At 75.1% G+C, this 57,671-nt stretch carries 37 protein-coding genes and 1 pseudogene (2 of these 38 cut by a window edge); 12 read left to right on the forward strand and 26 right to left on the reverse strand.

Annotated elements, in window-relative coordinates:
- The 7 genes from AC5WAM_RS07600 to AC5WAM_RS07630 all read right to left on the reverse strand — a co-directional run.
- On the reverse strand, positions 1-9,759 hold the 5' portion of the coding sequence (locus tag AC5WAM_RS07600; protein WP_495523528.1) for a type I polyketide synthase. It extends 1,125 nt beyond the left edge of the window; only the first 9,759 of its 10,884 coding nucleotides appear in the window; the start codon lies at positions 9,757-9,759; its stop codon lies beyond the left edge, outside the window.
- 147 nt (positions 9,760-9,906) lie between these two features.
- Positions 9,907-11,136, reverse strand: coding sequence for a cytochrome P450 (locus AC5WAM_RS07605; protein ID WP_366790615.1), 1,230 nt, complete (start codon positions 11,134-11,136; stop codon positions 9,907-9,909).
- Positions 11,137-11,303: 167 nt separating this feature from the next.
- Positions 11,304-12,170: an aminotransferase class IV gene (locus AC5WAM_RS07610; protein ID WP_495522066.1), complete on the reverse strand. Its 867-nt coding sequence runs from the start codon at positions 12,168-12,170 to the stop codon at positions 11,304-11,306.
- A complete protein-coding gene (pabB, locus tag AC5WAM_RS07615) occupies positions 12,167-14,260 on the reverse strand; it encodes an aminodeoxychorismate synthase component I (RefSeq protein WP_495522067.1) in 2,094 nt (697 codons plus the stop codon). The genes AC5WAM_RS07610 and pabB overlap by 4 nt, the downstream gene beginning before the upstream one ends.
- A gap of 56 nt (positions 14,261-14,316) precedes the next feature.
- Positions 14,317-20,097 (reverse strand): type I polyketide synthase, encoded by a 5,781-nt coding sequence (locus tag AC5WAM_RS07620; protein WP_495523529.1) that lies wholly within the window; start codon positions 20,095-20,097, stop codon positions 14,317-14,319.
- A gap of 14 nt (positions 20,098-20,111) precedes the next feature.
- Positions 20,112-21,176: a 3-deoxy-7-phosphoheptulonate synthase gene (gene aroF, locus AC5WAM_RS07625; protein WP_366790619.1), complete on the reverse strand. Its 1,065-nt coding sequence runs from the start codon at positions 21,174-21,176 to the stop codon at positions 20,112-20,114.
- Positions 21,177-21,341: 165 nt separating this feature from the next.
- A complete protein-coding gene (locus tag AC5WAM_RS07630) occupies positions 21,342-22,367 on the reverse strand; it encodes a 4-aminobenzoate N-oxygenase (protein WP_495522068.1) in 1,026 nt (341 codons plus the stop codon).
- 376 nt (positions 22,368-22,743) lie between these two features.
- On the opposite strand from AC5WAM_RS07630, the gene AC5WAM_RS07635 reads away from it, so the two are divergent.
- Positions 22,744-24,261 (forward strand): AMP-binding protein, encoded by a 1,518-nt coding sequence (locus AC5WAM_RS07635; protein WP_495522069.1) that lies wholly within the window; start codon positions 22,744-22,746, stop codon positions 24,259-24,261.
- A gap of 66 nt (positions 24,262-24,327) precedes the next feature.
- On the opposite strand, the gene AC5WAM_RS07640 is transcribed toward AC5WAM_RS07635, so the two are convergent.
- From AC5WAM_RS07640 to AC5WAM_RS07655, 4 genes and pseudogenes are all read right to left on the reverse strand, one after another.
- On the reverse strand, positions 24,328-25,125 hold the full coding sequence (locus AC5WAM_RS07640; protein WP_495522070.1) for an AfsR/SARP family transcriptional regulator: 798 nt from the start codon (positions 25,123-25,125) through the stop codon (positions 24,328-24,330).
- 703 nt (positions 25,126-25,828) lie between these two features.
- Positions 25,829-26,806, reverse strand: a pseudogene (locus AC5WAM_RS07645) (NAD(P)/FAD-dependent oxidoreductase); the annotation flags it as partial.
- 59 nt (positions 26,807-26,865) lie between these two features.
- Entirely contained in the window at positions 26,866-28,320 is a 1,455-nt protein-coding gene (locus AC5WAM_RS07650; RefSeq protein ID WP_495522071.1) for an FAD-dependent oxidoreductase, read from the reverse strand.
- Between the two features lie 93 nt (positions 28,321-28,413).
- Positions 28,414-29,862, reverse strand: coding sequence for an FGGY family carbohydrate kinase (locus tag AC5WAM_RS07655; protein WP_495522072.1), 1,449 nt, complete (start codon positions 29,860-29,862; stop codon positions 28,414-28,416).
- Positions 29,863-30,286: 424 nt separating this feature from the next.
- Here AC5WAM_RS07655 and AC5WAM_RS07660 point away from each other — a divergent pair, with 424 nt between their 5' ends.
- The 3 genes from AC5WAM_RS07660 to AC5WAM_RS07670 all read left to right on the forward strand — a co-directional run bounded on the left by AC5WAM_RS07660 (position 30,287) and on the right by AC5WAM_RS07670 (position 34,053).
- Positions 30,287-31,282: a hypothetical protein gene (locus tag AC5WAM_RS07660; protein ID WP_138962941.1), complete on the forward strand. Its 996-nt coding sequence runs from the start codon at positions 30,287-30,289 to the stop codon at positions 31,280-31,282.
- Between the two features lie 98 nt (positions 31,283-31,380).
- Positions 31,381-32,907 carry an amino acid permease gene (locus AC5WAM_RS07665; RefSeq protein WP_366790625.1) on the forward strand — a complete coding sequence of 509 codons (1,527 nt, stop codon included), beginning with the start codon at positions 31,381-31,383 and terminating at the stop codon, positions 32,905-32,907.
- Between the two features lie 174 nt (positions 32,908-33,081).
- Positions 33,082-34,053 (forward strand): ArsR/SmtB family transcription factor, encoded by a 972-nt coding sequence (locus tag AC5WAM_RS07670; protein WP_366790626.1) that lies wholly within the window; start codon positions 33,082-33,084, stop codon positions 34,051-34,053.
- Here the strand turns inward: AC5WAM_RS07670 and AC5WAM_RS07675 are convergent.
- From AC5WAM_RS07675 to AC5WAM_RS07700, 6 genes are all read right to left on the reverse strand, one after another.
- Positions 34,011-34,490, reverse strand: a complete 480-nt coding sequence (locus AC5WAM_RS07675) for an ankyrin repeat domain-containing protein (protein WP_495522073.1) — start codon at positions 34,488-34,490, stop codon at positions 34,011-34,013. The two genes, AC5WAM_RS07670 and AC5WAM_RS07675, sit on opposite strands and share 43 nt — an antisense overlap.
- Positions 34,491-34,533: 43 nt before the next feature.
- Positions 34,534-35,664 carry a hypothetical protein gene (locus tag AC5WAM_RS07680; protein WP_495522074.1) on the reverse strand — a complete coding sequence of 377 codons (1,131 nt, stop codon included), beginning with the start codon at positions 35,662-35,664 and terminating at the stop codon, positions 34,534-34,536.
- A 109-nt stretch (positions 35,665-35,773) separates the two neighbouring features.
- Positions 35,774-36,385 (reverse strand): GNAT family N-acetyltransferase, encoded by a 612-nt coding sequence (locus AC5WAM_RS07685; RefSeq protein WP_495522075.1) that lies wholly within the window; start codon positions 36,383-36,385, stop codon positions 35,774-35,776.
- Between the two features lie 8 nt (positions 36,386-36,393).
- Positions 36,394-37,119 (reverse strand): SDR family NAD(P)-dependent oxidoreductase, encoded by a 726-nt coding sequence (locus AC5WAM_RS07690; protein WP_495522076.1) that lies wholly within the window; start codon positions 37,117-37,119, stop codon positions 36,394-36,396.
- A 112-nt stretch (positions 37,120-37,231) separates the two neighbouring features.
- A complete protein-coding gene (locus AC5WAM_RS07695; protein WP_366793291.1) occupies positions 37,232-37,420 on the reverse strand; it encodes a hypothetical protein in 189 nt (62 codons plus the stop codon).
- 152 nt (positions 37,421-37,572) lie between these two features.
- Positions 37,573-38,916, reverse strand: coding sequence for a radical SAM protein (locus tag AC5WAM_RS07700; protein ID WP_366793290.1), 1,344 nt, complete (start codon positions 38,914-38,916; stop codon positions 37,573-37,575).
- A 315-nt stretch (positions 38,917-39,231) separates the two neighbouring features.
- Here AC5WAM_RS07700 and AC5WAM_RS07705 point away from each other — a divergent pair, with 315 nt between their 5' ends.
- A complete protein-coding gene (locus tag AC5WAM_RS07705) occupies positions 39,232-40,659 on the forward strand; it encodes a CAP domain-containing protein (protein ID WP_495522077.1) in 1,428 nt (475 codons plus the stop codon).
- Between the two features lie 41 nt (positions 40,660-40,700).
- Here AC5WAM_RS07705 and AC5WAM_RS07710 read toward each other — a convergent pair whose 3' ends face one another.
- From AC5WAM_RS07710 to AC5WAM_RS07735, 6 genes are all read right to left on the reverse strand, one after another.
- Entirely contained in the window at positions 40,701-41,708 is a 1,008-nt protein-coding gene (locus tag AC5WAM_RS07710) for a Gfo/Idh/MocA family protein (RefSeq protein WP_495522078.1), read from the reverse strand.
- Entirely contained in the window at positions 41,705-42,721 is a 1,017-nt protein-coding gene (locus AC5WAM_RS07715) for a Gfo/Idh/MocA family protein (protein ID WP_495522079.1), read from the reverse strand. Before AC5WAM_RS07715 ends, AC5WAM_RS07710 begins: the two co-directional genes overlap by 4 nt.
- 84 nt (positions 42,722-42,805) lie before the next feature.
- Positions 42,806-43,657, reverse strand: coding sequence for a carbohydrate ABC transporter permease (locus AC5WAM_RS07720; protein WP_366793286.1), 852 nt, complete (start codon positions 43,655-43,657; stop codon positions 42,806-42,808).
- Between the two features lie 46 nt (positions 43,658-43,703).
- Complete coding sequence (locus tag AC5WAM_RS07725; RefSeq protein WP_495522080.1) at positions 43,704-44,651, reverse strand: carbohydrate ABC transporter permease; 948 nt, start codon at positions 44,649-44,651, stop codon at positions 43,704-43,706.
- Positions 44,648-45,916: an ABC transporter substrate-binding protein gene (locus AC5WAM_RS07730; RefSeq protein ID WP_495522081.1), complete on the reverse strand. Its 1,269-nt coding sequence runs from the start codon at positions 45,914-45,916 to the stop codon at positions 44,648-44,650. The genes AC5WAM_RS07725 and AC5WAM_RS07730 overlap by 4 nt, the downstream gene beginning before the upstream one ends.
- A 45-nt stretch (positions 45,917-45,961) precedes the next feature.
- Positions 45,962-47,089 (reverse strand): ROK family protein, encoded by a 1,128-nt coding sequence (locus AC5WAM_RS07735; RefSeq protein WP_495522082.1) that lies wholly within the window; start codon positions 47,087-47,089, stop codon positions 45,962-45,964.
- A gap of 308 nt (positions 47,090-47,397) precedes the next feature.
- On the opposite strand from AC5WAM_RS07735, the gene AC5WAM_RS07740 reads away from it, so the two are divergent.
- The 6 genes from AC5WAM_RS07740 to AC5WAM_RS07765 all read left to right on the forward strand — a co-directional run bounded on the left by AC5WAM_RS07740 (position 47,398) and on the right by AC5WAM_RS07765 (position 54,675).
- Positions 47,398-48,246, forward strand: a complete 849-nt coding sequence (locus tag AC5WAM_RS07740; RefSeq protein ID WP_495522083.1) for an SAM-dependent methyltransferase — start codon at positions 47,398-47,400, stop codon at positions 48,244-48,246.
- Positions 48,247-48,318: 72 nt separating this feature from the next.
- A complete protein-coding gene (locus AC5WAM_RS07745) occupies positions 48,319-49,347 on the forward strand; it encodes an SPFH domain-containing protein (protein ID WP_495522084.1) in 1,029 nt (342 codons plus the stop codon).
- Positions 49,344-50,243 carry a hypothetical protein gene (locus AC5WAM_RS07750; protein WP_495522085.1) on the forward strand — a complete coding sequence of 300 codons (900 nt, stop codon included), beginning with the start codon at positions 49,344-49,346 and terminating at the stop codon, positions 50,241-50,243. Before AC5WAM_RS07745 ends, AC5WAM_RS07750 begins: the two co-directional genes overlap by 4 nt.
- 142 nt (positions 50,244-50,385) lie before the next feature.
- Positions 50,386-51,447 (forward strand): mechanosensitive ion channel family protein, encoded by a 1,062-nt coding sequence (locus AC5WAM_RS07755; RefSeq protein ID WP_138962909.1) that lies wholly within the window; start codon positions 50,386-50,388, stop codon positions 51,445-51,447.
- A 287-nt stretch (positions 51,448-51,734) separates the two neighbouring features.
- Entirely contained in the window at positions 51,735-53,147 is a 1,413-nt protein-coding gene (locus AC5WAM_RS07760) for a family 2B encapsulin nanocompartment shell protein (protein ID WP_495522086.1), read from the forward strand.
- A complete protein-coding gene (locus AC5WAM_RS07765; RefSeq protein ID WP_495522087.1) occupies positions 53,134-54,675 on the forward strand; it encodes a SufS family cysteine desulfurase in 1,542 nt (513 codons plus the stop codon). The genes AC5WAM_RS07760 and AC5WAM_RS07765 overlap by 14 nt, the downstream gene beginning before the upstream one ends.
- A gap of 33 nt (positions 54,676-54,708) precedes the next feature.
- On the opposite strand, the gene AC5WAM_RS07770 is transcribed toward AC5WAM_RS07765, so the two are convergent.
- Genes AC5WAM_RS07770 through AC5WAM_RS07780 form a run of 3 tightly spaced genes read right to left on the reverse strand, consistent with a single transcriptional unit; the run spans position 54,709 to position 56,790 of the window.
- A complete protein-coding gene (locus AC5WAM_RS07770; RefSeq protein ID WP_366793277.1) occupies positions 54,709-55,506 on the reverse strand; it encodes a hypothetical protein in 798 nt (265 codons plus the stop codon).
- On the reverse strand, positions 55,493-56,146 hold the full coding sequence (locus AC5WAM_RS07775; RefSeq protein WP_495522088.1) for an ABC transporter ATP-binding protein: 654 nt from the start codon (positions 56,144-56,146) through the stop codon (positions 55,493-55,495). The genes AC5WAM_RS07770 and AC5WAM_RS07775 overlap by 14 nt, the downstream gene beginning before the upstream one ends.
- A complete protein-coding gene (locus tag AC5WAM_RS07780; RefSeq protein ID WP_495522089.1) occupies positions 56,143-56,790 on the reverse strand; it encodes a TetR/AcrR family transcriptional regulator in 648 nt (215 codons plus the stop codon). Before AC5WAM_RS07780 ends, AC5WAM_RS07775 begins: the two co-directional genes overlap by 4 nt.
- A gap of 331 nt (positions 56,791-57,121) precedes the next feature.
- Here AC5WAM_RS07780 and AC5WAM_RS07785 point away from each other — a divergent pair, with 331 nt between their 5' ends.
- A protein-coding gene (locus AC5WAM_RS07785; RefSeq protein WP_366793274.1) for an AfsR/SARP family transcriptional regulator crosses the window boundary here: on the forward strand, positions 57,122-57,671 show its 5' portion. The gene runs 236 nt beyond the window's last position; the window shows 550 of its 786 coding nt (coding positions 1-550); it begins with the start codon at positions 57,122-57,124; the stop codon falls past the right edge of the window.

Below are 57,671 nucleotides of genomic sequence, written 5' to 3' on the forward strand. Positions count from 1 at the left end.
CTCGGCGAGCGCGGCCCGGTCGGCGGCGTCGCACGCCGCCCAGGTCACCTCCGCGCCGTGGTCCGCCAGTTCGGCACCGAGCGGCGCGGCCCCTTCGGCCTCGCCGCCGCGACGGCTCAGCAACAGCAGGTGCCGCACGCCGTGCGCGGTGACCAGGTGCCGGGCGACCGCGCGGCCCAGGGTGCCGGAGGCGCCGGTGACGAGCACGGTGCCGTCGGCGTCCCAGGGCGCCTCTCCCCCGTGCGGGGCGGGGGCGCGCTCCAGCCGGGGCACGAGGATCCGGCCCGCCCGGAGCACGAGGTGGGGCTCGTCCGTGGCCAGCGCGGCGGCGAGGGCGGCGGTGGACTCCGGGTGGCCGTCGGTCTCGACGAGCACGAACCGGCCGGGGTGCTCCGCCTGCGCCGAGCGCACCAGGCCCTGGACGGCCGCGACGGCGGGGTCCGCGAGGGCCTCGTCGTCGGAGTCGGGCGCGGCCGGGGCGCCGCGCGTGACGAGGACGAGCCGGGCCGGGGGCGCGGGTGCGGGGCCCGCCGGGCGGGGCGCGGCGGGGCCTGCGGCCGGGTCCGCGTCGCCCGCCCCGCCCTCGGCGAGCCAGCCCTGGAGCAGGTCGAGGGTCCGGCAGGTCAGGGTCCGCGCCCGGGCGGCGTCGTCGTCCGGGTCCGCCGCCGTGGGCAGCGGTACGAGGACCGCGTCGGGGGCGGGGGCGCCGGCGGCGAGGGCCGTGCGGTACGCGGCCAGGTCCGGGAACTCGCCTGCCGGGGCGGGCAGTTCCGTGGTCTCGCCGCCGAGCACGGCCCACGCTCGGGGCGGTGCGGGCGCCGGGGCGGGGGCGGGCACCAGGGCGAGCCGGTAGAGGCAGTCCCCGGCGCCGCCGGCGGCCCGGAGCTGCTCGGGCGGGACGGGACGCGCGGCCAGGGAGCGCACGCTCACCGCGGGCGTGCCGTCGGCGTCCGTGACCAGGACCGACACGTCCTGGGCCGCGCCGGGCGAGACGCGGACGCGCACGGCGGGTCCGCACGGCCCGTGGAAGTCCACGTCGTTCCAGGCGAACGGCATGGCCGCGCCGCCGGTGTCCGGGGTGCGCAGCAGACAGGCGTGCAGGCCCGCGTCGAGCAGCGCCGGGTGGGCGCGGTAGCGGTCCGCGCCCGCGTGGTCCTCGGCGGGCAGCGCCGCCTCGGCGAGGACCTCGTCGCCCAGGCGCCAGGCGGTGTGCAGGCCGCGGAACGTCGGCCCGTACGACAGGCCGATGTCGTCCATGCGGTCGTAGAACTCCGTGAGGTCCACGGGCTCGGCCCCCGGTGGCGGCCAGACGCCGTCGAGGGCGGGGGGCGCCTCGGGGCCCTCCTCGGTGAGCACGCCGCGGGCGTGGCACGTCCAGGGGTCCTCCGGGGGCGCGTCCTCGCGGCGCGCGTGCACGCCGAGCGCCCGGGTCCCGTCGCCGTCGGGGGCCGCGACGCGGACCTGGATCCGCACCGCGCCGCGTTCGCCGAGGACCAGCGGCGCCTCCTGGAGGAGCTCCGCGACGCGCGGGCACCCGGCCTCGGCCCCGGCCAGGGCGGCCAGTTCGAGGAAGGCGGTGCCCGGCACGACCACGGTGTCGCCCACGGCGTGGTCGGCGAGCCACGGGTGCGTGTCCAGGGACCAGCGCGCGGTGAGGACGGTCTCCGCCGAGCCCGCGAGCTCGACGCGGGCGCCGAGCAACGGGTGCGCCGCGCTGCCCAGGCCCGCCGCGGTGACGTCGCCGGAGCCCGCGGGCGTGTCCAGCCAGAACCGGCGCCGCTGGAAGGCGTACGTCGGCAGGTCCACGACGTGCGGCGCGCGGCCCGCCCACGCGGCCGCCCAGTCGACGGCGACACCGCGGGTGTACGCCTCGGCGACGGAGGCCGAGAAGCGCTCGAGGCCGCCCTGGTCGCGCCGCAGGGAGCCGACGGCCACGCCCGTCCGCTCGGGCTGCTCGGCGAGGGTCTCGGCCACGCCCACGGTGAGCATCGGGTGCGGGCTCGCCTCGACGAAGGCGCCGTAGCCGCGGTCGAACAGCTCCCGCACGGCGGGCTCGAACCGCACCGGCTCGCGCAGGTTGCGGTACCAGTAGGCGCCGTCGAGCCCGGCGGTGTCCTGGAAGCCGCCCGTCACCGTGGAGAAGAACGCGACGTCGCCCGTGCGCGGGTGCAGCTCCGCCAGGTCGTGGCCGATCCGCTCGCGCACCGCTTCGACGTGCGGCGAGTGCGAGGCGTAGTCCACGGGGATCCGGCGCGCCCACGCACCGGTCTCCGCGCAGTGGCGAAGGAGTGCGTCGAGGGCCGCCGTGTCGCCCGAGACCACCACCGACGCGGGGCCGTTGACCGCCGCGAGCGAGAGGCGCCCGTCCTGGGCGGCGACCAGCTTCTCGGCGTCGGCGGCGGACAGCGCGAGGGAGACCATGCCGCCGCGCCCCGCGATGGCGGTCAGGGCGCGGCTGCGCAGGGCGACCACGCGGGCCCCGTCGGCCAGGGAGAGACCGCCCGCGACGCAGGCCGCGGCGATCTCGCCCTGCGAGTGGCCCACCACGGCGGCGGGTTCCACGCCGTAGGAGCGCCACAGCTCGGCGAGCGACACCATGACCGCCCACAGCGCGGGCTGGACGACGTCGACCCGGTCCGGGTCGACACCGGTCGGCACACCCCGTACGACGTCCAGCAGGGGCCAGTCGACGTACGGGGCGAGGGCGTCGGCGCACGCGGTCAGGCGCTCGCGGAAGACCGGTGCGCCGTCCCACAGACCGGCGGCCATGCCCGCCCACTGCGCGCCCTGGCCGGGGAAGACGAACACCGTCCTGCCCGGGTCACCGGCGAGCCCCTCGACGGCGCCGGGCGCCTCGTGCCCCTGGGCCACGGCGGCGAGGCCCGCGAGGAGGGCGTCCCGGTCGCCGCCCAGGACCACCGCCCGGTGGGCGAGGGCGGCCCGCGTGGTCAGGAGGGAGTGCGCGACGTCGACGGGGTCGAGCCGCGGGTCGGCGGCGACGCGTGCGCGAAGCCGGGCCGCCTGGGCGCGCAGCGCGGGCTCGCTCCGGGCGGACACCGTCAGCGGGACGGGCCCCGCGGAGGCCTCGGCGGGCCCGCCGCCGCCACGGGGAGCCGCCGGGGCTTCGCCGTCCGCCGCGGCGGGCGCCTGCTCCAGTACGACGTGCGCGTTGGTGCCGCTGATGCCGAAGGAGGAGACCGCGGCCCGGCGCGGGCGGCCCGTCTCCGGCCAGGGGCGGGCCTCGGCGAGGAGTTCCACCGCGCCCGACGCCCAGTCGACGTGCGGCGAGGGCGCGTCCACGTGCAGGGTGCGGGGCAGCACGCCCCGGCGCAGCGCCATGACGGTCTTGATGACCCCGGCGACGCCCGCGGCGGCCTGCGGGTGCCCCAGGTTCGACTTGACCGAGCCCAGCCACAAGGGCCGCTCCGCGGGGCGTTGTTGGCCGTAGGTCGCGAGGAGCGCCTGGGCCTCGATGGGGTCGCCGAGGGTGGTGCCGGTGCCGTGCGCCTCGACGGCGTCGACGTCGGCCGCCGCGAGCCGGGCGGCGGCCAGGGCCTGGCGGATCACGCGTTCCTGGGAGGGGCCGTTCGGGGCGGTGAGGCCGTTGCTCGCGCCGTCCTGGTTGACGGCGGAGCCGCGGACCACTGCGAGGACGCGGCGCCCGGCGCGGACCGCGTCCGACAGGCGCTCGACGAGGAGGACACCGGCGCCCTCGCCCCAGACCGTGCCGTCGGCGGCGGCCGCGAACGGCTTGCAGCGGGCGTCGGCGGCGAGCGCGCCCTGCCTGCTGAACTCGGTGAAGGCGTGCGGCGTGCACATCACGGTGACGCCGCCCGCGAGGGCGCGGTCGCAGTCGCCGCCGCGCACCGCCTGCACGGCCAGGTGCAGTGCCACGAGCGACGACGAGCAGGCCGTGTCCACCGTGACGGCCGGGCCCTCGAAGCCGAAGGTGTACGCGATCCTGCCGGTGGCGACGCTGCCGGACCCGCCGGTGCCGAGGTAGCCGCCCGCGTCGTCCGGCACGGTCGCGTGCCGCGTCGTGTAGTCGTGGTACATCAGGCCCGCGAACACGCCGGTGCGGCTGCCCCGGAGGGTGGTGGGGTCGAGGCCCGCGCGTTCCAGGGCCTCCCAGGAGACCTCCAGGAGGAGGCGCTGCTGCGGGTCCATCGCCACCGCCTCGCGCGGGCTGATGCCGAAGAACTCGGGGTCGAAGCCCGCGGCGTCGTGCAGGAATCCGCCCTGCGCGGCGTGCGCGGCGGAGCCGGGGTCCCAGCCCCGGTCGGTGGGGAAGGCGGAGATGGCGTCGCCGCCCCGGTCCACCAGGTCCCACAGGTCCTCGGGCGAGCCGACGCCGCCCGGGAACCGGCAGGCCATGCCGACGACGGCGATCGGCTCGTCGGCCGGGACGGCGACCGGTCGCGGCACCGGCGTCCGGGCCGGGGCGCCCTGTCCGGTGAGGCGGTCGATGAGGTGCTCGGCGAGGGCCTGCGGCGTCGGCCGGTCGAAGACGAGGGTGGCGGGCAGGCGGAGCCCCGTCACCCGGGCGAGGCGGTTGCGCAGCTCGACCGCGGTGAGCGAGTCGAAGCCCAGCTCCTTGAACGCCAGGCCCGGTTCGACGGCGGTCGGCCCCGCGTAGCCGAGGACGGCGGCGACCTGGGCGCGGACGACGTCGAGGACCTTCGCAGCCCGGTCCCCCGGCGCGAGCGCGGCGAGGTCGCGCGTCAGGGCGGAGTCGTCGGCGGCGCCCGCGGCGGCACGCCGGGCCGGGGGCCGCACCAGGCCGCGCAGCAGCGGGGGCACGCCGTCGGCGGCGGCCCGGGCGCGCACGGCGGACAGGTCGAGGCGGGTGGGGACGACGGCGGGCAGGCCGCAGCTGAGGCCCGCGTCGAGCAGGGCGAGGCCGTCCTCGGTGGTCAGGGAGGTGGCGCCGGAGCGGCGCAGCCGGTCGCGGTCGGTGTCCGACATCCGGGCCGTCAGCGCGCTGGCCTGCTCCCACAGGCCCCAGGCTAGGGACAGCGCGGGGAGGCCGCGGGCCCGCCGGGCGCGGGCGAACGCGTCGAGGAAGGCGTTGGCGGCCGCGTAGCCGCCCTGGCCCGCGGTGCCGAACGTACCGGCCGCCGACGAGCACACGACGAACGCCGTGAGGTCCGCACCTTCGGTCAGTTCGTGCAGGTGGACCACCGCGTCGACCTTGGGCCGGAACACGGTGTCGAGCCGCTGCCCGGTCAGGGCCGACACGACGCCGTCGTCGAGGACGCCGCCGGCGTGGACGATCCCGCGCAGCGGCCGGTCGTGCGGTACGTCGGCGAGGACGGCGGCGAGGGCCGCGCGGTCGGCGAGGTCGCAGGCGGCCCAGCGCACGCGGGCGCCCGACTCCGTGAGCCCGGCGGTCAGTTCGGCGGCTTCGGGCGCGGCGGCGCCGCGGCGGCTCACCAGGAGCAGGTGCCGCACGCCGTGCGCGGTGACGAGGTGGTGTGCCACGGCCCGGCCGAGCACGCCCGACGCGCCGGTCACCAGGACCGTGCCGTCGCCGTCGAAGGGGCCGGTCGCCTCGGCCGCGGCGGGAGCCTCGGCCACGGGGACCCTGCGGAGCCGGGGGACGCGCACCTCACCGGCCCGCAGGGCCAGTTGCGGCTCGTCGCCGCGACCGGCGGCGGGCAGCGCGTCGGCCGGGGGCTCCCGGCCGTCCCAGTCGACGAGGACGAACCGGTCGGGGTGCTCCGCCTGGGCCGAGCGCACCAGCCCCCAGGCCGCCGCGAGGGCGGGGTCGGCCGTCCCGTCGTCGTCCGTGGCGACGGCTCCCCGGCTCACCAGGACGAGCCGGGCGGTGGCGAACCGGTCGTCGCCGAGCCACTCCTGAAGGAGCGTCAGGGTTGCGCCGGTGGTCTCCCGGGCGGCCGTGGGCAGGTCGCCGGAGCAGGTCGGCAAGGGAGCGAGCACCGCGTCGGGGACGTCGTCCGGTCCGGCGGCCACGGCCGCGAGGTCCGGCTCGCGGCGCACGGCGGCGCCGGTGGCCGCAAGGGCCGGGGCGAGCGCGTCGAGGCCGTCGAGGACCGCCCACGACCGGGGCGGCGCGGCGGCGCTGCCGGGTGCCGGGGCCCAGTCGACGGCGAACAGCGCGTCCGTGGGCTTCCCCGCGGCCGGGCGCAGGTCGTCCAGGGGTACGGGCCGTACGGCGAGGGACTCCACGGACACGACGGGGGCGCCGGTCGCGTCGGCCGCGTCCAGGGCGACGGCGTCCGGCCCGAGCCGGGTGATCCGCACGCGCAGCCCGGTGGCGGCGACCGCGTGGACCTCGACGCCGGACCAGGAGAACGGCAGGCGCGGGCCCGCGTCCGCGGGCGCCCCGGCGTCGTCGAGGGCCACCGCGTGCAGCGCGGCGTCCAGCAGGGCGGGATGGACCGCGAAGCCCTCCGGCTCCGCGTCGTCGGCCAGCGCGACCTCGGCGTAGAGCTCGTCGCCGAGGCGCCAGGCGGCCCGCAGCCCCTGGAAGGCGGGGCCGTAGCGCAGGGAGAGCTCGGCCAGGTCCGCGTACGCCCGCTCCACCGCGACGGGGGCGGCGCCCGGCGGCGGCCAGGCCGCCAGGGTCCGGCCGCCGCCCTGTTCGGCGGGGGTGAGGGAGCCCGCCGCGTGGGTGGTCCACGGCGTGTCCGGGGCGTCCTCGGGGCGGGCGTGCAGGGTGAGCGCGCGGGCGCCGTGCGCGTCGGCGGGGGCGATCAGGGCGCGCAGCTGGACCCCGCCGCGCGGCGGGAGCACCAGCGGCGCCTGGAGGGTCAGTTCCGCCACGCGGTCGCAGCCGACCTGCTCGGCGGCCCGGACGGCCAGTTCCAGGAACGCCGTGCCGGGCAGCAGCACGGCCTCGCCGACCGCGTGGTCGCCGAGCCAGGGCCCGGTGTCGCGGGACACGCGCCCGGTGAGCAAGGTGCCGCCGGAGTCGGGCAGTTCGGTGGCCGCGCCCCACCAGGGGTGGTCGAGGGGGCTCAGTCCGACGGCCGTGGCGTCCCCGGCCGCGGGGGCGGCGTCCAGCCAGTAGCGCTGCCGGTCGAAGGCGTACGTCGGCAGGTCCACGCGGCGGGCGCCGGTGCCCGCGAAGAGGCGCTCCCAGTCGGGGGACCGGCCACCGGCGTGGAGGGCGCCGAGGGAGCGCAGGAAGCGGTCGGGGCCGCCCTCGTCCCGCTGGAGCGTGCCCGTGACGAGGGCGTCCCCGCCGAGCTCGCCGAGCGTCTCGGTGAGGCCGAGGGCGAGGACGGGGTGGGGGCTGCACTCGACGAACGCCCCGTGTCCGGTGGCGGCGAGGCGCTCGACGGCGTCGGAGAGCCGTACCGTCCGGCGCAGGTTGCGGAACCAGTAGTCGGCGGTCAGCTCCTCGCCCGCCAGGACGTCGCCGGTGACCGTCGAGTACAGGGGGAGCTTCCCGGCGCGCGGGCGCAGCGGCGCGAGCTGGGCGAGCAGGTCGTCGCGCAACAGCTCGACCTGCGGGGAGTGCGAGGCGTAGTCCACGGCGACGCGCCGGGTGCGCACGCCGTCGCGCTCGCAGTCGGCCATCAGCTCGTCGAGCGCCGCGGGGTCGCCGGAGACGACCACGGACGAGGGGCCGTTGACGGCGGCGAGGGCGACGCGGTCGCCCCACCGCTCCAGGCGGGCGCGGGCGTCGGCGGCCGGGGCCGCCACGGAGACCATGCCGCCCGCACCGGCCAGCTTCCCGGCGATCAGGCGGGACCGCAGGGCCACGACGCGGGCGCCGTCGTCCAGGGAGAGCGCGCCCGCCACGCAGGCCGCCGCGATCTCGCCCTGCGAGTGCCCGATCACGGCCGCGGGCTCCACGCCGTGGGCGCGCCACAGCTCGGCCAGTGACACGAGGACCGCCCACAGCACCGGCTGGACCACGTCGACGCGGTCGGTGGCCTCGGCGTCGGCGGTGCCGGACACCACGTCGCGCAGCGACCAGTCGACGTACGGTCCGAGCGCGGCCGCGCAGGCGAGCATCCGCTCGCGGAAGACGGCGGAGGCGTCCATGAGTTCCACGGCCATGCCCGGCCACTGCGAGCCCTGGCCGGGGAAGACGAAGACGGTCTTGCCGAGGTCCCGCGCCACGGACTCGGCCAGGTCGGGCCGCGGCTCCCCGGCGGCGAGCGCGGCGGTGCCGCGCAGCAGTTCGTCGCCGTGGCGGCCCACGACGACGGCCCGGTGGGCCAGGGGCGCGCGCGTGGTCGCCAGCGCGTACGCCACGTCGAGGGGGCGCAGGCCGGGGCGGTCCCGCAGGTGGTCGCGGAGCCGGGCCGCCTGGGCGCGCAGTGCCTCGGGGGTGCGGGCGGAGAGCACCCAGGGGACGGGGGGCGGGGCGGTGCTCCCGGTGTCCCCGCCGTCCGTCCCGTGCCCGGCGTCCGCGATGTCCGTGAGGCCCGTGGCGCCGGGTACGGGCTCCTGCGCGGCCTCCTCGACGATCACGTGGGCGTTGGTGCCGCTGATGCCGAAGGAGGACACGCCCGCCCGGCGCGGCCGGTCGTCGCGGGGCCAGGGCCTGGCCTCGGTCAGGAGCCGCACGGCGCCCTGGGACCAGTCCACGTGCGGGCTCGGCTCGTCGGCGTGCAGGGTCCGGGGCAGCGTGCCCGCGCGCAGCGCCATGACCGTCTTGATGACGCCCGCGACACCCGCGGCGGCCTGGGAGTGGCCGATGTTCGACTTCAGCGATCCCAGCCACAACGGCCTTTCCGGGTCCCGCTGTTGTCCGTACGTGGCGAGCAGGGCCTGGGCCTCGATGGGGTCGCCGAGGCTGGTGCCCGTGCCGTGCGCCTCCACGGCGTCGACGTCGGCGCCGGTGAGTCCGGCGTTCGCCAGGGCGGCGCGGATGACCCGCTGCTGGGACGGGCCGTTCGGCGCGGTGAGGCCGTTCGAGGCGCCGTCCTGGTTGACGGCGCTGCCGGTGACGACGGCGAGCACGGGGTGGTCGTGGCGCCGCGCGTCGGACAGCCGCTCCACCAGGAGGATGCCGACGCCCTCGGCGAGCCCCGTGCCGTCGGCGCCCGAGGCGAACGCCTTGCACCGGCCGTCGGGGGCGAGCACGCGCTGGCGGCTGAACTCCAGGAGCGTGGCCGGGCTCGACATCACCGTGACGCCGCCGGCGAGGGCGAGGTCGCACTCGTTGTTCCGCAGCGCCTGCACGGCCAGGTGCAGGGCCACGAGCGAGGAGGAGCAGGCCGTGTCCAGGGTGACGGCCGGGCCTTCGAGGCCGAAGGTGTAGGCGACGCGGCCGGAGGCGACGCTCGCCGCGCGCCCGGTCTCCAGCTGCCCCTCGTACTCCGTGAGGGTGCCGGGGAGCCGTGCCGTGTAGTCCTGGCCCATCATCCCGGTGAAGACCCCGGTGCGGCTGCCGCGCAGCGCGTCGGGGGTGAGCCCGGCGCGCTCGAAGGTCTCCCAGGAGACTTCGAGCAGCAGCCGCTGCTGGGGGTCCATCAGGAGGGCCTCGCGCGGGCTGATCCCGAACAGGCCCGCGTCGAAGGACGTGACGTCGGCGAGGAACCCGCCCTCGCGCGCGTAGGTGGTGCCCGGCCGGTCCGGGTCGGGGTCGTAGAGCCCCTCGGTGTCCCAGCCCCGGTCGGTGGGGAGCGCGGCGATCCCGTCCGTGCCCGAGCCGACGAGTCGCCACAGCTCCTCGGGGGACGTCACGCCGCCCGGGAAGCGGCAGGCCATCGACACCACGGCGATCGGCTCCCGGCCCGCCGCCCGGGCGGCCCGCAGCCGCTCGCGGGTCTGGCCCAGCTCGGCGGTGAGGCGCTTGAGGTAGTCGAGCGTCCTGTCGTCATCGGTCATGTCGAAGGTGCTGCCCTTCCCGGGAAGATGTCGGACCTCGTGGGCGGGGGCCCGTCGCGGCGACCGCGGCACCGGTCACCGCGGGGACCCCTCCGGTCAGGCCCCGCCGAAGCGCAGCGGCAGGACGTCGGGGCCGGACACGCCGGTGGAGGGCCGCCAGGTGATCGGCCCGGTGACCTGGGGCGCGTCGAGCCGGGCCGACAACACCTGGAGGGCCTCGGCGAGTTCGAGGCGGGCGAGGGCCGCGCCCAGGCAGAAGTGCGTGCCGCCGCCGAAGGCCAGGGTGCCCGCGTCGCGCTTGACGGTGATGTCGAAGCGGTCGCCGTCCTCGAACACCAGGGGGTCGCGCTGCGCGGAGTGGGCGCACAGCCACACCGGGGTCCCGGCGGGGATGAGCAGGTCGTTGAAGGTGAAGGTCTCGGCCGCCGCCTTGGTGGCGACCACGGTCGTGGTCGGGCACCAGCGCAGCACCTCCTCGACGGCCTGGGGCGCGAGTTCGGGCCGCTCGCGCAGCAGAGCCCACTGCTCGGGGTACTGGGAGAACGCCACCATGGCGTGGCCGAGCTGGTGGCTCGTCGTCTGGTACCCGGCGACGAGCAGGGTCGCGATGAGGGTGCGCAGTTCGCGGTCGTCGAGCGCGTCGTCCTCCTGCTGGGCGCGCAGGATGTCGGAGAACAGGTCGTCGCCGGGGTTCTCCTTGAGCTTCTGCACGACCTTCTCGAAGTAGCCGTACATGCCCGCGAGGCCCTCCTCCACCTCGGAGACGCGGCTCTGGTCGGGGCCGAGGGCGAGGACCAGGTTGGTGTTCTTGCACCAGCGGCCGACGACGGCGTGGTCCTCCGGCGGGAAGCCGAGCATCTCGCACACCACGGCGGCGGGCAGCGGGTCGGCGTAGGCGGACACGAACTCGCACGCGCCCCCGGCCGCCACCAGCTCGTCGGCGAGGCGCTCGGCGGTGGCGCGGATGAACGGCTTCAGGGCGTTGATGCGGCGAGAGGTGAACCCGTGCGTGACCAGGCCGCGCAGCCGGCGGTGGTCGGGCCCCTCCAGGCTCTGCATGAAGTCGCGCATGAACTCGCGCACCAGGCCTTCGGCGGGCCCGACGAGGTCCACGACCTCGCGGAAGCCGGAGACCAGGCGCGGGTCACGGGAGAGGCTGTGCGCCTCGGCGTAGCGCAGCACGAGCAGGCCGAGGGGGGTGCCCGCGATCCAGGACCGCTCCCTTGCCTCGGCGACCTCGGCGGAGTCCCACACGAACGCCGGGTCGGTGATGTCCAGGAACGGCAGGTTCTCCCAGGCTGTCTCGGTCTCTTCGACGGTCGTCATGCTCGGTCCTCTTCTCGCGGATCGGGGAGGCGGGTGCTGGTCGGGAGGCGGGTGCTGCTCGGGAAGGGGGTGCTGCTCGGGAGGGGGGGTGCGCTGCCGCACCGCATTCTGTTCAGGGGCTCTTGGCGCCTTCTTGGAACCGGCTTGGATCTTGGTGGGGGCGCCGTTCACGGGAGGTCGGCGGGCACGTCGGCGTAGCGGGCGGTGAGCGTGGCGGTCAGGGCGGCGACGTCCGGGTCCGGGGCGAAGGCCACCTCGTCGACGGAGGCGACGGGCCGGACGCCGAAGGCCGCGTTGGTCGCGAACGCGCCGCGCAGCGCGCCGAGTCCGGCCCGGGTGACGCTCGCGTCGCCGACCGTCACGCCCGCCGCGGCGGCCGCGTCCCGCAGCAGGCGCGCGGTCACGCCGGGCAGACAGCGCCCCCGCGGCCACAGCAGCCGGGCCCCGTCCCAGAAGCAGATGTTCCAGGTGGTGCCCTCCAGGACGTGGCCCTCGTGGTCGAGCAGCAGGGCGTCGTCGAAGCCGCGCCGCCGGACGTCCGCGCGAAGGCGCAGCGTGCCGAGGAGTCCGGTGTGCTTCACCTCCGGCAGCTCCCGTACGTACGCGGCGGTCGTCAGCCGCAGCGGCGGCGCCTGCGCGGCGGGCGCGGGCCGGGTGCTGAGCAGCGCGGTCGGGGTGGCCGTGCCGGGGCCGTCGAGGGTGGTGTCCGGCGCGCACACGGTCACGCGGACCGTCACGGGCGCCTCGTGCGCGCGGGCGACGCGACGCAGCGCCGCGCGGACGCCGTCGGTGAGCCCGGTGACGGTGTCCGGGTCCGTGCCGAAGAGCGTGCGGCAGTCGTCGGCGAGGCGGCGCAGGTGCAGCCCGAGGCCGCGGACGCCGCCCCGTTCGACGCGCAGGGTGGTGAAGTGGCCGTAGTTGTACAGGGCGAGGCCCGCCAGGTCGCCGGGGGTCGCGGGGCTGCCGTCGAGGCGGGTGACGGCCACGGGGGCCCGGGGCGCGGCGGCCGGGGCGGGGGTGTGCGGGGCCGTCACGGGGTGCTCCGCTCGGGGTCGCCCGCCGCGTCGAGCTGGGCGTGCGCCCGCACCAGGGCCTGGCCCTTGAGGAGCACCTCGTCGAACTCGTCGTCCGGGTCCGAGTCGAGGACGATCGCGCCGCCCGCGCCGATGACCGTGCCCGCGGCGGAGGTCACCGCCGTGCGGATCACGATGTTGAGGTCGGCGCCGCCGCACAGCCCGAAGTAGCCGATGGTGCCGGAGTAGATGCCCCGGGCCTCCTGTTCGAGGCGGTCGATGATGGCCATCGTCCGCAGCTTCGGGGCGCCGGTCATCGAGCCGCCGGGGAAGCACGCCCGGACGCAGGCGACGGGGTCCACGTCGTGCCGCAGCCGCCCGCGGACCGTGGTGACGAGCTGGTGGACCGTCGCGTACGACTCGGTGACCATGTACGCGGGGACGCCGACGGAGCCCACCTCGCAGACCCGGCCGAGGTCGTTGCGGAGCAGGTCGACGATCATGAGGTTCTCGGCCCTGGTCTTCGCCGACGCGGCCAGGGAGCGGCGCAGCGCCTCGTCGCTGACCGGGTCCGCGCCCCGGGGGGCCGTGCCCTTGATGGGCTTGCTCTCCACCGTGCCGTCGCGTTCGACGCGCAGGAACCGCTCCGGGGACGAGCAGACGACGCTGACCCCGCCGAGGCGCAGATAGGCGGCGTAGGGCGCCGGGTTGAGGCCGCGGAGCTTCAGGTGGTAGGCGAGCGGGTCCTTCAGGGGCGGCAGGCGGACCCGGTTGGTCAGGCAGATCTCGTAGCTCTCGCCGCTGCGCAGCTGGTCGAGGCAGTCCTCGATGTCGTCGACGTACGCGGCGCGGTCGCGGCTGAGGACGGCCCCCTCCGACGGCGCCGCGGCCACCGGGGCCGGGGCGGGGGCGGGCGCGGCGTCGGGCAGCGCCCGCACCTCCCGGGCCGTGTCCCGCACCCAGGCGCGGGCGGCGTCGAGGTCGCCCGCCGCGGGGGTGCTCAGGGCCAGGACGTAGGTGGTGTCCTGAAGGTGGTCCACGGCGACGAGGCGGTCGGCGAACAGCCAGGCGGCGTCGGGGGTCTCGGCGCTGTGGACGTTCGGGCTGCCGCACTCGCCCTTGAGTTCGTAGCCGAAGTAGCCGACGTAGCCGCCGTTGAGGTCGAAGGGCAGGTCCGGCGCGGTGAGGCCGCGGGCGCGCAGCCGGCCCTGGAGCACCTCGAATATGGTGCCGGGCTCGGTGCGTTCGCCGGTGGCGTCGCGGACCGTCACCGAGGTGTCGCCGGTGCGGTAGGTGAGCGTCTCGGCGAGCGGGCCCCTGTCGTCGCCGAGGAAGGAGAACCGGGCGGGGCCGACGCCGGGCGCGCTGCTGTCGAGCCAGAAGGCGTACGCGCTGTCCGCGTAGCGCGCGGTGAACAGGGCCTCGGTGTCGACCGCCCGGTCCACGGTCTCGACCACGGCCTCCAGGTGGGTGCTGGGGGTGCCGCCGAGGGGCGGGGACCAGTGGGCGCGCTCCGGCGGGGCCGCGGCGTAGTGGCCGCCGATGAGCTCCGCGAAGTTGCGCAGGAGCTGGGCGCCCCACTCGCTCGCCACGGACTCCGGGTGGAACTGCAGGCCCCAGCGCGGCAGGGTGCGGTGCCGCAGGGCCATCACGGTGCCGTCCTCCGCCCAGGCCGTGGCCCGCAGCGCCTCGGGCAGCGGCTCGGTGACCCGCAGCGAGTGGTAGCGCACCGCGGTGAACTGCTGGGGCAGGCCGTCGAACAGGTCCTCGCCGCCGTGCCGGACCCGGGTCAGATGGCCGTGCCGGGGCGTGCCGGGCTCGACGCGTCCGCCGTAGTGGTGGGCGATCGCCTGGTGCCCCAGGCACACCCCGAGCACCGGCACGTCCTGCCAGCGGTCCAGGACCTCCTGTACGAAGCCGAGGTCGGTGGGGCGCTGGGGGCGGCCGGGCCCCGGGGAGATCACCACGCAGTCGAACGCCGCCGGGTCGCACTTGGCCCACGCCGGGTCGTCGTTGACGAGGACCGTCGGTTCCTTGCCGTACACCTGGGCGAGGAGCTGGAACAGGTTGTAGGTGTAGGAGTCGTAGTTGTCGATCAACAGCGCGCGCATCGGGCTTCCTTCCCCGGTTCCCGCGGGACCGGATCGTGGCGGACGGGGCGCGGGGCCTATTCGGCGAGCATGTCGTCGATGAGGTCGAAGACCTCTTCCCGGGAGGCCGAGCCGAGCTGGGCAAGGACCGCTTCGTCGGCGCCAGGCCGCTCGCTGTCCGCGGCGGGCCGCGGGGCGGGCTCCGGCCCGTCGTCCGCGTCCGGTACCAGCAGCGTGCGCAGGTGCCGCCCGAGCGCGAGCGGCGTGGGGTAGTCGAAGACGAGCGTGGCCGTCAGGCGCAGGCCGGTGGCGCCGCCGAGCCGGTTGCGCAGTTGGAGCGCGCGCAGCGAGTCGAAGCCGATGTCGGTGAAGGGGCGGCGCTCGCCGACGGTCCTCGGGTCGTCGTAGCCGAGGACGGCCGCGACGTGGCCGCGGACCAGGTCGAGCAGGAGCTCGTGCTGCTCGGGGGCGGCGAGGCGGCCGAGCCGGTCGGCCAGGGACTCCTCGGCGGGTGCCGCCCCGGCGTCGGCGGCGGCGTGCCGCACCGGGGTGCGGGCGAGTCCGCGCAGCAGCGGTGACACTTCGTCAGCGGTGTCGCCGCGCAGCCCGGCCGGGTCCAGGCGCAGGGGGAAGACGACCGGTTCGCCGGTGGCGCGGGCCAGGTCGAACAGGGCGAGCCCCTGGTCGCTGGAGAGCGGCTTGACGCCGGAGCGGGCGATGCGGCGTACGTCGGCGTCCGCGAGGTCGCCGGTGAGGCCGGAGCGCTCGCCCCACAGGCCCCAGCCGAGGGCGAGCCCCGGCGCGCCCCCGGCGTGGCGCCGGGCGGCCAGGGCGTCCACGAACGCGTTCGCCGCCGCGTATCCGGCCTGCCCGGCCGGGCCGAGGGCGCTCGACACGGACGAGAACGCCACCAGCGGCACGCCGGATCCCGCCGTCAGCTCGTGCAGGTGCCAGGCCGCGTCCGCCTTGGGCCGCAGCACGCGGTCGACGCGCTCCGGCGTCTGCGCGGCGACGACGCCGTCGTCCAGGACGCCCGCCAGGTGCACGACGGCCGTCAGCGGGGCGTCGTCGGGGAGCGTCGCCAGGGCGCCCGCCAGGACCTCGCGGTCGCCCGCGTCGCCCGCCACCACGTGCAGCTCGGCGCCCGCCGCGCGCAGGTCCGCCACGAACTCGGCGGCGCCCGCGCCCGCGGTGCCCGAGCGCGCCACGACCGTCAGCCGGCGCACGCCGTGCGTCTCGACCAGGTGCCGGACCAGGATGCGGCCGAGCGTGCCGAGGCCGCCCGTGACGAGGACGGTGCCGTCGGTGCGCCAGGCCGGTGCGTCGCCGGGCCGGGCCGGGGCGGGCACGCGGGCGAGGTGCGGGGTCAGCGGGGTCCCGGCGCGCACGGCGAGCTGGGCCTCGGCGCTGTCCACGGCGGCGGGCAGCGCGGCCAGGGACGCGGCCGTGCCGTCCAGGTCGAGCAGGGCGATCCGGTCCGGGTACTCGGCCTGCGCCGACCGCACCAGGCCCCAGACGGCGGCGAGGGCGGGGTCGGGCGACGCCTCGGGGACGGCCGCGACCGCGTCCTGGGTGAGCACGGCCAGCCGGGTGTGCGCGAGCCGGTCGTCGGCCGCCCAGTCCCGCACGGCGGCCAGGGCGCGGTGCACGGCCCGGTGCGCGGCCGCGGCCAGGTCGGTGCCGGGTTCCGTCGCGGGCTCCGCGAGGACCACGACGTCGGGCGGGGCGTCGCCCGCGGCCAGGCCGGCGCTCAGGGCGGCGACGTCCGGGTGGGCGGTGCGGGCGATGCCCCGCGCGGCGAGCGCGTCGTCCGCGGCGGCGTCGTACGGCCCGATCCAGGCCCAGCGCGCGGCGCCGGGCCCGCTCGGCGCGGGCAGCGGTTCCGGCCGCCACTCCAGGCGCAGCAGCGAGGCGTCGGACAGGGCCGCGGCCCGGCGCAGCGCCTCGGCGGTCACCGGGCGCATCCCGAGGGCCTCGACGCTGACGACCGGGCGCCCCGCGGGGTCGGTGGCGGTGAGGGACAGCGCGTCGGGACCGGTGCGCCGGACGTGGGCCCGCAGCCGGGCGGCGCCGGTGGCGTGCAGGGTGACGCCGGTCCAGGAGAACGGCAGCCGGGTCGCGGCGTCGCCGCCCGCGCCGGGCCCGCCGGGCAGGGCCGCCGCGTGCAGGGCGGCGTCGAACAGGGCCGGGTGCAGGCCGTAGCGGTCGGTGCCGCCCGCGGCCTCGGGGAGTTCGGCCTCCACGTAGAGGTCGTCGCCGTGGCGCCAGCAGCGCCGCAGGCCCTGGAGGGCGGCGCCGTAGTGGAGCCCGGTCTTGGCCAGCTCGCGGTAGCAGTCGTCGAGTTCGGCCTCTTCGGCCCCGGCGGGCGGCCAGGTGGCGGGCGGCGCGGCGGCCGGGCGGGCGACGCGCGTCAGGGTGCCGCCCGCGTGCCGGGTCCACGGCTCCTCGACGCCCGCGTCCTGCGCCCGGGAGTACAGGGTGACGGCGCGCCGCCCGGCCGCGTCGGGCCCGGCGACGCTCACCTGGACGCGGACGACGCCCTGTTCGGGCAGGGTCAGCGGTGCTTCGAGGACCAGTTCCTCCAGGGTGTCGCAGCCCGTCTGGGCACCGGCGTGCAGGGCGGCCTCCACGAGCGCCGTGCCGGGGACGACGAGGACGTCCGCGACGGCGTGGTCGGCGAGCCACGGGTGGGTGCGGGCGGAGAGGCTGCCGGTGAAGAGCGTGGTGCCGCTGCCGTCCGCCAGCGGCACCGCGGCGCCGAGCAGCGGGTGGTCGACGCCGTCGAGCCCGGCCGCCGCCACGTCCGCCACGGGCGGGGCCGCGTCCTCCAGCCAGTAGCGGCGCCGCTGGAAGGCGTACGTCGGCAGGTCCGTCGGGCGCGGCGCGGCGTGCCGGAAGGCCTCCGTCCAGTCGACGGCGACCCCGTGCGCGTGGGCCTCGGCGACCGCGGTCAGGAACCGGGCGGGGCCGCCCTCGTTGCGCCGCAGCGACTCGACGGTCAGCGCGTCGTGGGCGCCCGCCTCGTCGGCGGTCTCCTGGATGCCGATGGTGAGCACGGGGTGCGGGCTCATCTCGACGTACGTGGTGTGACCCGCGGCGAGCAGCCGCGTCACGGTGCGGTGGAACTGGACGGTGTCGCGCAGGTTGTTCACCCAGTACGTGGCGTCCAGGGCCGTGGTGTCGAGCGGCTCGCCGGTCACCGTCGAGTGGAAGGGCACGGCGGCCGGGCGCGGCCGGATGCCGGCCAGCGCCTCGACGAGCGTGTCGCGGATCTCCTCGACCTGCGCCGAGTGCGAGGCGTAGTCCACGGGGATGCGGCGCACGCGCACGCCGTCGCGCTCGAAGGCCGCCATGGCCGCGTCGAGGGCGGTGGGGTCGCCGGAGATCACCACGGAGCGGGGCCCGTTGACCGCCGCGACGGACACCGCGCCGGACCACGGCGCGAGGCCGCGCCGCACCCGGTCGACGGGGGCCACGACGGAGACCATGCCGCCGCGCCCCGACAGGACCCGCAGGGCGCGGCTGCGCACGGCGACGACGCGGGCGGCGTCGTCCAGGCAGAGCGCGCCCGCGACGTGGGCCGCGGCGATCTCGCCCTGCGAGTGCCCGATGACGGCGGCGGGCTCCACGCCGTAGGACCGCCACAGGGCCGCGAGGGAGACCATCACCGCGAACAGCGCGGGCTGGACGACGTCTACGCGCTCCAGGGTGGGTGCGCCCGACTCGCCGCGCAACACCTTGGTCAGGGACCAGTCGACGTGCGGGGCGAGGCTCGCGGCGCAGGCCTCGATGGACGCGCGGAACACCGGTGAGGTGCTCATCAGCTCGGCCGCCATGCCCGGCCACTGGGAGCCCTGGCCGGGGAAGACGAAGGTGACGCGGTCGCGCGCGGTCGCGGTGCCGAGCGCGGTGGACTCGCCGGGGCCGCCGTAGGCACCGGCGGTGGCGTCGGTCGCGTCGGCGAGGGCCGCGAGGCGCGTGCGGGCCTCGGCGCGGTCGGCGGCCACGACGACGGCCCGGTCCGCGAGCGCGGCCCGCGTCGTCGCGAGGGAGTACGCCAGGTCGGCGTCGGGCACGTCGGGCCCCGGGGTGAGGAACTCCGCGAGGCGCCGCGCCTGGGCCCGGAGGCCGGGCGCGCCGTTCCCCGAGACGAGCCAGGGCAGGGGGCACCCGGGGGTGTCCGCGCCGTCGGTGGTGCGCGGGGCCGTGCCGTCGGGTTCGCGGTCCGCCTCCTCCACGATGACATGGGCGTTGGTCCCGCCCACGCCGAAGGAGGAGACGCCCGCGCGGCGCGGCCGCCCGGTGTCGGGCCAGGGCTCGGCCCCGGCGAGGAGCCGGACCGCGCCCGACGACCAGTCGACGTGCGGGGTGGGCTCGGTGATGTGCAGGCTGCGGGGCAGCACCCCGTGCCTCATCGCCATCACCATCTTGATGACGCCCGAGACCCCGGCGGCAGCCTGGGTGTGGCCGATGTTGGACTTCAACGAGCCGAGCCACAGGGGCTGTTCGGCGGGGCGGCCGCGGCCGTAGGTGGCGAGCAGCGCCTGCGCCTCGATGGGGTCGCCGAGCTGGGTTCCGGCGCCGTGGGCGTCCACGCAGTCCACGTCCGCCGTGGTGAGGCCCGCGTGGGCGAGGGCCTGGCGGATCACGCGCTGCTGGGCGGGGCCGTTCGGCGCGGTCAGGCCGTTGGAAGCGCCGTCCTGGTTGACGGCGGAGCCGCGGACCACGGCGAGGACGCGGTGCCCGTTCCTGACCGCGTCGGAAAGGCGTTCCAGGAGGAGCACGCCCACGCCTTCCGACCAGCTGCTGCCCGCCGCGTCGGCGGAGAACGAGCGGCACCGCCCGTCCGGCGCGAGCCCGCGCTGCCTGCTGAACTCGACGTACCCCCAGGGCGTGGCCATCACGGTGACGCCGCCCGCGAGCGCGAGCCGGCACTCGCCCTTGCGCAGCGACTGGGCGGCCAGGTGCAGGGACACCAGGGAGGACGAGCAGGCGGTGTCGACGGTGACGGCGGGCCCTTCGAGTCCGAGGGCGTAGGCGAGGCGCCCCGAGGCCACGCTCGGCATGCTGCCCACCACGCGGTAGCCCTCGGCGCTCGGCGGCACGTGCCGGATCCGGGCGCCGTACTCGCTGTACATGATGCCGACGAACACGCCGGTGCTGCTGCCGCGCAGCGAGGTCGGGTCGATCCTGGCCCGTTCGACGGCCTCCCACGCGGTCTCCATGAGGAGGCGGTGCTGGGGGTCGATCGTCACGGCCTCGCCGGGGCTGATCCCGAAGAAGTCGGCGTCGAAGTCGGCCGCGTCGTACAGGAATCCGGCGTGCCGGGTGACGGTGGTGCCCACGTGGTCCGGGTCCGGGTCGTGGGCGACGGTCCAGCCCCGGTCGCGGGGGAACTCGGAGATCGCGTCGGTCCCGGAGCGCACCAGGCGCCACAGGTCGTCCGGCGAGCGCACCTCGCCGGGCAGGCGGCAGCCCATGCCCACGATCGCGATCGGCTCGTCGACGGCCACGCCGGAGGCGGCGGCGTCGGCGTCGCCGGTGGCGGGCTCGCCGAGCACCCGTGAGCACAGGTGGGCGGCGAGCCCCTCCGGCGTCGGGTAGTCGAAGAGGGCCGTCGCGGACAGGGCGACGCCCGTGGCCTCGCCGAGGCGCTCGCGCAGCCGCGCGGCGGCCCGTCCGCGCACGCCCTGCGCGCCGAACGCCCGGGCGGCGTCCAGCGGCGCCGGGTCCGTCCGCTCCAGGGCGGCCGCCGCGTGCGTGCGGATCAGGTCGAGCAGCAGCCGGTGCCGCTCGACGTCCCCGGCGTCCGCGAGGCGTCGGCGCAGTGCCCGGTCGCGTCCCTCGTTCCGCTCCACCGTCGCCTCCTCGGTCATCGGCTCACCATCGCGTGGTCGGCGACGGGCTCCATCGGCTCCGCGCTGTGCAGGATCCGGCCGGTGCGCGCCACCAGGGCGCCGAACTCGTCCGGGGTGATCGCCTGTTTGCCGTCGCACAGGGCGGTGCGGCCCGCCTCGTTGACGTCGACCATCACGCCGTCGGCACCGGCGACGGCGGCAGCCGCGGCCAGCGGGGCCACCAGGTCGCCGTGCCCGCAGGCGTGGCTGGGGTCGACGATCACCGGCAGATGGCTGAGCCGCTTCACCAGCGGCACGGCGGTGATGTCCAGGGTGAAGCGGCTCGCGTCCTCGAAGGTGCGCACGCCGCGCTCGCACAGCAGCACCCGGCCGTTGCCCGCCGCGAGCAGGTACTCGGCGCTGTGCAGCCACTCCTGGACGGTGCAGCCGAAGCCCCGCTTGAGCAGCACGGGGCGGCCGGTCAGCGCCGCCTCGCGCAGCAGCGGGTAGTTCTGGGCGTTGCGCGTGCCGATCTGGAGCACCTCGGCCACCTCGGCCACGGCCTCCACGTGGGCGACGTCGACGACCTCCGTGACGACGCCGAGCCCGGTCGCGGCGGCCGCGTCGCGCAGCAGCGCGAGCCCGTCGACGCCGAGCCCCTGGAACGCGTAGGGGGACGTACGGGGCTTGAAGGCGCCGCCCCGCAACAGGTGCGCGCCCCGGGCCCGTACGCCCCGTGCCACGGCCATCAGCTGGTCCGCGCTCTCCACGGCGCAGGGCCCGGCTATCCAGGTGAAGGAGCCGCCGCCCACGCTCACGGCGTCGGCCACACGGACGGCGCTCGGCTCGCCCGTGGCGGCGAAGCTGCCCAGGGGCGGCACCTGCGCGCTGTCGACGACGGCCTCGACGGCGGCCGTGGCGCGCAGCAGGGCCACGAACTCCTCGCCCGCGGGCGAGGCCGGGGCGAGGTCGGGGAACGTGACGAGGGTGTGGCGGCCGGCCCGGCAGTGGAACGACCGGTGTCCGTCGTGCCGCCACGCGGAGGTCAGCCGAGTCTGCTCGTCGATCGGCACATGGGGGCGGAGGCGGGCAACGATCATCGGGTCACCTTTCTGCGGCTGTCGGAGGTCGGCCGTGCGGGCGGCCGTTGACGGGCCGTGCGGGGCCTTCGGCGGCCCTCGGTGCGGGGCTTGCGGCGGCCCTCGGTGAGCGGCCGGGCGCGGGCCCGCCCCCGCCCCGGTGCCGGCGCTCGCCGGACGCGGCCTTCAGCGGGGCGTCGCCGCGCCGGGTGACCACGCGGGCCGCTCGGGGAAGTCGAAGTCGACCTCGCCCGCCAGGCCCAGCTGTTCGACCATCCGCTGCGCGCCGGAGAAGTCGCGGACGAGCCGCCGCCCGGTGGACGTCGCGCGCAGGTCGCCGACGATCTCGTCGGCGCCGTGGACGCCCGCGGTGGCCAGTTCGAGGCGCAGCGTGGACAGGTCCTGCTCGGCGAACGCCTCCAGGGCCAGCGGCAGACAGCGCACCAGGGTGCGGCGCTGCGCGGCGTTCATGCGCGCGTACAGCTCTCTGACGACCTCGGTGACGACCGAGCCGTGTGCCGTCTCGTCCCGCAGGTGCAGGGTGGTGATCAGGGAGTGCGCGGGCTGGATCGACTCGTCCCTGGCGAGCAGGGCCAGCAGGGAGTTGATGCAGGTCTCGGCCACCGCGCCCCAGACGAGCACGGCGACGTGGCGCTCCCACTCCTCGGGCATCGTGGTGAGGAGCGCGCACAGCCGCCGGTAGGTGACGAGCGGGGGCTGCTCCGGCCGGGTGCGGACGTCGCGCAGCTCCCGGGTGCGGGCGATGGCGAGCATGTGCATATAGGTGTGGAAGCTCTCGTCCACGACGGCCTGCTGCACGCTCTGGCGTATCAGCGGGTCGTCACCGCCCGGGAAGACGCCGCACATGACGAGGTCGAAGGCGGGCTCGGCGATGAGGTGTTCGGTGGCGATGACGCGTTCGTTGTAGCCGATCCACAGGCCGGTGAGGACCTGCCGCCGCTGGTCGGGGCGGGCCGCGAGGAAGCGGGGGTGCTCCGCGAACGGCACGATCTCCAGCGGGTAGTCCGGCAGCGCCGGGTCGTAGGCGGCGCTCTCCTCCATGACCTCGGGCCTGGTGGTGACCGCCGCCCGGCGCGGCCAGGCCCGCACCAGGCGGCGCAGCGTCGCGCTGCCGATGCCGTTCTCCTCGGCCCAGCCCCGGGCGGCCCAGGTGGTCAGCCCACCCGGCACGCCCGACTCCTCGTATCGCATCGGTCCTCCCCGCCTTCGCACCCGTGGCCCGTGGTGCCGCTGCATCGTCACCGGCCGCTCTTGGCGGTTTCTTGGAGGCGACTTGGCGCGGGCCGACCGAGGCTTTCTGGATGCGGATCGGGGATGTCAGGATGAGGTCGAGGCGCGGTGACGCGGGTGTGTGGCCCCGGCGCGTGCACCGCCAGGAGTGAGCACCACCGCCGTCGTTCCCCTTCGGCCCCGCCCGGGCGCCGACCGCGCTTTCCGGTTCTTCGCGCTCCTTGTCCGCACCCGCCGCGTTCCGGCCTCGTGCGAGGCCGCCGCGGCTCGCTCCCGGCCGCTGTGTTCGCTCCCTCGCTTCTCCGTTGTCTCCGGCACACCACTGTGAGGACGCATCATGCTCGTTCCGCTCACCACGGCCGACTTCCTCGACCGCGCCGAGGCGGCCGCCGCAGGGCGCACGGCACTCGTCGACGAGCCGGGGCAGCCGGCTCTGCCGGTGCCGACGACGACGTACGGATCGCTGCTGCGCCGCATACGGGCCTGGCAGGCGGGGCTGGACGCGCTGGGGGTCGGCGCGGGCGAGCGGGTGGCCGTCGTCAGCCCCAACTGCTCGCGCCTGCTTGAGCTGTTGTACGCCGTCACGGCGAGCGGACGGATCTGCGTGCCGGTGAACTACCGGCTCACGCCCGAGGAGATCGCGTACGTCCTGCGCCAGTGCGACGCCTCGGTGGTGTTCGTCGACCCCGACGTCGAGGCGGTCCTCGGCTCGGTCGACGTGCCGAAGCGTTTCGTCCTCGGGGAGCAGACCGAGGCGGAGGTCATGCGCTTCGACGTCGAGCCGCGCCCCTGGGAGCGGCCGGACGAGAACGCGGTGGCGACCCTCAACTACACCTCGGGCACCTCCGCGCGCCCCAAGGGCGTCGCCCTGACGCACCGGAGCATCTGGCTGAACGCGATGACGTTCGGCGTGCACGGGCGGATCTGGGAGGGGGACGTCTATCTGCACACCCTGCCCACGTTCCACTGCAACGGCTGGGGCGTGCCGTTCCTGCTCGCCGGGCTCGGGGCGCGCCAGGTGCTGCTGCGCCGGATCGACGGCACGGAGATCCTGCGCCGGGTCCAGGAGCACGGCGTGACCCTGGCGTTCGGCGCGCCCGCCGTGTGGGACGCGGTGATCCGGGCGGCCCGCGACTGGCCGGGCGAGGTGCCCGGGCGCGGCAGGACCCGGGTGGTGTGCGCGGGTGCGCCCGTCGACGAGCGGCTCGTCGCCCGGGTCGAGGAGACGCTGGGCTGGGAGTTCCTCCAGGTGTACGGCCTGACCGAGACGACCCTGCTCACCTTCAACCGGCGCCTTCCCGGGGCGCCCGGCAGCGGCGGTCTGACGCGTGCGGGCGCGCCCGCCCTGGGCGTACGGATGCGGACCGGTGAGCGCGGCGAGGTCCTCGCCCGCTCGAACATGGTCCTCGACGGCTACTGGCAGGACGAGCGGGCCGACGGGGAGGCGCTGCGCGAGGGGTGGTTCCACACCGGTGACGCGGGCTCCTTCGACGACGAGGGGCACCTGCTGCTCTTCGACCGGCTCAAGGACGTCATCGTCACCGGCGGCGAGAGCGTGTCGTCGGTGGAGGTCGAGGACTGCCTGCTGGGCCATCCGGCCGTCGCGGAGGTGGCCGTCATCGGCGTGCCGGACGAGCGCTGGGGCGAGACCGTGAAGGCGGTGGTGGTGCCCGCCGCGGGCGCCGAGGCACGCGCGGCGGAGATCATCGCGTACTGCAAGCAGCGCCTGGCCCGGTACAAGGCGCCCACGTCCGTGGACTTCCGGGACGCCCTGCCGCGCACGAGCAACGGCAAGGTGCAGAAGAGCCGGCTCCGCGAGCCCTACTGGGCGCACGAGGACCGGCGCATCCACTGAGGCGCCCCCGGCGCGCCGGGGGCGGGGCGCCGCCCCGGCGCGAGGGGCCCCCGGCGGACGCCCGCGTCAGTGCAGCACGCACACCCGCCCGACGAACTCGTCGCGCAGGATCCGGCCGAAGAGCGCACGCAGTTCGCGTCCCGGGTCCACCCCCAGCTCCTGCGCGAGGGCCCGGCGTATCCGGTGGTAGACGCGGACCGCCTCCGCCTGCCGGCCCACCTCGCACAGCGCGACCATCAGGAGCCAGCCGAGCCGCTCGCGCGTGGGGTACCGGGCGCTGAGCGCGGCCAGCTCTGCCACCACGCTGCCGTTGTCCCTGCCCCAGGCCAGTTCGGCCTCCCACAGGGCCTCCCAGGTCATGAGCCGCAGCTCCTCCAGGCGCGTGGCCTCGCGCACGGCGGGTTCGTAGTCGCCGAGCTCCGCGTACGGCGCGCCGCGCCACAGGGCGAGGGACGCCTCCAGGGCCCGGCACGCCTCCGGGTAGCGGCCCGCCCGCAGCAGCCGCCGTCCGGCGCGCAGCTGGCCCTCGAAGCGACAGGCGTCCACCCGCTCCGACTCCACCGCGAGCAGATAGCCCTGCGGCTCCCTGCGCAGGACGCGGTTGCGGCCCCGGGGCGGGCCGTCCGGCTCCAACTGGCGGCGCAGATGGGACACATAGCTGTGCAGGCTCGCGACCACGTTGCCGGGCGGGCCCGCGGGCCAGATGGCCTCCGTGAGCCGCTCGGTGCCGATCACCTGCCCCGGTGCGAGCAACAGGGCCGAGAGGACCGCGCGCTGCCGCGCGGGGCCCAGCGGCAGGGGCCCTTCGGCCGACCACACCGACAGCGGCCCAAGAATGTTGAAGGACAGATCACTCGGTAACACCGCGGGAAATTGCGTAACAGCTTTCACAGCATTCACAGTCATTACGTTTTCCCCCTGGTGCCACCCGTTCCCCATAACCACCCGGTTTCCCCCTCGCGAAGATCGATACGGTGTCGGCACCGGCGGTCAAGGATCCTGGCCGACCTGCTCCTGTACTTTTCGCTGCGCACTGCATGAGTAAAGAGGGGGAAGCGTTCCCCACATGACCGCGCGTTACTCTAGGGCAGGTTCCTGAGAGAGCACGTCCCTCGCTGATGCGCCGCCATGGCGTAAAACTGAGGGTTCTTCAGCAGTTTCGCCTGAGATACATTGGGAAGTTGCGTAATCCTGTCGAAGATCTCGACTTCCCTCCCGTCAGGGCAGGCCTGGGGCGAGAAGAGGACCGGAGAAACGCAAGGGACCGCGAGCACGTGCCCTGAGGTGACGAGATTGCATTGTTCACCCCTTCCCCGGTCCCGGTGAAACGATCAGGCAATTCAAGCCAGCCCCACGCCCTCCGGAACCCGCTCGTCGAATAAGCGACTACCCCGGGAGAAGGCCTGCCCTAAACGAGGCGCGGAGTGGCCGATCCTCCCTGGGAAAGGGGAGAATCCGCCACCCCATTGCCGTGCGCCCGGCACTGCGCCGGTGTGCGCCCGGAGGCGCCTGTGGTTGACGGTTCATTTTTGGCGTCAATTTTTCGCTAGCGGGCGGACGCCGTCGGCGGCCACTCCCCGGACGCCAGAAAGCGCCGGACGGACTCCGCCGCGCGCCGCCCCTCCGCCGTCACCACCCGTGCGGGGGTGACGGCATGGGCCACGTTCCCGACCGCGAACACCCCGGGAAGGCCCGTACGGAAAGCGACGTCGACATCGGGGAAGCGGGTGCCGGGCGCGAGCGGCACACCGCCGCGCCGTGCGAGCTCGTGCTCGGGGACGAAGTCGCCGGTGAACACCACGGTGTCGCAGGCGAGGTGGGCGCTCCGGCCGGTGCGGTGGCGCAGGCGCACGCCCGAAAGGCGTCCCCCGCCCACGAGTTCGACCACGTCCGTCTCCGTGAGCAGGGGGATCCCGTGCCACAGCCGGGCCACGGCGGCGCGCGGGGCCGGGGCGTCGGTGCGGGCCGAGGACGTCACGTGGGCGACGGTGTCGACGCCCGCGCGCCGCAGCGTGTCCAGGGCCGCGTACGCCACTGCCGCGCCGCCGACCACGACCGCCCGGGTGCCGACGTGCTGCCCGAAGAGGTGGACGGCCTGCTGGAGTTCGCCGGTGGTGTAGACGCCCGCGGGTCTGCTGCCGGGCACCAGGCGCGCGGCGCGCGGCCGTTCGCGGGCCCCGGTGGCGAGCACGACGGCCCGCGCGGTGAGCCGCTCCAGGCCCAGGGGCGAGGTCGTGTCGAGGGTGCGGGGGCCCGCCCAGGCGGTGGCCGTGACGCCGGTGCGCACGGTGGCGCCCGCGCGCACGGCCGCCTCGACGCACCGCCGCGCGTAGCGGGGCCCGCTCGTCCCGGGGACGGCCAGGCCCGCGACCGCGCGGTCGCCGAACCCGCCGTGGTGGCAGTGGCGCGGGACGCCGCCCGCCTGCCGCTCCCGCTCCAGGACCTCGACACGGCCCGCTCCCGCGGCGGCGAGCCCCGCCGCGGTGGCGAGGCCCGCGGGTCCCGCGCCCACGACGAGGACGTCGACCGCGCGTTCGCGCCGCATCGGGGCCTCCCGCCGCTCGTCGCCCGTCTCGCCGCTCGTCCGGTCGCTCGTCTCGTCGCTCATCGCCGCGCCTGCCTGTCGTGTCCGTCGAGGAGCGCGCGTACGGCCGCTCCGCAGGAGAACCCCTGGCACCGGCCGCCGCGCGCCCGCGTGCGGCGGCGGAGCCCGTCGACGGTGACCGGCGGGACCGTGCTGCGCAGGGCGTCGCGGATCTCCCCGAGGGTGACGCGTTCGCAGTGGCAGACGATGGTGCCGTACGCGGGATCGGCGGCGATCAGCTCCGCGCTCTCGTAGGGGCGCGGGAAGGCCTCGCCCAGGTTCGGCATCCGCACCGGCGCGAGCGCGCGGGCCCCGCCCAGGGCAAGACCCGCCCCGGCGAGCAGCTCCGTGACGTGCGCAGCGATCGCCAGGGATGCCGTCAGGCCGGTGGAACGGATGCCGCCGACGGTCACGTAGCGCTGCCGCGGCCAGGCGTCGATGCGGTAGTCGTCGTCATCGGTGGCCGCGCGCAGCCCCGCGTAGACGGCGGTGACCTCCTCGTCGAGGAGCGGCGGCAGGACGCGGGCGCCCTGGCGGCGCAGCCCGGCGAGCCCCTCGGCGGTGGAGCCGGTGGCCCGTTTGTCGTCGAGGTCCTCCGCGGTGGGGCCGAGCAGGACGTTGCCGTACACCGTCGGCGCGACGAGGACGCCCTTGCCGAGCGCCGTCGGCACGGGCAGCAGGATGTGGCGCACCAGGTCGCGGGCGAGCTTGTCGAAGACGATGAGCTGGCCGCGCCGGGGGGTGACGGTGAAGGTGTCCTGGCCCAGCATGCGGTCCACGGTGTCGGCGTGCAGGCCCGCCGCGTTGACGAGGTAGCGGGTGCGCAGGGGGCCGCGTCCGGTGGTGAGGACGTGGCCGTCCCCGTCCGTGGCGACCGCCGTCACGCGGCAGCGGAGGTGCAGGTCCGCGCCGGAGCGCACAGCCTGCGTCGCGTAGGCGAGCGGCGTCGTCCAGGGGCAGATGACGCTCTCGCCGGGCACGTCGAGGGCGCCGAGCGCCCCGGGGCCGAGGTGGGGCTCGCGGGCCCGCACGGCGGCGGCGTCCAGCAGCCGGGCCTCGTGGTAGCCGTTGCGCACGGCCTTGTCGAGGAGTCCGGGCAGCGCGGCGAGCTGTTCCGCGTCCCAGGCGACCAGGAGCGCGCCGACCGGCTCCACGGGGATGCCGGCCTCGGCCGCGTAGGCGGCGAGCAGCCGCTGCCCCGTGCGGACGAGCCGGGCCTCCAGGGAGCCCGGCGCGGCGTCGAAGCCGGTGTGCAGGATCGCCGTGTTGGCCTTGGACGTGCCCTCGCCCACGTCGTCGGAGGACTCGACCACCGCGATCCGCAGCGGGTACCGGGCCAGTTCGCGGGCGATGGCCGTGCCGACGACGCCCGCGCCGACGACGGTCACGTCGTACGGGTCGTCCGGGAGCGCGCCGGAGCGGGTGACGCGGCCCTGCCGCGCGGCGGTCGTGCGGTCGTGTCGCTCGGTGCTCATGGGGTCCGGTCTCGTGCGTCGGAGGGCGTAGGGGCGGTCCGTTCGTGGCGCGCGCGGCCCTCCGCTCAGGAGGCGGGGCCCGGCGCGCGAAGGTCAGGACGGGGGCGTGCGCTCCAGGAGTGCCGCGACCTCGGCACGGAAGGCGGCGCGGCGCGACGCGGCCTCGTCCGGGCCGATGCGCGGCTCGTAGACGGCGACGGGCCGCCACGCGGGGACGACGTCGTCCAGGCCGAGCCCCGGGTCGAGGCCGAGGCGTGCCACCGCGCCCACGCCGAGCGCCGTGACGTCGGGCAGGGCGGAGACCTCGACGGGCCGCTGGAGCAGATCGGCCTGGGTCTGCATGAGCAGCGCCGAGCGGGTCAGGCCGCCGTCGACGCGCAGGCTCCGCAGGGGCTCGCCGAGGTCGGCGGCCGCGGCGTCGGCGAGCTCGGCGACCTGGGCGGCGAGGCCCTCGCACAGGGCGCGCACCAGGTGCCCGGGGGCGGTGTCGAGGCCGAGCCCGGTCAGGGAGCCGCGCACGTCGCCGCGCCACCAGGGGGCGGCGAGCCCGGCGAGGGCGGGGACGAAGGTGACGCCGCCGCTGTCCGGCACGGCCGAGCCGACCGGGTCGAGGTCGCGCGCGCCCTTGATCACGCCGAGGTCGGTGAGCCAGCGCACGGCGGACGCGGCCGTGTAGACCTGGCCGTCCAGGCAGTAGCTGCTGCGGCCCGCGAGGCGCCAGGCGACGCAGGCGACCAGGCCCGAGGCGCCCCGGCGCGGCCGGGCACCGGTCTGCGCGAGCAGGAACGCGCCGGTGCCGTAGGTGCACTTGGCGGTGCCGGGTGCGGTGACGTCCTGGGCGAGGAGCGCGGCCTGCTGGTCGACGAGGAGGCCGGTCAGCGGCAGCTCGCCGCCGAAGGCCCGGGTGGTGCCGACCTGTTCGGCGGCGTCCACGACCCGGGGCAGCTGCTCGCCGTCGAGGCCGAAGAGGGTGAGGGCGCGCTCGGACCAGGTGACGGAGTCCAGGTCGAGGAGCTGGGTGCGGCCCGCGGTGGCGGCGTCCGTCACGAAGGCGCCGGTGAGCCGGTGGACCAGCCAGGCGTCGCTGGTGGTGACCACGCCGCCGCGGGTGAGGTGGCGGCGTATCCACGCCATCTTGGGGGCGGCGAAGTACGGGTCGAGCGGCAGCCCGGTGAGGTCCTTCAGCTCGTCGGCGTGCTCGGCGAGTTCCGCGCACAGGGGTTCGGCGCGGCGGTCCTGCCAGACCAGGGCGTCGGTGAGCGGCTCGCCGGTCGCCGGGTCCCAGGCGAGGACGGTCTCGCCCTGGTTGGCGAGGCCCACGGCGGCGACCGGCTCGCCCGCGCGGTCCAGGGCCTCGCGTCCGGCGTCGAGCACGGAGGCGAGCAGTTCGTCGGGGCCGACCTCGACCCGGCCGCCGGGCAGATGGCGGGGGCGGACGGGCGCGCTGCCGGAGGCGATCACTCCGCGCTCGGGACAGACGACGAGGGCCTTGGTGCCGGAGGTGCCCTGGTCAACGGCCAGTACCGGGCCGCCGCCCGTCATCCGCGGCCTCGTCCCCGCCCGGCAACACGGGCCGCGCTGTAAGTCGTGATCACTGCGGCAGCCTGCTACAGGGGGCAGGGGGTCGTCAAGGGACGCGGATCGCCCAAAGCGCGCAATAGGGGCCGCTGTTGAACAAGTGAGAAACCAAAGTGCGCAACGGCGTGCCGCGTTGACACAAGTTGGTCAAGAAAGATCCGAGGACTGCCCAGTAATCGGAAGTCTCCGCTCTACACTGACCGCCGAACAACAACACCCTCTCGCACATCAGTTCATCACTCACGGAACCCGCAGCCCACAGCCTCCTGCCCCAGCCCACCGCCCCACGGAAAGACCGCAGACCCACACGGACCGCGGCGCACCCGGACCGGACCGCACCCGGAGTGCGGGCCGGTCCGCTCCGCCGTCAGAGCCCAGAGGACCCCCGATGCCCCTAGCGCGCCCGGTGTATCACCCGGCCGGTCACGACGCGCCGCTGCGCGCCGTGCTCCAGGACCTCAAGGCAGGCCGCTGGGTGTCGACGAGGAACCTGCTCACCGAGACCCCCGACTGGGGCCTGTGGACCCAGCGCACCCAGGTCCTCGCGGCCGCCGTCGCCGGCTCCGACGTGGTGCGGGCCTGGCTCGCCGAGGAGCCGCGCAGCGTCGCCGCCACGGTCCTGCACACCCGGGTCGCGGTGGAGCGCGCCCTGCGCGCGCACCGGGCGGGCCACCGCCACACCAACGACCTGTGGCGCGAGGCGAACACCGCCTGCCGCATCGCCTCGCAGACCTCCCCCGAGGACCCCGTGCCGTGGATCTGCCTGCTGGCGCTCGCCCAGCTCGACGAGGGCCAGCGGTGGGACGAGCACCGGGTCGCGGCGCCGGAGCCGATGCTGTTCCCCGGCCCGTGGCAGATCCTCGCCGAGGCCGACAAGCGCGACCCCGGCAACCGCGAGGCGTACCACCGCATGCTCCAGTTCGCCTACCACCGCAGGCCGGGCGCGCCGCTGACCGAGGCGGTCAACTTCGTGCACTGGGCGTCCGCCGCGGCGCCCGCGGGCTCGCCCCTGCACGTGCTCCCGCTGTACGTGCGCGTGGAGCGCTACCGCCGCGAGGGCGGCAGCGAGCGGGCGCTCGACCTGCACTGGATCGCGGAGGACGCGACGCGCGGCGCGCTGCGGGCGCTCCAGCTGTGGTTCGACCACACGCAGCCCGAAGCGGCCTCGCTGCTCGACCTCAACTACCTGGCGCACGCGCTGTGGGGCGCGCACCACTTCCACGACGCGGTGCGGGTGTTCGAGGCCCTCGACCCCTTCTACGCCGTCGTGCCGTGGACGTACCGCACCACGTCACCGGGCGACGCGGAGGCCGCCGCCGAGTCCTTCGTGCAGGCCCGGGCGCGCTGCTACCACGCCGCGCGGGGCCCCGGCCCGCGCGGCTGACCCACCTCTGTCCCCCCGCACCCCCGGCACCACCCTTCGTCACCCCCGTGACACACCCCTCACACCCCCGCACCCCCGCTCTCCCCGGAGGTTGATCCGTGTCCCGCACCACCGTGTCGAGTTCTGCCGCGATACCACCGCTCCCCGATGAGGAGCAGCGGCTCAGGGAACTCGGCTACCAGCCCGTCCTGGCCCGCCGCATGGGCGGCTTCGGCAACTTCGCCATCAGCTTCTCCGTCATCTCCATCCTGTCCGGCTGCATGACGCTGTACGGCTTCGGCCTCGGCACCGGCGGGCCCGCGGTGATGATGTGGGGCTGGGCCGGAGTCGGCCTGATGGTCCTGTTCGTGGGCCTGGCCCTGGCCGAGGTCACCAGCGCCTATCCGACCTCCGGCGCGCTCTACTACATGGCGGACCGGCTCGGCGGCAGGCGCTGGGGCTGGTACACGGGCTGGCTCAACCTCCTGGGCCTCCTCGGCGCGATCGCGGGCATCGACTACGGGGCGGCGCTGTTCAGCGGCGCCCTGCTGAGCATGCACACCGACTTCACGCCGACGGCGGGATCCACCTTCGTGATCTTCCTGGGCATCCTGTTCGCGCACGCGCTCCTGAACCTGTTCAACGTCCGGCTCGTCAGCCTCCTGAACTCCATCTCCGTGTGGTGGCACCTGGCGGGCGTCGCGGTGATCGTCGGCGTCCTCGCGATCGTCCCCGACTCGCACCAGTCGCCGTCGTTCGTGTTCGGCGAGTTCGTGAACGACACCGGCTGGTCGAGCCCGCTGTACGTGTGCATGATCGGCCTGCTGCTCGCCCAGTACACGTTCTCCGGCTACGACGCCTCCGCGCACCTGTCGGAGGAGACCTCCAACGCCTCCGTGACCGCCGCGCGCGGCATCGTGCGCGCCATCTGGGTCTCCTGGGTCGCCGGGTTCGTGCTGCTCGCCGGGCTCACCTTCGCCATCCAGGACTACGTCGGCACCCAGGAGAGCGCGACCGGCGTACCGCCCGCGCAGATCTTCATCGACGGGCTCGGCACCTCCGGCGCCACCGCGCTGCTGCTCATCGTGATCGTGGCCCAGCTGTTCTGCGGCAACGCCGAGACGGCCGCTGCCAGCCGCATGGTCTTCGCCTTCAGCCGCGACAACGCCCTGCCGGGCTCCGCGGTGTGGCGCAAGGTGAGCCCCAAGACGCAGGTGCCGGTGCCCGCCGTGTGGCTCTCGGTCGGCCTCGCGGGCGTCATCGCGCTGCCGTCGCTGTACTCGGAGACCGCGTACGGCGCCGTCACCGCCATCAACGTCATCGGCATCACGCCCGCCTACGCCATCCCGATCCTGCTGCGCCTGAAGGCGGGCGACCGGTTCCGGCCGGGGCCGTGGAACCTGGGCCGCTGGAGCAGGCCCGTGGGCTGGATCGCGGTGTGCTGGGTCGCCTTCGTGACGGTCCTTTTCTGCCTCCCGCAGTCCTCGCCGGTGAACGTCGACACCATGAACTACGCGTCCATCGCGCTCGCCGTGGTCCTGGTCCTCGCCACCATCTGGTGGTTCGTCGCCCGCCGCACCTACAACACCCCGGCCGCGTACGGCACGGACAAGGAGCAGGCGGAGATCGCCGAGGGCATCATCTAGCGCTCCTGCCGCGCGGGGCGGGGCCCGACCCCCGTCCGGGCCCCGTCCCGCTCCGCCCCTGCCCTCGCTCCAGTCAACTGGCGTACGCCGGCGCGGAGTGAGGAATTCGACCACGTTCGAATTGGCCGGGTTCCGCGTCGCGCGCGCCACGGGCGGCGCCTAGCATCCGGTGACGTGATCCACGCGCATCTGGACGCGGAGTCCGTCGGCCGGATCCGGCTCGCGATATCCCCGGTGAACGAGGCCGTCTGGTGGCTGCGGTACGCCGTGAGCGGCGGGCGGCACCCGGTGTTCGGCGACCCGGGGGCCGCGGCCCGCTGGGCGCTGCGCCGCCCCGACGTGCGCCTGGTCGCCCAGTGTCTGTCCGTGCCGGGCGGGCCCACGTACATGCCGGACCTCCTGACGCCCAAACCCGCCGTGGGGCCCGCCCGTCGGGCGTTCGCCGAGCAGGTGCAGGCCATCGGCGGCACCCCGCCGGAGGAGGCCGCGTTCCAGGTGTGCGAGATGCGCTTCCTGAACGGGCCCGTGCCCGGGGACGTGCTGGACGCGGTGGAGTCGGGCACCTTCGCGGAGCGGGCGGCCAACGGCCTGCGCGAGTTCTGGCAGGACGCCGTCGCCGACGGCTGGTGCGGCCTGAAGTCGGTGCTCGACGCCGATCTGGCCGCCCGCGCCGCGGAGTTGGCCACGCACGGCGTCGGCCACGTGCTCAGGTCCCTGCACTCCGACGTCACCTGGGCCGACGGCTGTCTGACGGTCCGCAAGAACTACGAAGAGACCGTCCGCTTCCAGGGCGCCGAGTTGGTCCTGGCCCCCATGGCGGCGTCCTGGCCCCGGGTCAGCGTGCAGGTGGGCGCGCCGGGCAACGCGGTGCTCGGATACCCGGCGACGGGCATCGGCGCAGCCGCCGACCGGCCCCGGCGCCCGGCCGTGTCCCGGCTCCTCGGCAGGAGCCGGGCCGCGCTGCTCGGCGATCTCTCCGCGCCCCGCACCACGGGCGAACTCGCCGCCCGGCACCGGCTCGCGCCCGCCACGGTCTCCTACCACCTGGGCGTGCTGCACCGCTCGGGCCTGGTCCTGCGCGAGCGCGACCGGAACGTGGTCCTCTACCGCAGGAGCGCGGAGGGCGACGCGCTGCTCGGCGGCTGAGGCCCGGCGGCTCCCCCGCGCGCCGCCGCGCCCGCCGCGACGAGGAGGTCCGCCGTCGCGGCGTGGGAGCCCGCCCGCGCCCAGTCCAGCGGGGACCAGCCCGTGCCGCCGTCCTCGCGGAGGTTCGGGTCCGCGCCGTGCGCCAGCAGTTCGCGCACGGTCGCGGTGTGCCCCCAACAGGCCGCCGCGCACAGGGGCGTGCCCTCCGCGCCGAGCCCGGCGCTCTCGGCGTCCGGGGCGGCCCCCGCCCTCAGGAGCACCCGGGCGACCCCCGTCCTGCCGTTCACGGAAGCCTCGTACAGCGGGGTGGTGCCCTCGCTGTCGGGGCGCCCCGGGTCGGCCCCGGACCGCAGCAGCGCCCTGGCCCGAGAGGCGTCGCCCGCCCTGATGGCCTCGAAGAGACGACGGGAGTACTTCTTTCGCTTGCGTTGGTTCACGGGGCCGAGGCTAAGGGCCGGGCAGCGGGCGTGACCAGCGAATTCAGTCGTCGAAGCGCTCCGTGTACGCCTCGGTCGGCGGGTAGGGCGACGACCTGGTCATCCCCGCCGACCAGAAGCTCGAGGTGCCCGGGACGCGCGCGACGTCGTTGACGTACGGCGAAGGGGCGGGGCCCGCGGGGCCGCGCACGACGGTCCAGGTCCCCGCGTCGTGGCGCAGATACGTACTGCGGCTCTGGTCCTGGTAGTTCCAGGCCGAGATCCACGCCGGGCGGCCCTGGGCGTCGCCCGCGATCGAGGACAGCGAGCCGAGCGTGAAGCCCGCCTCGACCGGGTTCCAGGCGGAGCCGTCCCAGTGCCGCAGGATGGGGTTGCCGGGACGGCCCGGCGGTCCGCCGACGCCGAACTCGTTGCCCACCGCCCAGACGTCGTCCGCGGCGACCGCGTGCACGTCGGCGATGGTCTGCCGGAGCCCGGCCAGCGGCGGCAGCACCGTCCACGAGCCGTTCCAGCGGGCCACGAAACCCGCCCAGCCGCCGCCCGCCGCCTGGTCTCCGCACACCCAGACCTCGTCCGGCGCGCGCACCACCACCCGGTACAGGTTCACGCCCGCCGCGGGCAGCGGGTCGAGCCAGCGCCACCGCTGCCCGTCCCCGAGCAGCAGCCGGGCCGAGCCGCCCCGGGTGCCGCTGATCCACACCCGCCGGTCGGGGCCGACGGCCACCGCGCTCAGCCGCACGTCCGGCTCGCCCTTGCCGGGGAACGCGGCTTCCCGCCAGGTGGTCCGGTCCCAGCGGAGCAGCGGGCTGGCGCTGCCGGTGGGCGCGCCCACGCTCCACGCCGCGTCGGCGCAGACCCCGGCGACGTCGCTCAGGCGCCCCGCGTAGGCCAGGTGGGACAGGTCGGTCCTGGCCCAGGCGCTGCCGTTCCAGACCATGGCGAGGGCCCGCGCGGGCGACGAGGTGCCCTGGGCCTCCTCGCCCACGGCCCAGGCGAGGCCGGGCCCGGCGGCGGCGATCCGGCGCAGCTGCGCGGCCGGGGTGCTGCCGGGCGCGGGCACCGCCTGCCAGCCCCCGGCGCGCGGCGCCGGCGCGGCGGCGCGCGCCGCGGCCGGGCCGAGCGCGATCCCCGACAGCGCACCGAGCGTCCCTGACACGAATCGCCTTCGTCTCACGACTGGTCCCCTCCCCACGGGCCGGGCGGACGGAAGGGACCACAGTGGGCCGTCACGAGGGGCGGGGTCTAGGTACGCGGGTGACAAACCGGGGCACCCGCGGACTGCCCTACGGCTCGCGGTCGTTGAGGATGCGCTGGAACAGCCGGTGGTCCTGCCAGGCGCCGTTGATGTGCAGATAGGCGGGGGCGAGGCCGTACTCCGTGAAGCCGCACTTGGCGAGCACCCGCTGCGAGGCCGCGTTGTGCAGGAGGGTGCCCGCCTCCAGGCGGTGCAGCCGCAGATCGGCGTCGGCGGCCGCGCACACCGCGGTCACGGCGGCGGTGGCCAGGCCGCGCCCGGCGTAGCCCACGTCGGTCCAGTAGCCGAGGTTGGCGCTGTGGAGCGGGCCGCGGACGATCTGGGAGAGGGCGATGCCCCCGGCGACGACGGGGGCATCGCCCGCGCCCGCCCCGGACTCGTCCCACAGCAGCCAGCGCGCCCGCTGCCCCTCCGCGCGCTCCTGCTCGTACGCGCGCAGGAGCGCGAGCTGCCCGGCCGTCGTGAAGAACTCGGGCGGGCGCCGCGGGTCCCACGGGCCGAGGTGCGCGCGGCTGCGGTCGTGGGCGCGGGCGAGGGCCTCGGCGTCCGCCGTGGTCGACGGGCGCAGGACGATGTCGTCGGTGAGCCGGACGGTGCGCAGTTCCACGGTGTGTTCCCCCTGTTCCCCCTCGCCCGCCATCGCTCCCGTCACATCCCGCCCGCGACGCGGAGCACCGCGCCCGTCGTGTACGAGGCGTCGTCCGACAGGAGCCACGACACGGCGCCCGTGATCTCCTCGGGGCGGCCGGAGCGGCCCATGGGGATGAGGTCGGCGAGCTTCGCCGGGCGCTGCGGGTCCTCGTGGAACTCGGTCCAGATGATGCCCGGGGCCACGCAGTTGACGCGGATGCCGAGGCCCGCGACCTCCTTGGCGAGGCCGACGGTCATGGCGTCCGTGGCGGCCTTCGTGGCGGCGTAGTGGACGTACTGGCCGGGGCTGCCGAGGGTGGCGGCGGCCGAGGAGACGTTCACGATCGCGCCGCCGCCGGTGCGGGTCATGTCGCGCACGGCGCGGCGGGCGCAGAGCAGATAGCCGAGGACGTTCACGTCGAGGGCGCGGCGCATGCCCTGCGCGTCGGCGTCGGCGAGGGGGCCGTTGGGGCCGCTGACGCCCGCGTTGTTCACCAGGCCCGTGACCGGGCCGAGTTCGGCGGCTGCGGTGTCGAAGAGCCGGTCCACGTCGCGCTCGTCCGCCGTGTCGAGGGCGACGGTGACGCAGCGGCGGCCGGCCGCGCGGACGGCCGCCGCGGCCTTCCCTGCGGCCTCGGCGTCCGAGCGGTAGCCGATGGCTATGTCGTGCCCGTCCTGGGCGAGCCGCAGGGCGACGGCGGCGCCGATGCCGCGGCTGCCGCCGGTGATGACCGTCACGTTCACGGGTGCCTCCGACCGTCCGGGATCTTGTCGCCGCAGTGTAGGCACAGCCGTGCGACCCCGGGGTCGCGGGCGGACGAGCGGGAGAAGGGGCCCGCTCGCCCGCCCGCTCGGCTCACGGGGCGAGGCACCCCGTGGCCGGCACCTCGGCCGGGACGCCGGGACCGGCGAGGTCCACGAGGCCCGTCACCTCCTGGACGGCGCAGTCGACGGTGGCCACCGGGTCCGGGACGGCACTCGCGGGCGCGGCGAGGGCCCCGAGGACAGCGAGCGTTCCGACGGCGAGGGCAGCGATACGGCGCATGAACAGCCTTTCTGCGGACGAGACGGGTGATCTCCGCAGGGCTGCCCGCCGGGTTGTCCCGGTATCCGCCCCGTCACCCGGAAGAGGCCGCTGAATCGATCCCGCACGGGGCGCGGGACGCGGGACGCGAGGCGCGCGGGGCGCGGGGCGCGCTACACCTTCTCGGGTGCCTCGGGCGCCGCCTGTTCGGCCGGGAGGCTGTCCATGAAGGAGCTCACCGAGAACACCGCGTTGCCGGGGCCCGCGGGGCCGTATCCGGGCGGCGAGGAGAGCCCGAACTCGGCCATCGTCGCGCGGTACTCCTGGAGGAGCCGCACATGGTACTCCAGCGGCGCGCCCAGCGGGTTGGCCTTGCCGAGCGGCGTCGTGGGCTCCGGGCACCAGGTGGTGAAGCGGGGCGTGATGCCGTGCGCCATGAAGTAGCGCAGGCCCTCGACGGTGGAGTCGATGGCCTCGTTCACCGTCTTGAAGCCGAACGGCTCGGCCATCTCGACCCCCGCGACGAAGTTCGGGATGACGTTGCGCGCCCCGAAGACCTCGGCGGAGTCGAGGATGCGGCGGTGCCACTCGTCGCGGCCGACGTAGCGCTCCTTGCCGGGGCAGTACAGCTCGAAGAGGCGGCGGTCCCACACCTCGTAGTTCGGGTGGTAGATGCGCACGCCGTAGTCGTGGAAGCGCTGGACGTCCTCCTTGGGCAGCGCCTGGGCGACGACCTTGCCGATCCAGCGGCCGGGGAAGCGCTCCTCGATGGCCTTGGCGTACTGGCCGTAGAAGTCGGCCTCGTCCTTGCCGCCGATCTGCGAGGTGACGGCGCCACCGGTGAGCGTGTACGCCGTGGAGGCCTTCGCGGTGTCGTACTTGTCGATGATCTCCAGCGCCTCCAGGACCTCCTCGACGGGCTTGACGCCCGTGTAGGGGCGGCCCGCCGCCTTGTGCTGGCGCCAGTTGTGGTTGATGTCGCAGTACTGGCACTCCTCCTTGGCGCCGAAGTACTGGCAGACCCGGAAGACCGTGAGGTAGATCAGGTAGCCCCACTGGATGGTGGGCGCGACCTCCATGACCGACTTGCCGTTCGCGAGCTTGTGCCGGTAGTACTCCGGCATCGGCGGCACGCCGACGTCGGAGATGCGCTGACCGTCCAGGTAGAGGCCGAGCACGCCGTCCTCGTCGGCGGCCACGCGGTACGGGGACGACGGGTTGACGCGCACCGAGACCACGGTGCGGCGCAGCTCGTAGGGGCCGCCGGTGAGGACGATCTCCTCCGGCGGGCGGCGCAGCGCGGCGGCGCCCAGCTCGGGCAGGGTGCCGTGGTCGAAGGAGAAGATGAAGTACGACTTCGGCTTGACGTCGCCGGAGGCCTCGTTCGCGCTGTCGCTGAGCGCCGACTCGTCGAAGGCGACGCCACCGCGCAGCAGGTCCTCCTTGATCACGGCCTCGCGCGGCACCAGCGGATGCCGCTGCATGAGTCCTTCGATCAACTCCGTACGCCTGGGCATGGGGCGGGCACCTCGGATCCTGTCGGGGCTTGACTTGTTTGACGGGTTCAGCCTGTTTTGCCGGTTTTTGCGGTGTGTACGGGATCGCCGTGCACGGGGTCCACGCTAATACCGGCGCGCTCCGCATCGAATCCGGCTCCGGTCCCGGGCGCCCGGAGGCGTCCGGGCCGCGCGCGGGAGAGGGCTCGGCGCCGGGCGCGCCACCGCGCTCCGGCAGCGGGCCCGTGCCGCGGGAACCCGGGCGGCGGGCCCGCGCGTTCTCCCGTCAGCGCCCGGCCGAGACGGGCACCCCGACCCGACCCCCAGGCGGCGCCCATGATCGAGCTGGTCCCGGGAGGCAATACGCCCCTGCCCGACGGCACCCTGACGCTGCGCGTGCCCGGCCCCTTCGACCTGTCCGCCCTGATCACCGACGACGGCGGCAAGGTGGCGGGCGACGCCGACTTCGTGTTCTACAACCAGCCCGCGGCCCCGGGCGCCCGCATCGCCGGGGACACGCTGACGGTCCAGGCGCACCGCCTTCGCCCCGGCGCGAGCCGCGTCACCCTGGTGGTCAGCCCGGCCGAGCCCGACACGCCCCTGGGGCGGCTGCCCTCGATCGCGCTCCAGGTCGGCGGCCCGCGCGGGGAGCCGGTCGCGCGCTTCGCGCCGCCGCGTCCGCGCCAGGAGACCGTGCTGCTGCTCGCCGAGATCTACCGCCGCGGCACCGCGTGGAAGCTGCGCGCGATAGGCCAGGGCTATGCGGAGGGGCTCGCGGGGGTGGCGCGGGACTTCGGCCTGGAGGTGACGGAGGAGCCCGCCGCGGTGGACGGGGCCGGCCCGGCGGGCGCCGCGGCGGGCGGGCGCGGCCCCGCGAGCGAGGCCGTCACCGTCGTCATGCCCCGGCCCCGCGCCACGACGGCGCCCACCGCCCCACCGCCTCCGGCGCACGCACCCGCGTCCGGCGGCGGCTCGGCGCCCCCGGGCCCGCTCCAGGACTTCGTCACCCGGGTGAACTCCGCGCGCGGGGCCGCCGGTGCCCCGCCCGTGCGGTGGGACGCCCGCCTCGCCGAGGCCGCCCGTGCGCACGCGGCGGGCATGGCGGCGTGCGGGGCGCTCGGCTCCGAGAGCGCGGACGGCACCTCGCTGTACCAGCGCGCGGCGGCCGAAGGCTATGCGTATCTCACGATCGGCGAGCACCTCGTGTCCGGGCCGCCCACCCCGGCCGACCTCCTCGACTACTGCCTCGGCGACGGCCGCTCCCGGCACACGGTCCTGGACCGGGCCTACACCCACGTCGGCCTGGGGCAGGTGCCGGACCCGCGCTCCGGTGACGTGTTCTGGACGGCGCTGTGGGCCGAGCCGTTCACCCCGCAGGGCCTCGCCCGGTGCACGGCCGAGGTGCTCGCGCTCACCAACGGCCACCGCGCGGCCGCCGGGCTGCGGCCCCTCACGCCGGACCCCTGCCTCACCGCGGCGGCGCAGGCCCACAGCGCGGACATGATCGCCCGCGCCTTCTACGCCCACACCGCCCCGGACGGCAGCGAGCCCTGGCACCGCGCCGCGGCGGCGGGCAGCCGCCACCGCGCGGTCGGGGAGAACATCGCCTGCGGCCAGCGTTCGCCCGCCGAGGTCGTCGAGGGCTGGATGAACAGCCCGGGACACCGGGCGAACATCCTCAAGCCCTCGTTCACGCACCTCGGCGTCGGCTTCGCGGGCGGGGGCTCGGCGGGCACGTACTGGACGCAGTTGTTCGGGGGCTGACCGTGCGGTGCCGCGCACCCTTCGGCGGCCTCGACCGGGGTCTAGACCGGGACGGGTACCCCCTCGCGTGCCGAGGCGTACCCCGCCGTCACGATCCGCAGGGTGCGCAGGGCCGCTTCGCCGTCGGGGACGGTGACGCCGTCCTGGTCGGGGCCGAAGAGGAACGCGCGGAGCATGCGCGCGTCCAGGTCCACGCCGTAGGGCAGTTCGACACCGCGGCCGAGGCGTTCGCTGAAGCCGTGCACCTTCTGGTCGAAGGCGTCCATCTCCAGGGTCGCGCGCTCGCCGACGACCGTGAGTTCCAGGCCGCCCCAGGAAGGGTGGGAGCGCGGGTGGGACCAGCTGCAGTCGATGGTGGCGACGGCGCCGTTGTCGTAGGTGACGGTGACCAGGCCGCTGGTCTCGACGGGGACCTCGTCCGCGTGGAGGAGGTTGTTGGTCTGCGCGTACACCTCCACGGCACGGGCCCCGAACAGGTCGTCGAGCAGGTCGGCGATGTGGACGGTGTGGTCCATCAGGGCGCCGCCGCCCGCGAGCGAGGGGTCGGCGAACCAGCGGCGGGCGCGGGTGGGCATGTGCCCGTTGTTCGCACCGGACACGGCGAGCACCCGGCCCGTGTCGCCCGCGGCCACGGCGCGTTTGACGGCCGCGTACGCCGGGCTGAAGCGCACCGGGTGCGCGACCGCGAGGCGCACCCCGGCGGCGCGGCACGCGGCGACCATCGCCTCGCCGTCGGCCACGGTGGCCGCGAGCGGCTTCTCGCACAGCACGTCGACGCCGTGTGCGGCGGCCAGCTCCACGAGCGGGCGGTGGCGCGCGTTCTCCGAGCAGACCACCACGGCGTCGGGCCGCCGGGCGAAGGCCTCCTCGTACGTGTCGGCGTACGGGACGTCGAGGGACGCGGCGCACGCGCGGCCGCGCACCTCGCCGGGCGCGGCGGACGCGGCGTCCGGGTCGCTGCCGAGCACCTCCACGCCCGGCATGTCCCGCAGCAGCCGCAGATACGCGACCGCGTGGACGTGGGCGAACGACAGGACGGCGACCTTCATCGGGTGTACTCCTCCAGCTCCACGGCCCGCCCGGTGCGGCTCGACTCGATGGCGGCCCGCGCGACGCGCACCGCCGCCACGCCGTCGTCGGCGCGCACCCGGGGCACGAGCCCGGGATCGTCCCAGGACGCGGCGAACTCGCGCAGCTGGGTGAGGTAGGGGCTCTCGTTCATGGGGGTCGACGGGATGCCCTCGTTCGGGGCGCGCACGCCCTGCGCGGTGATGCGGAAGCCGGGCACGGCCGCCGAGTCGTGGTGCAGCAGCCCGTCGGACCCGGCGACCCGGAACGTCGTGCGGAACGGCTGGTCCGGCAGCCCCCACAACCCGTCCACCTGGCTGATCGCGCCGGAGGCGTGGGTGAGGACCGCGGTGGCGGTGACGACCTCGGCGGGGGTGCCGGTGGCCAGCTCGGTGCCGCGCGTGCGGGCGTGCACGCGGACGACGTCGCCCGCGATCCAGCGGGCGATGTCGATGTCGTGCACCATCAGGTCCATCAGGACCCCGCCGGACTGCGCGGGGTCCCCGAACCAGGGCGCCCACTGCGGGCGCGCGGCGGCCCGGGTGAAGCGAAGGACGGCGACCCGGCCGAGGTCACCGCGGACGACGGCGTCGCGCAGGGCGGCGTACGCCGGGAAGTACCGCACGACGTGCGCGGGGTGCAGCCGGACGCCCGCGGTGGCGGCGGCCGCCGCCATCCGCTCGGCGTCGGCGGCCGTCAGGGCGAGCGGCTTCTCGCACACGACGTGCCGTCCCGCGGCGATCGCGGCGAGCACGAGCTCTCTGTGGGTGGGCGTGGGGGTGCAGACGTCGACGGCGCGGGAGCGCTCCAGGAGCGCGTCGAGGGTGGGCACGGCGGTGACGGGGTGGCCGCGCCCGGCGTACTCGGCGGCGAGCTTCTCGCCCGAGCCGTCCTGGGTGTGGACGACGACGGTGGCGCCGAGGTCCAGCCAGCCGGGCAGATGGGCGCGGGCGATGCCGCCCGCGCCGAGCAGACCGATGGAAAGCGGTGACATCAGGGCGGTGGCCCCTCTCTGGACGACTGCGGTGTGGTTCCCGTGCGGCGACGGGGTGGGCATCACGTCAACTCCGCGGCACCGTCATCCCTTCACTCCGGAGGCGGCGACGCTCTGGACGAAGTGCCGCTGGAGGACGACGTAGACGAGCAGCATGGGCAGGCTCGCGATCAGGGAACCGGCCATCATCACCGGGTAGTTGGTCTCGTACTGGCCTTCCAGGGAGGTCAGTCCCGCGCTGATGGGCATGGCTTCGGGGTCGGTGTTGACGATCAGCGGCCACAGCAGGTCGTTCCAGGCCGCCATGGCGGTGATGACGGCGAGCGCGGCGAGGGCGGGCCGGATCAGCGGCAGCATGACGGACCAGAAGATGCGGAAGGAGCCCGCGCCGTCGATGCGGGCGGCCTCCTCCAGCTCCCTGGGCAGCGCGAGGAAGGCCTGGCGCAGCAGGAAGGTGCCGAAGGCGCTGAACATGCCGGGCAGGAAGAGCGCGGGCGCCGAGTTCAGGAGCCCGAGGCTCTGGATGATGTCGTACTGCGGCAGGACGAGCAGGGAGCTGGGCACCATCAGGACGGAGAGGAAGAGCCCGAACAGCGCGTCGCGGCCGCGGAAGCGCATCCGCGCGAACGCGTAGGCGGCCAGGGAGCAGAACACGAGCTGGCCCGCCGTGCGGCCCAGGGTGTTCAGGGCGCTGTTGGTGAGCATCTCGCGGAACGGCAGCGCCGTGAACACCTCGTCGAAGCTCGCCCACCTCCAGTCGTCGGGCAGGAACGTCGGCGGGACGCGGGAGACCTCGGCGAGCGACTTCAGGGCGGTGAGGAGCTGCCAGCAGAACGGGAAGACCATCACCAGCGCGCCGAGCCCGAGCGCGAGGTGGGTCGCGACCGACCCCGGCAGGAACCGGGGGCGACGGGAACGCCCGGCACCTGACGTCACATCACTTTCTGGGCCCACAGGGCCTGTTGGGCGTGTGGCAGTCGTGTCACCCATAGTGCACCCACCTCCTCTGGAGCCGGAACTGGAGATATGTGAGGGCCGCGATGAGCAGCATCAGGAGGAAGGCGAGGGCGGCCGCGGCGCCCTGGGCGTTCTCGGTGAACGCCCACTTGTAGAAGAGGCCCACGACGGACTGGGTGTCGCCGACCGCGGGGTTCTTCTCGCCCATCATGATGTAGATCAGGTCGAAGACCTGGAGCGACTGGATCATGCAGATCACGGACGCGAAGAAGATCGTGGGGCTGAGCAGCGGCAGCGTGATGGTGAAGAAGCGCCGCACCGCGCCCGCGCCGTCCAGCTCGGCGGCCTCGTAGTAGTCCCGGGGGATGCCCTTGATGCCCGCCATGAAGATGATCAAGTAGTAGCCGGTGGTCGACCAGACCATGACGGCGCCGATGGCGAAGACGGCCGTCGAGGGGTCGGATACCCAGTAGTGGCGGTCCACGCCGAACCAGCCGAGGATCTCGTTGAGGAGCCCGAAGTCGCCGTTGTAGAGCCAGTTCCAGACCAGGCCGACGGCCACGGGCAGGGTCACGAACGGCACGAAGTACAGGGCGCGGTAGAGCGGGACGGCGCGCAGCCCGCGGCGGTTGAGCAGCGAGGCGACGACGAGGGCGAGGGGCAGCGCGGTCAGGCCGATGCCGCAGTAGACGAGGGTGTTGCCGAGCGCCTGCCAGACCGTGACGTCCTTGACGACGCGCGCGTAGTTGTCCCCGCCGATCCAGGTGTGCCCGCCGAAGGGGCCGAACTCGGTGAAGCTGAAGTAGAAGGTCTGGATCATCGGCCAGAAGTAGAAGAGGGCGAAGCCGAGGCCGAGGGGCGCGACGAACAGGTACGCGGCGCGCTGGTTCCGGCTCGCGGGGCCGGTGCCCCCGGCCCGGGCGGCGCGCCGGTCGGCCGCCTTCGCGGCGGCGGTCGCGGGGAAGACGCTCATCGGTCGCGCTCCTCCTTCAGGGCCCGGTCCATCTGCTCGCCCAGGGTGCGCGCGGCGGACTCGATCCCGCCCTTGCCGCTGAACGCGGCTCCGAGGAGCGGATATTGGAGGTTCTCCCAGACGGCGGTGTTCTTCGAGCTGGGGTAGGGCACGGCGTACTTCTTCATGGCGATGAAGTTCCGCAGGTCGAACTCCGGCATCGAGCGGATCCAGGCGTCCTGGGTGCCGGCGTGACTGGAGATCGTCACCCCCGAACCCGCCTGGATCTCGGCGGCCTCGCGGCCCGCCATGAAGTGCACGAACTTCCAGGCGGCAGCCTTGTTGTCGCTCTTGGCGGAGACCACGTTCGCCAGGCCGTGGATGACGGTGGCGCGCTCGCGGCCCTTGGGCAGGACCGTGACGCCCGCGTGGTCCTTGAGGGCGGGCACGGCGTACATCTGCCCGGCCATCGCCGACAGGTCGTACACCATGGCGGTCTTCTCCGACCAGAAGCGGACCCGGCCGATGTTCTCCACCATCGCGCTCTGCGGCGGCGACCAGCCCCGGTCGATCATGTCGGTGAGGAAGCGGAGGCCCTCGACGGTCCGGTCGTCGCCGAAGCCGGAGTGCCCGTCGCGCAGGACGTAGCCGCCCGCTCCGTACACGCAGGGGTAGATGACGATCTGGCGCTGCATCTCGGCGGCGAAGCCGTGCACGCGCTGGTGCGGGTCGGTCAGCTCGGCGGCCGCGGCGCGCAGATCGTTCCACGTCCAGGTGGAGTCGGGGTAGGGGACGCGCGCCTTGTCGAAGAGGGCCTTGTTGTACCAGAGCCCGATGGTGTCGAAGTCCTTCGGGATGCCGTACTGAGTTCCGTCGTAGGCGTAGAGCCGGACCAGCTGCGCCGGGTGGCGGTCCAGCGGGGTGGCGTCGCGTGCGATGCGCTCGGAGAGGGGCTCCAGGACGCCGTGGGCCGCGTACAGCTGGAAGTTGACGGCGTTCATCCAGAACACGTCGGGGGCGGTGCCGCCGCGCATCGAGGTCTTCAGGGTGGTCCAGTAGCTGGCCCACGGGGTGAGCTCGATGCGCACGGATATCCCGGGGTTGCGCCGCTGGAAGGCCGCGATGATCCGCTTCATGCCCGGCACCTGCGCCGGGTCCCACATGCCGTACGAGAGCGTGCCGCGGCCGCCGCCTTCGCTGCCGCCGCCGCCCTGGTCCGCGCAGGCGGCGAGCGCGGGCGCCGACGCCGCCGCAAGGCCAGAGCAGAGGAGGGTCCTCCTGCGCATACGTGCCTCCGCTTCGGGGGTGGGTTGGGGGCCGCCGGGCGTCGCCTAGTCGGCCGTGTCCGCGAGCAGTTCCTCCTCCACGAGGTCGAGGGCCTTGCGCACCGCGCCGAGGGCCACGCCGCGCTCGCCGAGGGAGCTGACCGCGATCCTCGGCACGTGCAGCGTCAGCGGACGCAGGCGCGTCTCCAGGAGCGGCACGAGGTGCGTGCCGAGCGGGGTCGCACCGCCGGTGAGCACGATCAGCTCGGGGTCGACGGCGAGCGCGAGGGCGGCGACGCCGGGCGTGAGCCGCTCGGCGAAGTCCCCGATGGCGGCGAGGGCGCGCGGTTCCGCGGCGTCCGCGGCGCGGGCGAGCGCGGCCACCTCGGACTCGCCGGGGCGCCGCGGGCCCGGCCAGGCCAGGGCCTCCTGCGCGGTGTCGAGGCCGAGCAGCGGCAGCAGGCCGAGCTCCCCCGCGCCGCCCCGGCCGCCGCGGTGCAGTTGCCCGCCGATGGTCAGGGCGCAGGAGACGCGGTGCCCGGTGAGGACGCACACGACGTCGCCCGCGAGCGTCGCGGCGCCCTGCCAGCGCTCGGCGAGGACGGCGAGGTTCACGTCGTTCTCCACGAGCGTGTGGCCCGGCTCGCCGTCGGAGAGCAGCCGCCGCAGGTCGACGCCGGACCATTCGGGCACGACGAAGGAGGTGAGGTAGCCGCCCGCGTCGACGACGCCGGGCACGCCGACGCAGCGCGCGAGGAGGGTGTCGCGGCGCACGGCGTGCGCGTCCAGGAAGGCGTCCATGGCGCGCTGGAGCAGATCGAGCCGGGGGCCGCCGCCCAGCTGCGGGTCGATGTCCGCGCGTTCGGCGGCGAGGACGGTGCCGCCGAGGTCGGCGAGGAGCAGCACCATCTTGTGCAGCCCTATGTCGGCGCCGAGGACGTAGCCGGCCTCGCTCCGGAAGCGGAACCGCCGCGCGGGACGGCCCCGCACGCGCTCCCCCGCCGCCGCCTCCGTGACCCAGGCCCGCGCGACGAGGTCCTCCAGGACGGCCTCGACGGTGGGCCGGGACAGGCCGGTGCCCGCGGCGAGTTCGGCGAGGGTCTGGGGGCTGCGGCGGTGCAGGGCGCGGAGGATGACGGTGGTGTTCAGACGGCGCAGACCGGCCAGGTCGTGTCCGCGCGTCCGTTTTCGCATCACTTCTGCACCCCGGAAGTCGTGGTGGAGGAGCCCCGCTGGCGGGTGGGAGCCCGTCGCCGCCGGGATTTGGTAGGAGAGTTGCAGAAAGAGCGAGCGCCGGGAAGACCCCGCGCGCGGACTTTCGCGCACGGGCCTTCGCGGGTGGACTCGCGGCGCACGGACTTCCCGTACGGACTTCCCGTACAGATTTCGTGTACGGACCTCGTGTACGGACCTCGTGTACGGACCTCGTGTACGAACCCTTGCGTACGGGGCCCTCATCCGCCAGTGCCCCGAACGTCCCCGCATCCCTGAGGAGTTACCGCATGGCAGCAGCGCCCTTCGATGCCCCCGACGCCGACGGCACCGACCCCGGTACCGCCATCGACACCGACACCGACACCGGGAGGCCCCATCCCGCCCGCGTCTACGACTGGTTCCTGGGCGGCACCCATCACTACCCGGCGGACGCGGAGTTCGGTTCGCGCATCGTGGAGCTCGACGCGACCGCCCGGTACGGCGCGCGGCACAACCGCTGGTTCATGCAGCGCGCGACGCGCCACCTCGCGGGCCCGGCCGGAGTGCGCCAGTTCCTCGACATCGGCAGCGGCATCCCGACGGAGCCGAACCTCCACCGCGTCGCGCAGGACCTCGCCCCCGAGGCGCGGGTCGTGTACGTGGACCACGACCCGCTGGTCCGCGTGCACGCGGCGGGGCTCCTCCGCGGGACCCGGGCCGGGGCCACGGCGTTCGTCGAGGCGGACGCGCGCGACCCCGGGCTGATCCTCGAACGCGCCGCGGAGGTCCTGGACCTCGCGCGCCCCGTCGCGCTCTCGCTCGTCGCCGTGACGCACTTCCTCACCGACGACGACGGGGCCCACGCGATCGTCGCCCGCCTCCTCGACGCGCTCGCGCCCGGCAGCCACCTGGTGCTCTCCCAGCTGTCGGGCGACCAGGAGACCGCGTGGGTCGGCGAGGCCGTGGACCAGTACACGACGGGCGGGGTCACGCTCGTGCCGCGCACGCGCGCGGAGACGGAGCGCTTCTTCACCGGGTGCGCGCTCCTCGCGCCGGGCCTGGTGCAGCCCCCGGACTGGCGGCCCGAACTGGGCGTCGGCGAGGCCAGGGACGGGACGCGGGTGCCGTTGTACGCGGGGGTGGGGCGGAAGGAGTGAGGTTCGGGTCACCTTGACGATAAGAAGGGGGCCCAATATCGTCGAGGTGACGAAAAACGGGGAGGTCCCACCATGGCCGACATCACCCGGCGCCTCGGCCTGCGCCATCTGCGCTCCGCGCCCACCGCCCACATCCGCCACCACCAGGGCGGCCGGCTGCGCCACGACGGGACGGGGCTCAGCTTCTGGTTCCGGCCGCTGAGCGCCGCCCTGTCCGAAGTGCCGGTCGACGACCGCGAGTTGGCGGTCCTCTTCCACGCCCGCACCGCCGACTTCCAGGACGTCACCGTGCAGGCCACCGTGACGTACCGGATCAGCGACCCGGCGCTCGCCGCCGCCCGCCTCGACTTCTCCGTGGACCCGGACACCGGCGCCTGGCGGTCCGCTCCCCTGGAGCAACTGTCCACGCTGCTCACCGAGTCGGCGCAGCAGCACGCCCTGGACCTCCTCGCCCGCACGCCGCTCGCGGCCGCGCTCGCCGACGGGGTCACGGCGGTCCGCGAGCGCGTCGCCGAGGGCCTCGCGGCCGAGCCCCGGCTGCCCGCGACGGGCCTCGACGTCGTCGCCGTACGCGTCGTCGCGATCCGGCCCGAGCCCGAGGTGGAGCGGGCCCTGCGCACCCCGGCGCGCGAGCGCGTGCAGCAGGACGCGGACCGGGCCACGTACGAGCGCCGGGCGGTGGCCGTCGAGCGCGAGCGCGCCATCGCCGAGAACGAGCTGGCGAGCCGCATCGAACTCGCCCGCCAGGAGGAGCGCCTGGTGGAGCAGCGCGGCACCAACGCGCGCCGCGAGGCCGAGGAGAACGCCGCCGCCGACGCCGTGCGCGCCGAGGCGGAGGCCGCCCGCACGGTGCGCATCGCGCGGGCCGACGCGGCGGCGGCCCGCGCCGTCGGCGAGGCCCGCGCGGCGGCGCAGACCGCCTGGCTCGCCGCGCACGCGAGCGCCGACGCGGCCACCCTGCACGCCCTGGCCGCCACCCGCCTCGCGGAGAACGTGCCGCGCATCGAGAGCCTCACGCTGTCGCCCGACGTCCTCACGGGGCTGCTCGCGAAGCTGGGCCGGGACTCCGGGAGCGGCGCGGGCGAGGGCACCGGGTCGTGAGCCTCGCGCCACGCGCCGTCCTCGTGCACCGGCGCACCGAGTACGAGGAGCTGATCGCCCGGCACGGCACGCACGGGCAGGCCGCGTTCTTCCTGTCCTCGCGCGGGCGCGCCGTCGAGGAGGTGGCCGAGCGGCACCGGCGCACCCGGCGCGCCCTCGCCGACACGGCGGCCGCGGTGCCGCTGCGCTGGCGGCAGACCCGGGTGGAGCGCGCGGACCTCGACCGGTTCCTGTTCGCGCCCGAGGACGTGGTGGTCGTGGTCGGGCAGGACGGGCTCGTCGCCAACGCGGCCAAGTACCTGACGGGCCAGCCCGTCATCGGCGTCGACGCCGAGCCGGGGCGCAACGCGGGCGTCCTCGTGCGGCACCGGGCCCGTGACACGGCGAAGCTGCTCCCGCACGCGGCGGCGGGCGCCCCCGGGGCCGCGGAGCTCACCCTGGCCGAGGCGGTCACCGACGACGGCCGGCGCCTGCGTGCCCTCAACGAGATCTACGTCGGGTCCGCCGGGCACCAGACCGCCCGCTACCGCATCGGCTCCGCGGCGGGCCCGGCGGCCCCGGAGACCCAGGCCTCGTCCGGCGTGGTCATCGGCACCGGCACCGGGGCCAGCGGCTGGCTGCGGTCGCTGTGGCCGCACCCGGACGGCGGCCCGCGGCCGCCGGGCCCGACCGACCCCCGCCTGCTGTGGTGCGTGCGCGAGGCCTGGCCCTCGCCCACGACCGGCACCACCCTGGTGCACGGCGAACTGGCGGCCGGTCAGCGCCTGTGGCTCACCGCCGAGTCGGACCGCCTGGTCGTCTTCGGCGACGGCATGGAGAACGACGCGCTGGAGCTCGGCTGGGGGCAGAGCGTGCGGGTGGGGGTGGCCCAGGGGGCGCTGCGCCTGGTCCTGTGAGGGCGGGGCCGGCGGGAAGATCGCAGGTGGGGCCCGGTGCGGAGGGGTCGTACGGGTAGGGCAGGATGGGCGGCCGTGTCACCGCGCGCAGACGTGCGCGCCACCGGCACGGAGCGAACCGGCCGACCACGGGAGCCCATTGATGGACCGAGCCCTCACCCTGCACGACCTGATGTTCGCCGGGATCGCCGTGGTCTGCGGCATCGCGGCCGCGCTGCTCTCGCGGACGACGCTGCGCTGGCTCGGCGTGCGCGCCACCCGCACCCGGTGGAGCGGCGACGACGTGATGGTCGACGCCGCGCGCGCCATCGTGCCGTGCGCCGCGATCGTCGCGGGCCTGGCCGCGGCGGCCGCCGCGCTGCCGCTGACGCCGCGCACCGGACGCAACGTCACGCTCGTCCTGACGGCGCTGCTGATCCTCGCCGCCACGGTCACCGCGGCGCGGATCGTGGCGGGGCTCGTCAAGTCCCTGGCACAGTCGCGCTCGGGCGTGGCGGGCTCGGCGACCATATTCGTCAACATCACGCGCGTCGTGGTGCTCGCGATCGGCTTCCTCGTCGTCCTGCAGACCCTCGGCGTGTCCATCGCGCCGCTGCTCACCGCCCTGGGCGTCGGCGGCCTCGCGGTGGCGCTCGCGCTCCAGGACACCCTCGCCAACCTCTTCGCGGGCGTGCACATCCTCGCCGCGAAGACCGTGCAGCCCGGTGACTACATCCGGCTGACCAGCGGCGAGGAGGGCTATGTCGTCGACATCAACTGGCGCAACACGGTGGTGCGCAACCTCTCCAACAACCTCGTGATCATCCCCAACGGCAAGCTCGCCGGCACCAACATGACCAACTACAGCCAGCCGGAGCAGGAGCTGTCGATCCTGGTGCAGGCGGGCGTCGGCTACGAGAGCGACCTGGACCAGGTCGAGCGCGTCACCATCGAGGTCGTCGACGAGGTGATGACCGAGATCACCGGTGCCCTGCCGCACCACGAGGCCGCGATCCGCTTCCACACCTTCGGCGACTCCCGGATCGGCTTCACGGTGATCCTGGGCGTGGGCGAGTTCAGCGACCAGTACCGGATCAAGCACGAGTTCATCAAGCGGCTGCACCGCCGCTACCGGGCCGAGGGCATCCCGGTCCCCGCGCCGACGCGGACCGTGACCGTCCGCCAGGGCGAGCTGCCGGTGACGATCCCCCATCAGCGGAGCTGATCGGATTTGTCGAAAGCCCTTGCATAAGCGGCGCTTTAGGGGTCGCAAAACGTTAGCAAGGGGGCATATTCGGCCGCATATGCCGAGTGAAGGTGTCCGGCCGGTCGAGCGGGGCAGGGCTTTGCCGCCGTACCGGGCCGGACCGACCCGCCACCGGCTCCCAAGTGCGACTTTTTCCAGCCGAACACCAAAAGTGATTGAAAAGTCACACCTTGTGGTCATGGGGTCACGAGAAGACGATCGGCCCTGTCCGATTCCGCTCTTCGTTTCCCTCCTGGGAGGTCCCCGTGAACGACCGCCTTTCGCTCGCACCGGATGCGGCACGGCAGCTCGCGACCGCGACCAAGACGGCACCGCAGATGCTCGGCACCACCCCGCGCTATCTGCTGCGCGCGCTGCCGTGGGTGGACCTCAAGTCCGGTGTGTACCGCGTCAACCGGCGCCGCACCTTCGTGCTGGGCGACGACCGCATAGCCACCCACACCGACGGCGGCTCCCCCCGCGTCGTCCCCGGCGACCTGCGCGAACTGCCCTATCTGCGCGAGGCCGACGAGTCCCTGCTGACCGAACTCGCCGACGCGTTCACCGAGGTGCGCTTCGAGCCCGGACAGGTCCTCGCGCAGGAGGGCGACCCCGCCGACCGCCTGTGGATCATCGTGCAGGGCCGCGCCGAGAAGCGCGTGACCGGGCGTTACGGCGAGGAGCAGCTCATCGACGTGATCGGTGACGGCCAGTTCTTCGACCTCGGCGCCTGGACCCGCGAGGAGGCCACGCCCTACCGCGTGCAGGCCCTCACCCCCGGCCTCGCCCTGTGCGCCGAGCGCCGCGCCCTCGCCGCCCTCGCCGACCGCGACGCGAACGTATGCGGCTCCCTGGCCGCCTACGCCTCCGGCAACGGCCTGCGGCCCGGCTCCGAGGTGCCCGTCGACCTCACGTCGGGCCACGTCGGCGAGCCCGACCTGCCCGCCACGTACGTCGACTACGAGGACACCCCGCGCGAGTACCACATGACGCTCGCGCAGACGATCCTGCGCGTGCACACCCGCGTCCACGACGTGTACAGCGGCGACTTCGACCAGACCCGCCAGCAGGCGCTGCTCACCATCGAGGCGCTGCGCGAGCGGCAGGAGGCGGCGCTGCTCAACCACCCCGAGTTCGGCCTCTTCCACAACGTGGCGCCGGGCCAGCGCGTGCAGACCCGCACCGGCTCGCCCACGCCCGACGACCTCGACGAGCTGCTCGCCCGGGTGTGGAAGCAGCCCGGCTACTTCCTCGCGCACCCCAAGGCCATAGCCGCGTTCGGGCGCGAGTGTACGCGGCGGGGCGTGCCCCCGGTCACCGACAACAGGTTCGGCAGCCCGCTGCTGACCTGGCGCGGGGTGCCGCTGATCCCCTCCGACAAGGTGCCCTTCAGCAACGGCGTACGGACGGACGGCGCCGGCGGCTCGGCCGCGGCCGTCGGCACCACGGAGATCCTCCTGATGCGCCTGGGCGAGGCCGACCGCGGCGTCGTGGGCCTGCGCCCCGCCGAGGTCTCCGACGAGGTCGAGCCCGGTCTGTCGATGCGGAACATGGGCACCGACCAGAAGGGCATCACCTCGTACCTGATGACGGCGTACTTCAACACGGCGGTCCTGGTCGAGGACGCCATCGCCGTGCTCCAGAACGTCGAGGTGAACAACTACCATGACTACTCCTGACGTTCCCGACCTCAGGGCCCTGCTGCGGGCACCCGCGCAGACGCCCGCACAGGTGCCCGCGGCGGTGCCGACACCGGTTCCGGCCGACGTGCCCGCCGTCACGGCGCCCGGGACGCCCACGACGCCCGGGATGCCCGGGATGCCCACCGCCCCGGCGCAGCTGTCCGGAGCTCCGGCCGCGGTACCCGGCGTTCCGGCCGCAGTACCCGGCGTTCCGGCCGTGGTGCCCGCGCAGACGCCCGCCGCCCCGGCCCCGGTGCCCACGGCGTCCCCCGAGGACGCCCTCGCGGCCCTGCCCACCACCGCGCCCGGCGGCTTCAGCCCCGAGCAGGCCCGCAAGGACGTCCCGATCCTGCACCGGACGGTGAACGGGCACCCCCTGGTCTGGCTCGACAACGGGGCCACCACCCAGAAGCCCCGCCAGGTCATCGAGGCCCTCTCCGCGTACTACGGCGCGGCCAACTCCAACATCCACCGGGGCGCGCACACCATGGCGCGCGAGGCCACCGAGCTGTACGAGGCGGGCCGCACGGCGGTCGCGGAGTTCCTCGGCGCGCCGTCGCCGGAGAACATCGCCTTCGTCCGGGGCACCACCGAGGGCATCAACCTGGTGGCGCAGAGCTGGGGCCGCTCCGTGCTGCAACCGGGCGACGAGATCCTCGTACCGGTCCTGGAGCACCACTCCAACATCGTCCCCTGGCAGCTCCTGGCGAAGGAGACCCACGCGCGCGTGGTCCCGGTGCCGCTCACGCCCGAGGGGGAGATCGACCAGAGGGCGTACGCCGACCTGCTCTCCGCGCGCACCCAGCTCGTGGTGGTCAGCCAGGCGTCGAACGTCCTCGGCACCGTGCCGCCGGTCGCGGAGATGGCTGCGCTCGCCCACCGCTATGACGCGCGGGTCCTCGTGGACGGCGCGCAGGCGGTGGCCCACATGCCGGTGGACGTCCAGCGGTTGGGCGCGGACTTCTACGTGTTCTCCGGGCACAAGCTGTTCGCCCCGACGGGCATCGGCGCCCTGTACACGGCGCCCGGGATGACGGAGACGATGCGCCCGTGGCAGGGCGGCGGCAACATGATCGAGTCGGTGAGCTTCGAGCGGACGACGTTCGCGCCGATGCCGCACCTCCTGGAGGCGGGCACCGGCCACATCTCCGGCGTGGTCGGGCTCCTGGCGGCGATCGACTGGCTGCGCTCCTTCGACCGGGAGGCCGTCGCCGCGTACGAGAACGCGCTCATGACGTACGCGGCGCAGGCCATGGCGACGGTCCCCGGCCTTGAGGTGATCGGCTCCGCGGCCGAGCGGATCGCGGTGCTCACCTTCACGCTCGCGGGCCACGACCCGGCCTCGGTCGCGGACTGGCTCGACCGGGACGGGATCGCCGTGCGCGCGGGCCACCACTGCGCGCAGCCCGCGCTGGCGCACTACGGCCTGGAGTCCGCCGCCCGCGCCTCGTTCGCGCTCTACAACACCTCCGACGAGGTGGACCAGTTGGTGGCGTCCCTGCGCCGGATGCAGGCCGGGGCCTGAGCGGCGCGGCGACGCCCGGGGCCCGGGCCGCCGTCACCGCGTGGGGCGGCGGCTGCGGGTCCTGAAGTGGAACACGACCAGACCGACGAGGGCGAAGAACGCCGCCCAGGCGAGACCGAGCCCGAGGTAGCGCCACAGGACGGTGTCGCCGAGCGCGCCGCCCGCGGAGAACTGCATCGGCCCGAACGACGGGAAGTACTGCAGGACCGGCTTGTTGGCGGCCGGGTTGCCGAGCGGGTTCTGCAGGAACGTGTCGGTGAGCCCGCCCATGATGATGAGGAAGAACCCCTCCAGGTCGTTCCTGACCAGGACGCCGAGGAGCAGGCCGAGCGAGCCGTAGGTGAGGGTCATGGCCAGGAAGCCGGCGAGGATCGTGGCCCAGCCGGTGAAGCCGGGGCGCCAGTAGAGCAGCAGGGCGAGTGCGGTGTAGAGGGCGATGGTGCCCGCGACGATGGCGATGGCCAGCATCTTGGCGCCGATCAGGGTGGACTGGCGGTATCCGGCGAAGGCCAGGCGCCGGTCGAAGGCGAGGGCCTTGCGCACCGCGTCGAAGACGACGAAGCCGGAGATCATCGTGAGCGAGTTGAGGCCCGCGGTGATCAACGTGATGTGCCGGCCGGTGACGTGCAGCACCTCGCCCGTCGCGTACAGCTTGAAGTCCAGGGACTTGTCCCCGGCGATCGAGGTCATCAGCAGGTACCAGACGGGCACGAAGAGCACGAGGAGCAGGGCCGCGAGGCGGTTGCGGCTCTGCTCGCGCACCGAGAACCGCAGGGCGGTCGGGAACTGCCCGTACAGCGGCCGGTCCGTGAAGACGTCAAGCTGCGGCATGGCGGCGCCCCCTCTCCCCCTCGGACGTGCGCGGCGCGAGACGGCCGTCCACGAGGTCGGCGAGGACGTCGAACCGCTCCTGCTCGAAGACCAGATGGGTGATCACGACGACGGCCTTGTCGCGCTCGTGCAGCGTGTCGACCAGGTCCCAGAAGCGCAGATACGTCTCCCAGTCGAAGCCCTGGTACGGCTCGTCGAGGAGCAGGACGTCGGGGTCGTGGAGCAGGGCCAGGGTGAGGTTGAGCTTCTGCCGGGTGCCGCCGGACAGATCGCCTGCGGGTGTGCCGCGGTACTTCTCGAAGCCGAGGAGCTCCACCAGTTCGTCGGCGCGGCCCAGGCCGCTCAGGCGGTGGGCGGCAGCGAAGTACCGTAAGTGCTGGTCCACGGTGAGGTTGGCGTTGAGCACGGGGTCCTGCGGGCAGTAGCCGAGCTCGCCGCCGAGCCGGACCTCGCCCCGGTCGACGTGCAGGGTGCCCGCGATGGCCTTGAGGAAGGTGGACTTGCCCGAGCCGTTCTCGCCGACCACGGCGACCAGTTGGCCCGGTTCGACCGTGAGGTCGGCGCCGCGCAGGACCTGGTGCTTGCCGAACGCCTTGTGGATGTTCCGGGCGGTGAGTGCGGGCTTTGGCCTGCTGGTCATGCCTGGCCTCCTTCTGCTTCCGGTGCTGTGGGCTCCGCGTTCAGCCCGCCCGCGTAGATGCTCAGGAGCTCGGGCCCCCAGCGGGCCAGGCCCATCGCCGACAGCGGGTCGACGCCGAGGACCGCCGTGAGCTGCTCCCGCAGCAGGAACACCGAGAGGTCGTTGACGAGCAGCAGCGCGGCACGGACCTGCGGGTCCTTGCCCCGCGACGCGGCGCCGGACTCGGCGAGGCCGTCCAGGGTCTCCCTGCTCATCGCGTACAGCCGGTGGAACAGGCCGCGGCCCGCCTCCGTGTCCGACAGCAGCAGCCTGCGCAGATAGCCGGGCAGCGGTGAGCCGACGGGCAGATGGCGCAGGAAGACCTCGCCGAGCGAGCTCGCCGCGGCGGACGCCGACTCCTCGAACAGCTCCGGTCCCTCGTCCCCCGTCAACTCGCCGAGCAGCTGCTCGAAGACGGTGAGGACGTATTGGTCGACCTCCTGCCGCAGGCCGTCCTTGGAGCGGAAGTGGTGGACGACGAGCCCCGGGGAGACCCCCGCCGCCGTGGCGATCTGGCGGATGGTGACGGCGTCGGGGCCCTGTGCGGCGAAGAGCCTCAGGGCCTCGTCTCGGATGACCGCCCGGGTCGTGCGGTCATCGGGCATTGAACGCATGTACAGCAGACTAAACACTCGTTCAATGGCTTGTCCAGGGAGCCGGAGCCTCCGCCTCCGGTGGCCATCCGTTGAGATGGCCCCGGCCCGTATCAACGGATGACCGATCCGGCACTCCGAAATTCGACGCGGCATTCCGCCGGGAAACCCGTCAGGCGGCCGATGGCACCGCCTTCCCGGCCCTGGGAAACTCGTACGCGACCGAAAAGGAGCGGGGCCGGTGGTGCCCCTGAGCCTTCTTCCGCCGTGCCGCCTTTCGCCGCCCGTCCGCGCCTTCTGCTGTCTCCTTGCACCTTTCGCTGTTCATCGGGGGAGGAACGACATGCACATCACTGTTCTGGGACCGGTTTCCGTGGCCACGGGGGGAAAACGCCACGGAATCCAGGCCAACAAGGTGCGGGCGATGCTCGCCGTCCTCGCCCTCGACGCAGGCCGGGCCGTCTCGCACGCGGACCTCGCGGACGAACTGTGGGCGGGCCGGCCCCTCGGCAACACCCGCAACGCGCTCCAGGCGCACGCCACCCGGCTGCGCAAGGTGCTCGACGGCCACGAGGAACGGCTCCGGGGCACGACCGTGCTGCGCGCGGTGCGCGGCGGCTATCTGCTCGACGTGCCGCCGGGCTGCGTCGACGGCAACACCTTCCTCGACCTGGCCTCACGCGGTGCCGCGGCACTGAAGGCGCGCCCCGAGCGGGCGATCGAGCTGCTCAAGGCCGGGCTCGACCTGTGGCAGGGGCCCGCGCTGCTCGACGCCGGCGACGGGCTGCGCTGCCGGGGCGCCGCCGCGCTCTTCGACGAACGGCGGCTCACGGTCCGGGAGGACCTGATCCGCGCCCGCCTCGCCGTCGGCGACGCCTCGCGGGCGGTGGCCG

The sequence above is a fragment of the Streptomyces sp. JLYT201 genome, assembly GCF_059448825.1.

What these genes read in the sequence shown, in the direction of transcription:
- pabB (WP_495522067.1), bottom strand. Translation starts at nt 14,260, where the DNA reads ATGCGCGCGCTGTTGATCGACAACTACGACTCCTACACCTACAACCTG.
- AC5WAM_RS07765 (WP_495522087.1), top strand. Translation starts at nt 53,134, where the DNA reads ATGACTACTCCTGACGTTCCCGACCTCAGGGCCCTGCTGCGGGCACCC.
- AC5WAM_RS07745 (WP_495522084.1), top strand. Translation starts at nt 48,319, where the DNA reads ATGGCCGACATCACCCGGCGCCTCGGCCTGCGCCATCTGCGCTCCGCG.
- AC5WAM_RS07685 (WP_495522075.1), bottom strand. Translation starts at nt 36,385, where the DNA reads ATGGCGGGCGAGGGGGAACAGGGGGAACACACCGTGGAACTGCGCACC.
- AC5WAM_RS07755 (WP_138962909.1), top strand. Translation starts at nt 50,386, where the DNA reads ATGGACCGAGCCCTCACCCTGCACGACCTGATGTTCGCCGGGATCGCC.
- AC5WAM_RS07650 (WP_495522071.1), bottom strand. Translation starts at nt 28,320, where the DNA reads ATGAGCACCGAGCGACACGACCGCACGACCGCCGCGCGGCAGGGCCGC.
- AC5WAM_RS07780 (WP_495522089.1), bottom strand. Translation starts at nt 56,790, where the DNA reads ATGCCCGATGACCGCACGACCCGGGCGGTCATCCGAGACGAGGCCCTG.
- aroF (WP_366790619.1), bottom strand. Translation starts at nt 21,176, where the DNA reads ATGATCGTTGCCCGCCTCCGCCCCCATGTGCCGATCGACGAGCAGACT.
- AC5WAM_RS07740 (WP_495522083.1), top strand. Translation starts at nt 47,398, where the DNA reads ATGGCAGCAGCGCCCTTCGATGCCCCCGACGCCGACGGCACCGACCCC.
- AC5WAM_RS07655 (WP_495522072.1), bottom strand. Translation starts at nt 29,862, where the DNA reads ATGACGGGCGGCGGCCCGGTACTGGCCGTTGACCAGGGCACCTCCGGC.
- AC5WAM_RS07660 (WP_138962941.1), top strand. Translation starts at nt 30,287, where the DNA reads ATGCCCCTAGCGCGCCCGGTGTATCACCCGGCCGGTCACGACGCGCCG.
- AC5WAM_RS07770 (WP_366793277.1), bottom strand. Translation starts at nt 55,506, where the DNA reads ATGCCGCAGCTTGACGTCTTCACGGACCGGCCGCTGTACGGGCAGTTC.
- AC5WAM_RS07705 (WP_495522077.1), top strand. Translation starts at nt 39,232, where the DNA reads ATGATCGAGCTGGTCCCGGGAGGCAATACGCCCCTGCCCGACGGCACC.
- AC5WAM_RS07715 (WP_495522079.1), bottom strand. Translation starts at nt 42,721, where the DNA reads ATGTCACCGCTTTCCATCGGTCTGCTCGGCGCGGGCGGCATCGCCCGC.
- AC5WAM_RS07710 (WP_495522078.1), bottom strand. Translation starts at nt 41,708, where the DNA reads ATGAAGGTCGCCGTCCTGTCGTTCGCCCACGTCCACGCGGTCGCGTAT.
- AC5WAM_RS07605 (WP_366790615.1), bottom strand. Translation starts at nt 11,136, where the DNA reads ATGACGACCGTCGAAGAGACCGAGACAGCCTGGGAGAACCTGCCGTTC.
- AC5WAM_RS07730 (WP_495522081.1), bottom strand. Translation starts at nt 45,916, where the DNA reads ATGCGCAGGAGGACCCTCCTCTGCTCTGGCCTTGCGGCGGCGTCGGCG.
- AC5WAM_RS07635 (WP_495522069.1), top strand. Translation starts at nt 22,744, where the DNA reads ATGCTCGTTCCGCTCACCACGGCCGACTTCCTCGACCGCGCCGAGGCG.
- AC5WAM_RS07735 (WP_495522082.1), bottom strand. Translation starts at nt 47,089, where the DNA reads ATGCGAAAACGGACGCGCGGACACGACCTGGCCGGTCTGCGCCGTCTG.
- AC5WAM_RS07775 (WP_495522088.1), bottom strand. Translation starts at nt 56,146, where the DNA reads ATGACCAGCAGGCCAAAGCCCGCACTCACCGCCCGGAACATCCACAAG.
- AC5WAM_RS07700 (WP_366793290.1), bottom strand. Translation starts at nt 38,916, where the DNA reads ATGCCCAGGCGTACGGAGTTGATCGAAGGACTCATGCAGCGGCATCCG.
- AC5WAM_RS07630 (WP_495522068.1), bottom strand. Translation starts at nt 22,367, where the DNA reads ATGCGATACGAGGAGTCGGGCGTGCCGGGTGGGCTGACCACCTGGGCC.
- AC5WAM_RS07695 (WP_366793291.1), bottom strand. Translation starts at nt 37,420, where the DNA reads ATGCGCCGTATCGCTGCCCTCGCCGTCGGAACGCTCGCTGTCCTCGGG.
- AC5WAM_RS07725 (WP_495522080.1), bottom strand. Translation starts at nt 44,651, where the DNA reads ATGAGCGTCTTCCCCGCGACCGCCGCCGCGAAGGCGGCCGACCGGCGC.